51 protein-coding genes, 1 tRNA gene and 2 pseudogenes (2 of these 54 running past the window's edge) are annotated in these 55,144 nt (G+C 68.2%); 28 read left to right on the top strand and 26 right to left on the bottom strand.

Annotated features, from left to right (window positions below):
* Both GGR16_RS23670 and GGR16_RS23665 read right to left on the bottom strand, forming a co-directional pair.
* A protein-coding gene (locus GGR16_RS23670) for a pyridoxal phosphate-dependent aminotransferase (RefSeq protein ID WP_183318574.1) crosses the window boundary here: on the bottom strand, positions 1 to 369 show its 5' portion. 813 nt of this gene lie to the left of the window's left edge; only the first 369 of its 1,182 coding nucleotides appear in the window; the start codon lies at positions 367 to 369; its stop codon lies off the left edge, out of view.
* Between the two features lie 17 nt (positions 370 to 386).
* On the bottom strand, positions 387 to 662 hold the full coding sequence (locus GGR16_RS23665) for a hypothetical protein (protein WP_183318572.1): 276 nt from the start codon (positions 660 to 662) through the stop codon (positions 387 to 389).
* 209 nt (positions 663 to 871) lie between these two features.
* Here GGR16_RS23665 and GGR16_RS23660 point away from each other — a divergent pair, with 209 nt between their 5' ends.
* From GGR16_RS23660 to denD, 5 genes are all read left to right on the top strand, one after another.
* Entirely contained in the window at positions 872 to 2,674 is a 1,803-nt protein-coding gene (locus GGR16_RS23660) for an IlvD/Edd family dehydratase (RefSeq protein ID WP_019402170.1), read from the top strand.
* Between the two features lie 39 nt (positions 2,675 to 2,713).
* Entirely contained in the window at positions 2,714 to 3,574 is an 861-nt protein-coding gene (locus GGR16_RS23655; protein WP_183318570.1) for an isocitrate lyase/phosphoenolpyruvate mutase family protein, read from the top strand.
* Entirely contained in the window at positions 3,571 to 4,254 is a 684-nt protein-coding gene (locus GGR16_RS23650) for a GNAT family N-acetyltransferase (RefSeq protein WP_183318568.1), read from the top strand. The genes GGR16_RS23655 and GGR16_RS23650 overlap by 4 nt, the downstream gene beginning before the upstream one ends.
* Before the next feature lie 12 nt (positions 4,255 to 4,266).
* Positions 4,267 to 5,013: an SDR family oxidoreductase gene (locus tag GGR16_RS23645; RefSeq protein WP_183318566.1), complete on the top strand. Its 747-nt coding sequence runs from the start codon at positions 4,267 to 4,269 to the stop codon at positions 5,011 to 5,013.
* Between the two features lie 180 nt (positions 5,014 to 5,193).
* Complete coding sequence (gene denD / locus GGR16_RS23640; RefSeq protein ID WP_019402166.1) at positions 5,194 to 6,174, top strand: D-erythronate dehydrogenase; 981 nt, start codon at positions 5,194 to 5,196, stop codon at positions 6,172 to 6,174.
* A gap of 429 nt (positions 6,175 to 6,603) precedes the next feature.
* On the opposite strand, the gene GGR16_RS23635 is transcribed toward denD, so the two are convergent.
* Complete coding sequence (locus tag GGR16_RS23635; RefSeq protein ID WP_183318564.1) at positions 6,604 to 7,566, bottom strand: NAD(P)-dependent oxidoreductase; 963 nt, start codon at positions 7,564 to 7,566, stop codon at positions 6,604 to 6,606.
* Between the two features lie 351 nt (positions 7,567 to 7,917).
* Here GGR16_RS23635 and GGR16_RS23630 point away from each other — a divergent pair, with 351 nt between their 5' ends.
* From GGR16_RS23630 to GGR16_RS23615, 4 genes are all read left to right on the top strand, one after another.
* Positions 7,918 to 8,982 (top strand): ABC transporter ATP-binding protein, encoded by a 1,065-nt coding sequence (locus GGR16_RS23630; RefSeq protein ID WP_026015030.1) that lies wholly within the window; start codon positions 7,918 to 7,920, stop codon positions 8,980 to 8,982.
* Positions 8,983 to 9,097: 115 nt separating this feature from the next.
* Complete coding sequence (locus GGR16_RS23625; RefSeq protein ID WP_183318562.1) at positions 9,098 to 10,414, top strand: ABC transporter substrate-binding protein; 1,317 nt, start codon at positions 9,098 to 9,100, stop codon at positions 10,412 to 10,414.
* Positions 10,415 to 10,519: 105 nt separating this feature from the next.
* On the top strand, positions 10,520 to 11,467 hold the full coding sequence (locus GGR16_RS23620) for a carbohydrate ABC transporter permease (RefSeq protein ID WP_183318560.1): 948 nt from the start codon (positions 10,520 to 10,522) through the stop codon (positions 11,465 to 11,467).
* Between the two features lie 10 nt (positions 11,468 to 11,477).
* Positions 11,478 to 12,383 carry a carbohydrate ABC transporter permease gene (locus GGR16_RS23615; protein WP_019401570.1) on the top strand — a complete coding sequence of 302 codons (906 nt, stop codon included), beginning with the start codon at positions 11,478 to 11,480 and terminating at the stop codon, positions 12,381 to 12,383.
* Between the two features lie 237 nt (positions 12,384 to 12,620).
* Here GGR16_RS23615 and GGR16_RS23610 read toward each other — a convergent pair whose 3' ends face one another.
* From GGR16_RS23610 to GGR16_RS23570, 9 genes are all read right to left on the bottom strand, one after another.
* Positions 12,621 to 13,667 (bottom strand): LacI family DNA-binding transcriptional regulator, encoded by a 1,047-nt coding sequence (locus GGR16_RS23610; RefSeq protein ID WP_019404220.1) that lies wholly within the window; start codon positions 13,665 to 13,667, stop codon positions 12,621 to 12,623.
* 140 nt (positions 13,668 to 13,807) lie between these two features.
* Complete coding sequence (locus GGR16_RS23605) at positions 13,808 to 14,731, bottom strand: DMT family transporter (RefSeq protein WP_183318558.1); 924 nt, start codon at positions 14,729 to 14,731, stop codon at positions 13,808 to 13,810.
* Between the two features lie 123 nt (positions 14,732 to 14,854).
* Positions 14,855 to 15,367, bottom strand: coding sequence for a MarR family winged helix-turn-helix transcriptional regulator (locus GGR16_RS23600; protein ID WP_053193274.1), 513 nt, complete (start codon positions 15,365 to 15,367; stop codon positions 14,855 to 14,857).
* A 102-nt stretch (positions 15,368 to 15,469) separates the two neighbouring features.
* Positions 15,470 to 16,057, bottom strand: a complete 588-nt coding sequence (locus tag GGR16_RS23595; RefSeq protein ID WP_183318556.1) for an NAD(P)H-dependent oxidoreductase — start codon at positions 16,055 to 16,057, stop codon at positions 15,470 to 15,472.
* A 15-nt stretch (positions 16,058 to 16,072) separates the two neighbouring features.
* Positions 16,073 to 17,494 (bottom strand): FAD-binding oxidoreductase, encoded by a 1,422-nt coding sequence (locus GGR16_RS23590; RefSeq protein ID WP_183318554.1) that lies wholly within the window; start codon positions 17,492 to 17,494, stop codon positions 16,073 to 16,075.
* A complete protein-coding gene (locus tag GGR16_RS23585; RefSeq protein ID WP_183318552.1) occupies positions 17,491 to 18,849 on the bottom strand; it encodes a cytosine deaminase in 1,359 nt (452 codons plus the stop codon). Before GGR16_RS23585 ends, GGR16_RS23590 begins: the two co-directional genes overlap by 4 nt.
* Position 18,850: 1 nt before the next feature.
* A complete protein-coding gene (locus GGR16_RS23580) occupies positions 18,851 to 19,684 on the bottom strand; it encodes an ABC transporter permease (RefSeq protein ID WP_246373277.1) in 834 nt (277 codons plus the stop codon).
* Positions 19,685 to 19,694: 10 nt separating this feature from the next.
* Complete coding sequence (locus GGR16_RS23575; protein WP_183318550.1) at positions 19,695 to 20,501, bottom strand: ABC transporter ATP-binding protein; 807 nt, start codon at positions 20,499 to 20,501, stop codon at positions 19,695 to 19,697.
* 168 nt (positions 20,502 to 20,669) lie between these two features.
* Positions 20,670 to 21,674, bottom strand: coding sequence for an ABC transporter substrate-binding protein (locus tag GGR16_RS23570; RefSeq protein WP_183318548.1), 1,005 nt, complete (start codon positions 21,672 to 21,674; stop codon positions 20,670 to 20,672).
* A gap of 228 nt (positions 21,675 to 21,902) precedes the next feature.
* Here GGR16_RS23570 and GGR16_RS23565 point away from each other — a divergent pair, with 228 nt between their 5' ends.
* Positions 21,903 to 22,292 carry a RidA family protein gene (locus GGR16_RS23565; RefSeq protein WP_183318546.1) on the top strand — a complete coding sequence of 130 codons (390 nt, stop codon included), beginning with the start codon at positions 21,903 to 21,905 and terminating at the stop codon, positions 22,290 to 22,292.
* A 38-nt stretch (positions 22,293 to 22,330) separates the two neighbouring features.
* Positions 22,331 to 23,143, top strand: coding sequence for a creatininase family protein (locus tag GGR16_RS23560; protein WP_183318544.1), 813 nt, complete (start codon positions 22,331 to 22,333; stop codon positions 23,141 to 23,143).
* A gap of 256 nt (positions 23,144 to 23,399) precedes the next feature.
* Here the strand turns inward: GGR16_RS23560 and GGR16_RS23555 are convergent, their stop codons facing one another.
* A complete protein-coding gene (locus tag GGR16_RS23555) occupies positions 23,400 to 24,980 on the bottom strand; it encodes an OpgD/OpgG family glucan biosynthesis protein (RefSeq protein WP_053193271.1) in 1,581 nt (526 codons plus the stop codon).
* 586 nt (positions 24,981 to 25,566) lie between these two features.
* Here GGR16_RS23555 and GGR16_RS23550 point away from each other — a divergent pair.
* From GGR16_RS23550 to GGR16_RS23535, 4 genes are all read left to right on the top strand, one after another.
* Complete coding sequence (locus GGR16_RS23550) at positions 25,567 to 26,697, top strand: type III PLP-dependent enzyme (RefSeq protein ID WP_019404232.1); 1,131 nt, start codon at positions 25,567 to 25,569, stop codon at positions 26,695 to 26,697.
* 122 nt (positions 26,698 to 26,819) lie between these two features.
* On the top strand, positions 26,820 to 27,386 hold the full coding sequence (locus tag GGR16_RS23545) for a GNAT family N-acetyltransferase (RefSeq protein WP_183318542.1): 567 nt from the start codon (positions 26,820 to 26,822) through the stop codon (positions 27,384 to 27,386).
* A 110-nt stretch (positions 27,387 to 27,496) separates the two neighbouring features.
* The gene (locus GGR16_RS23540; protein ID WP_183318540.1) at positions 27,497 to 28,927 is read left to right on the top strand and encodes a homospermidine synthase; all 1,431 of its coding nucleotides are present in this window, start codon (positions 27,497 to 27,499) and stop codon (positions 28,925 to 28,927) included.
* Between the two features lie 216 nt (positions 28,928 to 29,143).
* The gene (locus GGR16_RS23535) at positions 29,144 to 29,482 is read left to right on the top strand and encodes a hypothetical protein (RefSeq protein WP_019404235.1); all 339 of its coding nucleotides are present in this window, start codon (positions 29,144 to 29,146) and stop codon (positions 29,480 to 29,482) included.
* Positions 29,483 to 29,488: 6 nt separating this feature from the next.
* On the opposite strand, the gene GGR16_RS23530 is transcribed toward GGR16_RS23535, so the two are convergent.
* Entirely contained in the window at positions 29,489 to 29,794 is a 306-nt protein-coding gene (locus tag GGR16_RS23530; protein WP_019404236.1) for a putative quinol monooxygenase, read from the bottom strand.
* A gap of 107 nt (positions 29,795 to 29,901) precedes the next feature.
* Positions 29,902 to 30,375, bottom strand: coding sequence for a GNAT family N-acetyltransferase (locus GGR16_RS23525; RefSeq protein ID WP_183318538.1), 474 nt, complete (start codon positions 30,373 to 30,375; stop codon positions 29,902 to 29,904).
* Between the two features lie 398 nt (positions 30,376 to 30,773).
* On the opposite strand from GGR16_RS23525, the gene GGR16_RS23520 reads away from it, so the two are divergent.
* Positions 30,774 to 31,106, top strand: a complete 333-nt coding sequence (locus GGR16_RS23520; protein WP_183318536.1) for a DUF6968 family protein — start codon at positions 30,774 to 30,776, stop codon at positions 31,104 to 31,106.
* A 34-nt stretch (positions 31,107 to 31,140) separates the two neighbouring features.
* Here GGR16_RS23520 and GGR16_RS23515 read toward each other — a convergent pair whose 3' ends face one another.
* On the bottom strand, positions 31,141 to 31,551 hold the full coding sequence (locus GGR16_RS23515) for an ArsR/SmtB family transcription factor (protein ID WP_183318534.1): 411 nt from the start codon (positions 31,549 to 31,551) through the stop codon (positions 31,141 to 31,143).
* Positions 31,552 to 31,602: 51 nt separating this feature from the next.
* On the opposite strand from GGR16_RS23515, the gene GGR16_RS23510 reads away from it, so the two are divergent.
* The 3 genes and pseudogenes from GGR16_RS23510 to GGR16_RS23500 form a co-directional block, all read left to right on the top strand.
* On the top strand, positions 31,603 to 32,070 hold the full coding sequence (locus tag GGR16_RS23510; RefSeq protein ID WP_183318532.1) for an SRPBCC family protein: 468 nt from the start codon (positions 31,603 to 31,605) through the stop codon (positions 32,068 to 32,070).
* A gap of 185 nt (positions 32,071 to 32,255) precedes the next feature.
* On the top strand, positions 32,256 to 32,876 hold the full coding sequence (locus tag GGR16_RS23505; protein ID WP_082312405.1) for a GNAT family N-acetyltransferase: 621 nt from the start codon (positions 32,256 to 32,258) through the stop codon (positions 32,874 to 32,876).
* A 258-nt stretch (positions 32,877 to 33,134) separates the two neighbouring features.
* Positions 33,135 to 33,596: pseudogene (locus GGR16_RS23500) on the top strand (DNA adenine methylase); the annotation flags it as partial.
* 134 nt (positions 33,597 to 33,730) lie between these two features.
* Here the strand turns inward: GGR16_RS23500 and GGR16_RS23495 are convergent.
* Positions 33,731 to 33,820, bottom strand: a tRNA-Ser gene (locus GGR16_RS23495).
* 287 nt (positions 33,821 to 34,107) lie between these two features.
* On the opposite strand from GGR16_RS23495, the gene GGR16_RS23490 reads away from it, so the two are divergent.
* A complete protein-coding gene (locus tag GGR16_RS23490) occupies positions 34,108 to 34,428 on the top strand; it encodes a hypothetical protein (RefSeq protein ID WP_019404241.1) in 321 nt (106 codons plus the stop codon).
* A 268-nt stretch (positions 34,429 to 34,696) separates the two neighbouring features.
* On the top strand, positions 34,697 to 35,446 hold the full coding sequence (locus GGR16_RS23485; RefSeq protein ID WP_183318530.1) for a sulfite exporter TauE/SafE family protein: 750 nt from the start codon (positions 34,697 to 34,699) through the stop codon (positions 35,444 to 35,446).
* Positions 35,447 to 35,455: 9 nt separating this feature from the next.
* Here GGR16_RS23485 and mepA read toward each other — a convergent pair whose 3' ends face one another.
* Entirely contained in the window at positions 35,456 to 36,382 is a 927-nt protein-coding gene (gene mepA, locus GGR16_RS23480; protein WP_019404243.1) for a penicillin-insensitive murein endopeptidase, read from the bottom strand.
* Positions 36,383 to 36,502: 120 nt separating this feature from the next.
* Here mepA and GGR16_RS23475 point away from each other — a divergent pair, with 120 nt between their 5' ends.
* Positions 36,503 to 37,597 (top strand): ATP-dependent DNA helicase, encoded by a 1,095-nt coding sequence (locus GGR16_RS23475; protein WP_026015490.1) that lies wholly within the window; start codon positions 36,503 to 36,505, stop codon positions 37,595 to 37,597.
* 7 nt (positions 37,598 to 37,604) lie between these two features.
* Here the strand turns inward: GGR16_RS23475 and GGR16_RS23470 are convergent, their stop codons facing one another.
* Positions 37,605 to 39,449: an SLC13 family permease gene (locus GGR16_RS23470; protein WP_019404245.1), complete on the bottom strand. Its 1,845-nt coding sequence runs from the start codon at positions 39,447 to 39,449 to the stop codon at positions 37,605 to 37,607.
* A gap of 107 nt (positions 39,450 to 39,556) precedes the next feature.
* Between GGR16_RS23470 and GGR16_RS23465 the strand changes: the two genes are divergently transcribed.
* Entirely contained in the window at positions 39,557 to 40,681 is a 1,125-nt protein-coding gene (locus GGR16_RS23465) for an anhydro-N-acetylmuramic acid kinase (RefSeq protein ID WP_183318527.1), read from the top strand.
* 86 nt (positions 40,682 to 40,767) lie between these two features.
* Here the strand turns inward: GGR16_RS23465 and GGR16_RS23460 are convergent.
* Together GGR16_RS23460 and GGR16_RS23455 are read right to left on the bottom strand one after the other, a co-directional pair.
* A pseudogene (locus GGR16_RS23460) lies at positions 40,768 to 43,920 on the bottom strand (efflux RND transporter permease subunit).
* A 55-nt stretch (positions 43,921 to 43,975) separates the two neighbouring features.
* Positions 43,976 to 45,097 carry an efflux RND transporter periplasmic adaptor subunit gene (locus tag GGR16_RS23455; RefSeq protein ID WP_019404248.1) on the bottom strand — a complete coding sequence of 374 codons (1,122 nt, stop codon included), beginning with the start codon at positions 45,095 to 45,097 and terminating at the stop codon, positions 43,976 to 43,978.
* Positions 45,098 to 45,427: 330 nt separating this feature from the next.
* Here GGR16_RS23455 and GGR16_RS23450 point away from each other — a divergent pair, with 330 nt between their 5' ends.
* The 4 genes from GGR16_RS23450 (at position 45,428) to GGR16_RS23435 (ending at position 49,230) form a co-directional block, all read left to right on the top strand.
* Positions 45,428 to 46,573: an aminotransferase gene (locus GGR16_RS23450; RefSeq protein ID WP_183318525.1), complete on the top strand. Its 1,146-nt coding sequence runs from the start codon at positions 45,428 to 45,430 to the stop codon at positions 46,571 to 46,573.
* A gap of 85 nt (positions 46,574 to 46,658) precedes the next feature.
* Positions 46,659 to 47,753 carry a polyamine ABC transporter substrate-binding protein gene (locus GGR16_RS23445; RefSeq protein WP_183318523.1) on the top strand — a complete coding sequence of 365 codons (1,095 nt, stop codon included), beginning with the start codon at positions 46,659 to 46,661 and terminating at the stop codon, positions 47,751 to 47,753.
* Positions 47,754 to 47,935: 182 nt separating this feature from the next.
* Positions 47,936 to 48,496, top strand: coding sequence for a putative glycolipid-binding domain-containing protein (locus GGR16_RS23440; protein ID WP_019404251.1), 561 nt, complete (start codon positions 47,936 to 47,938; stop codon positions 48,494 to 48,496).
* A gap of 161 nt (positions 48,497 to 48,657) precedes the next feature.
* A complete protein-coding gene (locus tag GGR16_RS23435) occupies positions 48,658 to 49,230 on the top strand; it encodes a hypothetical protein (protein ID WP_183318521.1) in 573 nt (190 codons plus the stop codon).
* 109 nt (positions 49,231 to 49,339) lie between these two features.
* Here the strand turns inward: GGR16_RS23435 and GGR16_RS23430 are convergent, their stop codons facing one another.
* Entirely contained in the window at positions 49,340 to 50,962 is a 1,623-nt protein-coding gene (locus tag GGR16_RS23430) for a fumarate hydratase (RefSeq protein WP_019404253.1), read from the bottom strand.
* A gap of 162 nt (positions 50,963 to 51,124) precedes the next feature.
* On the opposite strand from GGR16_RS23430, the gene GGR16_RS23425 reads away from it, so the two are divergent.
* A complete protein-coding gene (locus GGR16_RS23425; protein WP_019404254.1) occupies positions 51,125 to 52,123 on the top strand; it encodes a glucokinase in 999 nt (332 codons plus the stop codon).
* 6 nt (positions 52,124 to 52,129) lie between these two features.
* On the opposite strand, the gene ptsN is transcribed toward GGR16_RS23425, so the two are convergent.
* From ptsN to lptB, 4 genes are all read right to left on the bottom strand, one after another.
* On the bottom strand, positions 52,130 to 52,603 hold the full coding sequence (gene ptsN, locus GGR16_RS23420; RefSeq protein WP_019404255.1) for a PTS IIA-like nitrogen regulatory protein PtsN: 474 nt from the start codon (positions 52,601 to 52,603) through the stop codon (positions 52,130 to 52,132).
* Between the two features lie 59 nt (positions 52,604 to 52,662).
* Positions 52,663 to 53,256, bottom strand: a complete 594-nt coding sequence (gene hpf, locus GGR16_RS23415) for a ribosome hibernation-promoting factor, HPF/YfiA family (protein ID WP_019404256.1) — start codon at positions 53,254 to 53,256, stop codon at positions 52,663 to 52,665.
* 125 nt (positions 53,257 to 53,381) lie between these two features.
* Positions 53,382 to 54,929 carry an RNA polymerase factor sigma-54 gene (rpoN, locus tag GGR16_RS23410; RefSeq protein ID WP_019404257.1) on the bottom strand — a complete coding sequence of 516 codons (1,548 nt, stop codon included), beginning with the start codon at positions 54,927 to 54,929 and terminating at the stop codon, positions 53,382 to 53,384.
* Between the two features lie 113 nt (positions 54,930 to 55,042).
* On the bottom strand, positions 55,043 to 55,144 hold the 3' portion of the coding sequence (gene lptB, locus GGR16_RS23405; RefSeq protein WP_019404258.1) for an LPS export ABC transporter ATP-binding protein. 795 nt of this gene lie beyond the right edge of the window; the window shows 102 of its 897 coding nt (coding positions 796–897); the start codon falls outside the window, past its right edge; the stop codon is at positions 55,043 to 55,045.

The raw sequence follows: 55,144 nt of genomic DNA, 5'->3' as shown, positions 1-55,144 counted from the left end.
GGGATCGGGATAGAGGATCTCGGCCCCCGGCTCGCCGAACATGAGGATCGCCATGAACATGGTGACCTTGCCGCCGGGCACGATCAGCACCTCGTCGGGCGAGACGGAGACGCCGAGGCGGCGGTGAATGTCGGCGGCGACGCCCTCGCGCAGCGGCAGGATGCCGGTGGCCGGCGTATAGCCGTGGTGGCCGTCGCGCAGGGCCTTGACGGCCGCCTCGACGATGTGGGGCGGGGTCGGGAAATCCGGCTGGCCGATGCCGAGGTTGATGATGTCGCGCCCCTCGGCGGCGAGCGCGGTGGCGCGGGCCAGCACGGCGAAGGCGTTTTCCTCTCCGATGCGCCCGAAGGCGTCGACGATCCTGAGCATTCTCACTCCCTAGATCTTCAGTTGATGTCCTGGTTCTTCATCGGCTTGCCGAGGGCGCAGTCGCGGTTGGCGCCCGTGCCCGGGGCGTTCTCGAAAGTGCATCGGCGCTCCGGCTGCGGTCCGCAGACCTTCGCGAGGTCGCGAAAGCCGACGCAGCGGCCGTCGGGGCCGCGGTAGCCGGGGCCGCCCTTGCAGCCGCAACCGCGGCACGCCGGCCGCTCGGGACAGGCCGCGAGGACCGGACCGGCGCAGGCCAGCACGGCAACGGCGAGCGCCGCCGCGAACAGCCGCATGGTTCGGCCGCCACACCCCTTCCGATCGCTCCCCACCCCTCGCGTCCCCCGCCTGTTGCCAGCGTGAGGCAACGGAGCCCTGCCTCCAACGCATCAGTTCAGCGATTGATTTTCCGCTGCATTTAGGGCGATGCTGGCAGGGAAATCAAACGGCTAAATCGTTTTTATAGCGCCTTGCAGAAGGCGTGGGACGGGAAGGACAACGCCACATGACTGCGCATAACCGGGACAAATCGCAGCTGCGCTCGCGCCTGTGGTTCGACAATCCCGACAATCCGGGCATGACGGCGCTCTATCTCGAGCGCTACCTCAACTACGGCCTGACGCGCGAGGAGCTGCAGTCGGGCAAGCCGATCATCGGCATCGCCCAGACGGGCTCGGACCTCTCACCCTGCAACCGCCACCATCTCGACCTGGCGCAGAGGGTGCGCGAGGGCATCCGCGCCGCCGGCGGCGTGGTGATGGAATTCCCCGTCCATCCCATCCAGGAGACGGGCAAGCGCCCGACCGCCTCGCTCGACCGCAACCTTGCCTATCTCGGCCTCGTCGAGGTGCTCTACGGCTATCCGCTCGACGGCGTGGTGCTGACGACGGGCTGCGACAAGACGACGCCGGCCTGCATCATGGCCGCGGCGACGGTGAACATTCCGGCCATCGTGCTCTCCGGCGGGCCGATGCTCAACGGCTGGTTCCGCGGCGAGCGCACGGGCTCCGGCACCGTGGTGTGGAAGGCGCGCGAGCTGCTCGCCGAGGGCAAGATCGACTACGAGAAGTTCATCGAGCTCGTCGCCTCCTCGGCGCCGTCCGTCGGTCACTGCAACACCATGGGCACGGCCTCGACCATGAACTCGCTGGCCGAGGCGCTCGGCATGAGCCTGCCCGGCTGCGCCGCCATCCCCGCGCCCTATCGCGAACGCGGGCAGATCGCCTATGACACCGGCAAGCGCATCGTCGAGATGGTGTGGGAGGACCTGAAGCCTTCCGACATCCTGACGCGCGAAGCCTTCGAGAACGCGATCGTGGTCAATTCGGCCATCGGCGGCTCGACCAACGCGCCGATCCACATCAACGCCATCGCCAAGCACATCGGCGTGCCGCTGAGCGTGGAGGACTGGGAGACGGTGGGGCACAAGGTGCCGCTGATCGTCGACCTGCAGCCGGCCGGCAAATATCTCGGAGAGGAATATCACCGCGCCGGCGGCGTGCCGGCGGTGGTCAACGAATTGATGCAGCACGGCCTCATCCGCGAGGGCGCGCTCACGGTGAACGGCAGGACCATCGGCGAGAACTGCCGTGGGCGCGAGGCGGAGGACCGCGACGTCATCCGCAGCTTCGACAACGCGCTGATGCAGGATGCCGGCTTCATCGTGCTGAAGGGCAACCTGTTCGATTCGGCGATCATGAAGACGAGCGTGATCTCGAAGGAGTTCCGCGACCGCTACCTGTCGAATCCGAGCGACCCCGACGCCTTCGAAGGGCGGGCCATCGTCTTCGACGGGCCGGAGGATTACCACAAGCGCATCGACGATCCGGCCCTCGGCATCGACGAGCATTGCATGCTCTTCATGCGCGGCGCCGGGCCCATCGGCTATCCGGGGGCGGCGGAGGTCGTCAACATGCAGGCGCCGGACTATCTCCTCAAGAAGGGCATCACCTCGCTGCCCTGCATCGGCGACGGGCGCCAGTCCGGCACGTCGGGCTCCCCGTCGATCCTCAACGCCTCGCCCGAGGCGGCGGCTGGTGGCGGCCTGGCGCTGCTCAGGACCGATGACCGGGTGCGAATCGACCTGCGCAAGGGCACGGCCGATATCCTCATCTCCACCGAAGAGCTCGCCGCCCGCCGGGCCGAGCTGGAGAAGAACGGCGGCTACCCCTATCCCGCCAGCCAGACGCCCTGGCAGGAGATCCAGCGTGCCATGGTCGATCAGCTCTCCGAGGGCATGGTGCTGAAGCCGGCGGTGAAATATCAAAAGGTCTCCCAGACCTTCGGGGTGCCGCGCGACAACCATTGACGTGGTTCACACGGCTCGCCCTTCCCGACGGAGAGACCAGTGAGCTCCATCCACGACCGCCGTCACGCATTCCGCCGGCTGCACGAGGCCGGCGGGGCCTTCGTCATGCCGAACCCGTGGGATGTGGGCACCGCCCGCTTCCTGCAGAGCCTCGGCTTCAAGGCGCTCGCCACGACGAGCGCCGGCGTCGCCTTCTCGCAGGGCTTCCCGGACACCGACTGGGCCGTCCCGCGCGATGCGATGCTGGCGCATATCCGCGAGATCGTCGAAGCCGTGGACGTGCCGGTGAACGCCGATTTCGAATCGGGCTATGCGCACGAGCCGGGCGACGTCGCCAAGAACGTGCGGCTGTGCGCCGAGACCGGCGTCGCGGGCCTCTCCATCGAGGATGCGACGGGGGAGTCGTCGCGCCCGCTCTATGACCTCAGCCTCGCGAAGGAGCGGATCGCGGCGGCGCGTGCCGCCATCGACGAGGCCGGCAAGGGCGTCGTGCTGACGGCGCGGGCGGAATGCTGGCTCGTCGGCCACGCGGCGCCGCTCGACGAATCCATCCGCCGGCTCGTCGCCTATGCCGAGGCCGGGGCCGACTGCCTCTATGCGCCCGGCTGCCGGACGCCCGAGGAGATCCGCGCCATCGTCGAAGCCGTGGCGCCCAAGCCCGTCAACGTGCTCATTCCCGCCGGCACGACCATGGGCGTCGACGAATTTTCGGCCCTCGGCGTCAAGCGCCTCAGTGGCGGCTCGGCCTTGTGCCGGGTTGCCTGGGGCGCCTTCATGCAGGCGGCGCGCGATGTGGTGACGACCGGGCGCTTCGATGCGCTCGCGCAGGCCGTGCCCTTCGACGAGATCAATGGCTTCTTTCGCGACGACCTTGCGCACGGGCGGAGGCCGACGCGATGAACGATCCGGTCATCGGCCCGGCGCGCGGCCTGCCGCCGCGGCGGGAGCACGAGGGGCGCACGGTCGTTCTCGCGCCGCTCGATGCGCGACTGCATGCGGCCGACCTGTGGGCGGCCGTCGCGGGGCACGACAGTCTCTGGGACTACATGGCCTACGGCCCCTTCGCCGATGCGGAGGCCTTCGGCCTCTGGCTCGAGGGGCGGGCGGAGCTGAGCGACCCGTTCTATTTCACCGTGATCGACCGCGGCACGGGCCGGGCCGTGGGCCTCGTGACGCTGATGGAGATCCGCCCCGCCCACGGAGTCGTCGAGGTCGGGAACATCGTCTTCTCACCGGCGCTGCAGCGTACCTGCGCGGCGACGGAGGCGATCTATCTCCTTGCGAGGCATGTCTTCGACGATCTCGGCTACCGCCGCTTCGAGTGGAAGTGCAACGCGGCCAATGCCGCCTCGCGCCGGGCAGCCGAGCGCTTCGGCTTCACCTTCGAGGGCATCTTCCGCCAGCACATGATCGTCAAGGGGAAGAACCGCGATACCGCCTGGTTCGCCATGCTCGACAGCGAGTGGCCGGCGCGCAAGGCGGCCTTCGAGAGCTGGCTGGCGCCCGACAATTTCGACGCGGCGGGGCGCCAGCGCGTCCCGCTCGCCGCTTTTCAGAAGAAACCTCAAGCGACAATCTAGGGAGTAACGCAAGTGGCTGGACGCCTATCGGGCAAGACATGTGTCGTGACGGCGGCAGGGCAGGGCATCGGCCGGGCCTGTGCCGAGGCCTTCCTGCGCGAGGGGGCCAAGGTCGTCGCGACCGATCTCGACGAGGCCAAGCTCGCCGGCCTTGCGGGCGCGCGCTGCAGCAAGCTCGACGTGCGCTCGACCGCCGCCGTCGAGGCGCTGGCGCGCGACGTCGGCCCGGTGGACGTGCTGCTCAACGCGGCCGGCTATGTCCACCACGGCTCGGTGCTGGAGTGCTCGGAGGAGGACTGGGACTTCTCCTTCGACCTCAACGTGAAGTCGATGCACCGCACGGTGCGCGCCTTCCTGCCCGGCATGCTGGAGAAGGGCGCCGGCTCCATCGTCAACATCGCCTCGGGTGCCTCCTCCGTGCGCGGCATCCCCAACCGCTACGTCTATGGTGCCAGCAAGGCTGCCGTCGTCGGCCTCACCAAGGCGCTGGCGGCCGACTTCATCCGCAAGGGCGTGCGCGCCAACGCCATTTGCCCCGGCACCATCGAATCGCCCTCGCTCGACGAGCGCATCGCCACCCTGGCGCGCGAGACCGGCCAGAGCGTGGAAGCCGTCCGCCAGGCCTTCATCGACCGCCAGCCGATGGGCCGGCTCGGCAAGCCGGAAGAGATCGCCGCGCTCGCGGTCTATCTCGCCTCCGACGAATCGGCCTTCACGACGGGCCAGATCCATCTCGCCGACGGCGGCTTCGCGCTCTGAACGACGATTGGTCTAACGGGGCGAGCGCATCCCGTTCCCTCCCCCCTTGCGGGGGAGGGTAGGGAGGGGGGTGGTGCAGCATGCAGGGCTTCATGGCTCTTGCGTCGCGACCCCACCCCAACCCCTCCCCGCAAGGGGGAGGGGCTCCGTCCCCACCGCAATGCAAAGGAACTCTAGGTCATGCATATCCTCATCATCGGCGCGGCGGGCATGGTCGGCCGAAAGCTCACGGAACGGCTGGTCCGGGACGGTGCGCTCGGCGGCAAGACGATCACGCGCGCCACGCTGCACGACATCGTGGAGCCGCTCGCCCCGGCCGGCGCGCCTTTCGCCGTGAAGACGCTCGCCTCCGATTTCTCTGAGCCGGGCGAAGCCGAGAAGCTGGTGGCGGAGCGGCCGGACGTGATCTTCCATCTCGCGGCCATCGTCTCCGGCGAGGCCGAGGCGGATTTCGACAAGGGCTACCGCATCAATCTCGACGGCACGCGCTATCTCTTCGACGCGGTGCGCGTGATCGAGGGCTATGTGCCGCGCCTCGTCTTCACCTCCTCGATCGCGGTGTTCGGCGCGCCCTTCCCCGACGCGATCGGCGACGAGTTCTTCACCACGCCGCTGACGAGCTACGGCGCGCAGAAGGCGATCGGCGAGCTTCTCCTCGCTGATTACACCCGCCGCGGCTTCTTCGACGGCATCGGCATCCGCCTGCCGACGATCTGCGTCAGGCCGGGCAAGCCGAACAAGGCGGCGTCCGGCTTCTTCTCCAACATCATCCGCGAGCCGCTGTCCGGCATCGAGGCGGTGCTGCCCGTGGGCGAGGATGTGCGCCACTGGCACGCGAGCCCGCGTTCGGCCGTCGGCTTCCTCATCCACGCCGCGACCATCGACGGCGAGACGGTGGGGCCGCGCCGCACCCTCACCATGCCTGGTCTTTCGGTGACCGTGGGCGAGCAGCTCGAGGCGCTGCGCCGCGTCGCCGGCGACAAGGCGGTGGCGCTGGTCAGGCGCGAGCCGGATCCGGTCATCGTGAAGATCGTCGCCGGCTGGCCGCGCAATTTCGACGCGAGCCGCGCCCTCTCCCTCGGCTTCAAGGCGGAGACGTCCTTCGACGACATCATCCGCGTGCACATCGAGGACGAGCTCGGCGGCAAGCTGGGCGTGTGACGCGAAGGAGCGCTCAAGCCGGCATTCCTGCGATGCGGTCATGCCCGCGCTTGTCGCGGGCATCCCCCGTTGAGCAACAGCAAAGGCGTGGATGGCCGGGACAGGCCCGGCCATGACGTGGGGAGGCGGTAGCACTTCATCTGAACCGAACAGCCGTGGGGCATCAAGCGCCCGTGGCGGGCGAGGAAGGTCTGATCCGAACGCCCCCGGTCACGCCTTCCCCCACGAAGCGGCGGGGAGGGGCGGGGGCGGTGCCGCAGGCAGGCGGTCGCCGATTGAAAGTTGGGAGAGAGCGTTGCTGGTCGGGGATTGCCGGCATGCTCGTGACGAGCGTCGGCGCCCCCCACCCCTAGCCCCTCCCCGCCGCAAGCGGGGGGAGGGGGACAGGGCCCTCTGGCGGCTGCGCTGCTTGATGAGTTCAGCTGCGCGTCAGTTCCGCGGCCAGGGCGTCTCGGCGACCGGCGTCTTCGGGCCCTTGCCCTCGAACCAGGACACGAGGTTGTCGACGACGAGCTGGCCCATGGCGTTGCGGGTGTAGACCGAGGCGGAGCCGACGTGGGGCAGCAGCACCACGTGATCCATGGCGATGAGCTCGGCCGGCACGCGCGGCTCGTCCTCGAAGACGTCGAGGCCGGCGGAGAGGATCTTGCGGTCGCGCAAGGCGGCGACCAGCGCCTTCTCGTCGACGACGGTGCCGCGGCCGACATTGATGAGGATGCCGTCCGGGCCGAGCGCCTCCAGCACCTCGGCATTGACGATGTGATGCGTCGCCGTCCCGCCCGGCGCGACCACCATCAGCACGTCGACGTCGCGTGCCATGGCGACGAGGTTGTCGTAATAGCGGTAGGGCACGTCCGCCTGGCGGCTGCGGCCGTGATAGGCGATGTCGAGGCCGAAGGCGGCGCAGCGCTCGGCGATGGCCTTGCCGATGCGGCCGAGGCCGAGAATGCCGACCTTGCGCTCGCGCAGCGTGGCGGTGAGCGGGTAGGGCTTCTCCAGCCACTTGCCGGCGCGCAGATAGCGGTCCACCTGTGGGATCTGGCGCACGGTGGCGAGCAGCAGGCCGAGCGCGAGGTCCGCCACCTCGCCCGTGAGCACGTCCGGCGTGTTGGTGACGATGATGCCGCGCTCGGCCGCCGCCTTCACGTCGATGCCGTCATAGCCGACCCCGAAATTGGCGATGATCTCGAGCGCCGGCAGCTTCTCGATCAGCGCCCGGTCGGCCTTGCCGGCGCCGCCGGCCGCGACGCCGCGGATGCGCGGGCCCACCTCGCGGAAGAAGACCGCCTCGTCCGCGACCTCGGCGAGCTTGTGCAGGGTGAAATGCTTCGTCAGCCCGTCCTCGATGAGAGGCATGATGGGGCGGACGAGGAGAATCTCGGGCTTGCTCACGAGCGCGTTTCCCTGGCTGTCGTTCGGTTTCGTCGGGCTTAAGCGTTTAAACGATTGAATTCAAGTTGAGACGCAGCTAGCGTTAGGTCAACAAGGATGTCGCCTTCGCGCGGCAGACCAAAAAAGCCGGATACCGGCGACGGGGAAACGGCCTTCACGGGCTCAGGGGAGGGGACGGCGTGCACAACCGGCGGCGCGGCATCTCAGCTTTTCGCGATGGACTGGTTTTCGTCTTGCGCAGCGGTTGCGTTTGACGAACGATCTCGCGTGTCCCGCTGCCTTCCGGGGAGGGCGTCGGGAAGAGTGGTGATGCGGCCGGCGGCGCCGCTTGAACAGGGACGGTCGACTTAAATGGCATCGGTTGAAATTCGAGACGTGCGCAAGGCGTTTGGCGCGACCCAGGTCATCCACGGCGTGTCCATCGACATCGTGGACGGCGAGTTCGTGATTCTCGTCGGCCCTTCCGGATGCGGCAAGTCGACCCTGCTGCGCATGGTGGCCGGCCTCGAGAACGTCACCGGCGGCGAGATCCGCATCGGCGAGCGCGTCGTCAACGACGTGCCGCCGAAGGAGCGGGACATCGCCATGGTGTTCCAGAACTACGCGCTCTATCCGCACATGACGGTGGCGGACAACATGGCCTTCTCGCTCAAGCTGCGCAGCGCGCCCAAGAGCGAGATCGAGGAGCGCGTCAAGAAGGCGGCCGACATCCTCGGCCTCGGCCATCTGCTCGAACGCTACCCCCGCCAGCTCTCGGGCGGCCAGCGCCAGCGCGTCGCCATGGGCCGGGCCATCGTGCGCAACCCGCAGGTCTTCCTGTTCGACGAGCCGCTGTCGAACCTCGATGCCAAGCTGCGCGTGCAGATGCGCACGGAGATCAAGGAGCTGCACCAGCGCCTCAAGACGACGACGGTCTACGTGACGCACGACCAGATCGAGGCCATGACCATGGCCGACAAGATCGTCGTCATGCATGACGGCATCGTCGAGCAGATGGGCGCGCCGCTCGAGCTCTACGACAGGCCGGCCAACATGTTCGTCGCCGGCTTCATCGGCTCGCCGGCCATGAACTTCGTCAAGGGCAACATCACGGTCAACGGCAAGGCGGTGTTCAAGACCGAGGGCGGTCTCGAGCTGCCGCTCGCCACGGCGCCGGCGGGAGCCGACGGGCGCCCCGCCGTCTACGGCATCCGGCCGGAGCACTTCGTGATCGATGCGGCGAACGGCATCCCGGCCGAGGTCGTGGTCGTCGAGCCGACGGGGTCGGAGACCCAGGTCTTCGCCAAGCTCGGCGGGCAGGACATCGTCGGCGTCTTCCGCGAGCGCGTCACCGTCGGCCCGGGCGACACCATCCCGCTCACGCCCAATCCCGCGCTCGTCCACCTGTTTGACGCGCAGACGGGTCAGCGCCTGTGAGGCTTCGGCCGCGGCCCTTCCGGCCGCGGCTGTATGGCGGTGTCGTCACAAAGAATGGCCAAGGGACGGCCGCACCGCGCCATGAGTTGCGTCCCATCATATCGGAGGATTGCCCATGACCGTTTCGAGACGCGATCTGCTGCTCGGCAGTGCCGGCCTTGCTGCCGGCGCGGCCGGCATGTCCATGCTCGGCTCCGTGCCGGCCCGTGCCCAGTCAGCCATGAAGTTCACGCCCGAGCAGGGCGCCTCGCTGCGCGTGCTGCGCTGGTCGCCCTTCGTCAAGGGCGATGAGGACGCTTGGCTCGCCAATACCAAGAAGTTCACGGAAGCCACCGGCGTCGAGGTGCGCATCGACAAGGAGAGCTGGGAAGACATCCGGCCGAAGGCGGCGGTCGCGGCCAATGTCGGCTCCGGGCCGGACGTCATGTGGGTGTGGTTCGACGACGCGCACCAGTATCCCGACAAGCTCCTCGACGTGACCGACCTCGCCAACGACCTCGGCTCGCGCTACGGCGGCTGGTATGCCGGCCCCGAGGGCTATGCCAAACGCGAAGGGCGGTTCATCGGCCTGCCGCTCGCGACCATCGGCAACGCCCTGTGCTACCGCGAGAGCTGGGTGAAGGAGGCCGGCTTCAGCGAATTCCCGAAGGATACCGCAGGCTTCCTCGAACTCTGCAAAGCGCTGAAGGCCAAGGGCCACCCGGCCGGCTTCCCGCACGGCAAGGCCGTCGGCGACGGCAATAACTACGCCCACTGGCTGCTGTGGAGCCATGGCGGCAAGATGGTCGACGAGAGCGGCAAGGTCGTTATCAACAGCCCGGAGACGATCGAGGCGCTGAAATATGCACGCGAGCTCTACCAGACCTTCATCCCGGGCACGGAAAGCTGGCTCGACGTCAACAACAACCGCGCCTTCCTGGCGGGCGAGGTGTCGGTGACGGCCAACGGCGTGTCGCTCTACTATGCGGCCAAGAACGATCCGAAGCTGGCGGAGATGGCGGCCGACATCAGGACGACCAACCTGCCCATCGGCCCGGTCGGCCAGACCGTCGAGCTGCACCAGACGACGACGGCGGTGATCTTCAAATATTCGAAGTTCCCGCAGGCGGCGCAGGCCTACCTGCAGTTCATGTTCGAGGCCGACCAGATGAACAACTGGATCCAGGGCTCGAGCGCGTACTGCTGCCAGACGCTGAAGGCCTTCGCGAACAACCCCATCTGGACGTCGGATCCGGTGCATGCGCCCTATGCCAAGGCCTCCGACACGCTGCGCCCCAACGGCTATGCCGGCCCGCTCGGCTACGCTTCGGCGGCGGTGATGGCGGACTACGTGCTCGTCGACATGTTCGCCGAAGCCGCCACCGGCCAGCGCACGCCGGAGGATGCGGCCAAGCGCGCCGAGCAGCGCGCCAACCGCTACTACCGCGTCTGATCGACCAGGAGGCGGCGGCGACGCCGCCGCCTCTTCAAGGCCACTGCGGCTCGTCAGGTCCGGCAGCGGGGTGGTCTCATTCACTGTGAAACCGGAGAGCGGCGTATGTCCGTCAGTGCCGATTCGATCCCGGCCGCCCCGTCATCGCGCTGGAGCCTGTCGCGGCTCGCGCACGATCACAACGTTCTCGGCCTCCTGTTCCTGTTGCCGGCGGCGGCGTTCCTGCTGGTCTTCCTCACCTATCCGCTCGGCCTCGGCGTCTGGCTGGGGTTCACCGACACGCGCATCGGCCGCTCGGGCGTCTTCATCGGGCTCGAGAATTACCAGCTCCTGTGGGAAGACCACATCTTCTGGCTGTCGGTGTTCAACACCATCCTCTACACCACCGTCGCCTCGGCGCTGAAATTCGGGCTCGGCCTGTGGCTCGCCCTGCTCCTCAACGAGCGCCTCCCGTTCAAGGCCTTCTTCCGCGCCATCGTGCTGCTGCCCTGGGTCGTGCCGACGGTGCTGTCGGCGATCGCCTTCTGGTGGATCTACGACGCGCAGTTCTCGATCATCTCCTGGGCGCTGATCGAAATCGGGCTGATCGATTCCAACATCAACTTCCTCGGCGACGCGACGAATGCGCGGGCCTCGGTGATCGCGGCCAATGTCTGGCGCGGCATCCCCTTCGTCGCCATCTCGCTGCTCGCCGGCCTGCAGACCATCCCGCCCTCGCTGCACGAGGCGGCGACGCTGGACGGGGCCTCGTCGTGGCAGCGCTTCCGCCACATCACGCTGCCCATGCTGACGCCGATCATCGCCGTCGTGATGACCTTTTCGGTGCTGTTCACCTTCACCGACTTCCAGCTCATCTACGTGCTGACGCGTGGCGGACCGCTCAATGCGACGCATCTCATGGCGACGCTCAGCTTCCAGCGCGCCATTCCCGGCGGGCAGCTCGGCGAGGGCGCGGCCATCGCGGTCGCCATGATCCCCTTCCTGCTCGCCGCCATCCTGTTCAGCTACTTCGGCCTGCAACGCCGCCGCTGGCAGCAGGGCGGGGCCGATTGAGGAGACACCGATGAGCGCTTCCACCCAAACGGCGCCCGTTCGCGAGCCCCTCGTCGGCGACGAGGGCGGGATGGGCTATCTCGAGCGCCTGCCGCGGCGGCTCGTGACCGTCTACCTGCCCCTTCTCGTCTTTCTCTTCGTCCTGCTGTTCCCGTTCTACTGGATGGCGATCACCTCCATCAAACCGAACGCGCAGCTGACGGACTATCACAACTACAGCCCCTTCTGGGTGGTCGACCCGACGCTCGACCACATCCGCTATCTCTTGTTCGAGACCTCCTATCCGGGCTGGCTCGTGAACACGATGGTCGTTGCGGTGGCGGCGACCTTCGTGTCGCTCGTCACCTCGGTGTTCGCGGCCTATGCCATCGAGCGGCTGCGCTTCACGGGCTCGCGCTTCGTCGGCCTCGCCATCTTCCTCGCCTATCTGGTGCCGCCGTCGATCCTGTTCATCCCGCTGGCGCTGATGGTGTTCAACTTCGGCATCTACGACAGCAAGCTCGCGCTCATCTTCACCTATCCGACCTTCCTCGTGCCGTTCTGCACGTGGCTGCTGATGGGCTATTTCCGCTCCATCCCCTACGAGCTCGAGGAATGCGCGCTGATCGACGGCGCCTCGCGCTGGCAGATCCTCGTCAAGGTGCTGCTGCCGCTGTCGGTGCCGGGGCTGATCTCGGCCGGCATCTTCGCCTTCACGCTCTCGTGGAACGAGTTCATCTATGCGCTCACCTTCATCGCCTCGTCGGAGAACAAGACGGTGCCGGTCGGCGTGCTGACGGAGCTGGTGCGCTCGGACGTCTATGAATGGGGGTCGCTGATGGCCGGGGCGCTCATCGGCTCCCTGCCGGTGGTCATCCTCTATTCCTTCTTCGTCGAGCACTACGTCTCGTCGATGACCGGCGCGGTGAAGGAATAGGGCTCGCTGGTCTGCCGGCTGGTCTGTTCGTCATGCCCGCGCTCGTCGCGGGCATCCACGCCCTCACAAGCATGAGCGACGTCAAAGGCGTGGATGGCCGGGACGAGCCCGGCCATGACGAGGGGGCGTGCGCCAGGCCATTGCAGACGACACGTCGCTCAACCCGGACGGGGCGCGCGTTGTGCGGGCGCAGCGATCAAGGGATGACTGAGCCTGCGGTCCGCCGTCCGCCCCTTGTCACCGCAGCGGGCAGGTCGAGTTGCGCACGACGAGGCGCGGCTCGAGGAGGACGCGGCGCACCTCCGCCTGCGGCGAGGCGATGCGGCGGATGAGCAGCTCGGCGGCGCTCTGGCCCATCTCGAGCTGGCGGTTGTGGACCGTCGTCAGGGCCGGATACCATTGCGCCGCCTCGGCGACGTCGTCGCAGCCGACGACCGAGAAGTCGACCCCGGCCTCGCGCCCGGCATGGCGCAGGCCGAGCATCGCGCCGAAGGCGACGAGGTCGTTGAAGCAGACGGCGGCCGTGGGCGGCTCGTCGAGCTCGAGCAGGCTCTGCACGCTGCGGAAGCCGAGTTCGCGCGTGCCGAAGCCCTCGACGACGAGGGCGGGATCGAAGCGGATGCCGTGGCGGGCGAGGGTGTTGCGATAGCCGGTCCTGCGGTTGTGCCCGGTCGAGATCAGCTCGTTGCCGCCGAGGAGCGCGATGCGCCGGTGGCCGAGGGCGAGCAGGTGCTCGACCGCCAGCTCCATGCCGCGCGCATCGTCGGAGCCGGCGAAGTCGAGGTGGGCGTCCGGCACCTCGCGCGACACCTGCACGACGGGAATGCCGGCCGAGGTCAGGATGCGCAGGTTGGCGACCGTGGTGCCGCCGGCGGGGCAGATGATCATGCCGTCCGGCCGGTATTCCCGAAGCGTCGCGAAGACCTTGTTCTGCTTCTCCAGGCTCTCGGCATAGGTGCCGAGCAGGATGGTGAGGCCGTTGCGGCTCGCCGTGTCCTCGATGGTGCTGAGCAGCTCGGTGAAATAGGGGTTGGTGATGTCGTGGAAGGCGACCGCGATGATGTTGGTGCGGGCGGTGCGCAGGCTGGCGGCGCTGCGGTTGTAGATGTAGCCCAGCTCACGGGCGAGTTCCTGCACCCGCTGCTTGGTGCTCTCGGCCACGACGGCGCTGTCGCGCAGGGCGAGCGAGACGGTGGCCGTGGAGAGGGAGAGCTTGTCGGCGATGACCTGCAGGGTTACGCGGCCGCGTTCCTGGCCTTCTGTCATCAAGCCATCGACGGTCATGGTCTGCGCTTCCCCCTCGTCCGCCCCGCTTCGGCGGGGCCTTTGCTTGTCCCGCAAGGACGCATTTTCAATCGAATTAAGTCAAGGGGCCATTTGAGGAATCGACTTTTTGCGTCGTGGCACGCGAGCAAAGACCGGCCTCAGCCCGCAGCCTGGCTCGGCGGAGCCTTCCGCACGCGCTCGCGGTAGAGCAGATAGAGGCCGGACATGACGACGATGCCGGCGCCGGCGAGCGTCCATCCATCCGGCACGTCGCCGAAGACGATGAGGCCGAGCGCGATCATCCACACGATCTGCGTATAGATGAAGGGGGCGAGAATCGGGGCCGGGGCGCGCCGGTGCGCGAGAATCAGCATCCAGTGCCCGAGGGCGCCGAAGGCGCCGACGGCGAACATGATGAGCCAGACCATCGCCGAGGCGGGCGCCGACCAGACGAAGGGAATGATCGGCGTCGTCAGCGCCACCCCGGCGAAGCCGGAATAGACCATCGTCGTCTCGGACGAATCATGGGCGGCGAGGACGCGCGTGGCGATGCTGTAGAGGGCATAGCAAAAGGCGCCGGCGACGGAGAGCAGCGCGGCCGGATGCAGCCCGCCGATGCCCGGCCGCGTGACGACGAGGACGCCGATGAAGCCGACGCCGATGGCGGCGAGGCGTCGCGGCCCCGCCCATTCGCCGAGGAGCGGGCCGGCAATGAGCGCGACGATGAGCGGTGTCGAGAAGAGGATCGACATCGTCTCGACGAGCTGCAGATAGCGCAGGGCGAAGAAGTTGAGGATCGTCGACAGGAAGAGCAGCAGCGAGCGCGCCACCTGCAGCGCGAGCCGGTTCGTCTTGAGAACGCCGGGATGCGTGGCGGGGTTGATGAGCGCCGTGACGAAGATGATGCTGCCGATATAGCGTACCCACACCGTCTGGATCGGATCCATGTAGCGGTTGAGCCACTTGGCGCTGGTGTCGAGGCAGGCGAAGCACAGGAGGGCCCCGCACATCAGGGCGATCGCGACGAGCCGGTCCTTGCGCGCCTTCTCATCCGCCGCTTCGAGCGAGGCCTGCGACGTCATCCTGCCGATTTCAACCGTTTTGAACGAGCCATGCCCGACGCTAGACGAGGTGCGGGCGAAGAGCGAGTCGTCCCCCCGCAAGGCTCCCCTGCGCCTTGTGCGGTGCTGTGATGATGCGGGCACTCAGCCGACGGAGGCGATCGCGGGCGCGTCCTCGATGTCGTCGGCGTCCGGGTCCTCGTCGAGGCTCTCGCCCTCGTCGGACGTGCTGCCGGCGAGGTTCTTGGCAGCCTTGCGCAGGAGCTTGCGCAGGCGCTTGCGGTCCTTGTTGTCGAAGCCCTGCAGCAGTTCGTCCTCCACCTCGTTCCAGAGGTTGTCGATCGAGGCGGCGCGGCGGGCGCCTTCCTCGGTCAGCCTGACGACGACGATGCGGGCGTCGCCCGGCTCGGTGGCGCGCTGGACGAGCCCCTGGGCCGCAAGGCGGGCGATGGTCTTGGAGGCGGTGGGCGGCTTGACGCGCAGGAGGCCGGCGAGCTCACCCATGGTCAGCGTCTTGCCGCCGACGAGGGCCTGGAGCACCTGCTCCTGGCCCGGGAACAGGCCGAGGCCGTTGAGCCGCTCGCCGACGCGCGTGCGGTGGAGGCGGGCCGCGTGGACAAGTGCCCACCCGACACTCTTGGCGACCGGGTGCTTCATTGCGGGCCTCGAACAGTTTCGCTCATCGAAGGGCTTGCCTTGCCGTCGAAATAATGACCGGCAGGCCGTGACACTTCAATGACGGCCTGAGCCTATCGTCGGTCAGACACGGCCGAGGACGCGCGAAACCCTGGCGAGAAAGCGCCGGCGCTCGTCCGCCGTCACGGTGTCCATGCCGTGCAGGCCGAGCCAGAGGCGCTTGCACCTGAGGCCGCACAGGGCGCCGATGCCGGTCAGCAGCATGCGCCGGCCTGGCATGCCCATGAACCACCACCACCAGCGCGGGCTGCCGAGAGTGGAGACGACGGCGAGAAAGCGGATGTGGCCCATGGTGCCGAGGGTCGTCTTGCCGCGCTCAGGCATGCGGAAGGTGGCGTGCGGCACGAAGACGCGATCGAGCCAGCCCTTCAGCATCGCCGGCGGCCCGTACCACCAGGTGGGGTGGACGAAGACGAGGCCCTCCGCCCAGCGCAGCAGGGCGAGATGGCCGGCGACCGGCTCCTCGTTGGTGCCGGGCGTATGATAGCCGCGGCGCTCGTCCGCGCTCATCACCGGGTCGAAGCCTTCGGCGTAGAGGTCGAGCAGGCGCACGTCGTGGCCCCGGCCCGACAGGGTGGCGAGGGCGGTGTCGCGCACCGCCGCGGTGAAGCTCTCCGCGCAGGGATGGCAGTAGACGAGGAGGATGCGCATCGCTGCCGCCCGGCGTCAGGCGGCGCGGTCGGCGAGGCCCGGGAAGAGGTAGGTCTTGCCCGCCGTGTAGTCGTAGTCCGGGTTCTCCCAGGCGATCATCTTGCCGGGGTTGAGGAGGCCCCGCGGGTCGGCCTCGCGCTTGAAGGCGAGCTGCACGGCATCGGTCTGCTTCATGCCGCCTTCCTCCAGCGTGTAGCGATGCGGATTGAACACCGGCACGCCCATGTCCTCGTGGATGCGGATGATCTCGTCGAGGCGCTCCTCGCTGGTGAAGCGCACGAGCGGCAGGCCGAAGCAGGTGATCTTGCCGTCGAAGCGGACGAATTCGAGATGGGCCGTCACCTCGTCGCCGAAGCGCTCGTGGGCCTTCTCGACGAGGCCGAGCTGGTTCGGGAAGGGATAGAGCGTCTGCAGATAGGTGATGCTCGGGTCGATGCGCAGGGCGCGCAGCGTCGTGTGGTTCCAGGCGAGCTCGAAGGCGGGCGGCAGGCCGCGCAGCTCCTCGGGGCTCATCACGTCCTGGCGGAAGAGCACCTCCGCCCCGGCGAAGCGGCGGGTGAAGGCGAGGGTGGCGTCGAGCGCGTGCTCCGCCACCATGACGACGGCGATGTGCTTCTCGCGCGGCAGGAACTTCTGGTGGCGCAGGAAGACGTCGTGCGGCACCGGCGCGGCGATGACGGCGAGCTCCTTCAGGAGGAGCCCGTCCTGCTCGCCGAGGGCATTGGCATAAGCCGCGGCCCCCGCCAGCGTGTCGAAGCCGACGATGAGGTCAACCCAGGTGTAGGCCGGCGCCAGCGGCACGGAGACCTCCGTGATGATGCCGTTGGTGCCGTAGGCATGGGCCACCTTGTGCAGGTCGTCGCCCGTGAGCGTCAGGATGCGCGGGCTCGCCTCCATGGTCGCGACCTTGAGCGAGAGGACGTTGCCGGCATCGCGCAGGCCACCCCAGCGGATGGAGCCGACGCCGCCCGAGCCGCCGGCGATGAAGCCGCCGAGAGAGGCGGTGGCATAGGTGGACGGGAAGAGGCGCAGCTCCTGCCCGGAATGGGGGCGGGTCTGCCGGTCGATCTTGGCGAGCATGGCGCCGGGCTCGGCCACGAGGCGCCCGGAGCTGATCTCCTTGACCTTGTCCATGCCCGACATGTCGAGGACGATACCGCCGGAGAGCGGCATGGCCTGGCCGTAGTTGCCGGTACCGGTGCCGCGCGGCGTGACCGGGATGCCGAGCTCGTAGGCGGCGGCGAGCACGCGCAGCACCTCGCTCTCGCTCGCGGGCGAGACGAGGATGTCGCCGGTGACGTTCTCGAGCTGGCGCTTGAGGGTCGGCGAATACCAGAAGAAGTCGCGGCTCTTCTGGCGCACGAGGGCCGGGTTGTCCTCGGTCTTGATGCCCTCGATGCGGCTCTTCAGCCCCTCGATGTCGTAGCGGTGGGTCATCGGTCCTGTCCCTCTCGTTGCGCTGCGACCAGCCGGTCGAGTTCGCGATAGTCCGGCAAGGCCTCGTCGATGGCCCGGCCGGCGACGACGACCACGCGGTCCGCCTGCGGCCGTGCCAGAAGTTCCGTCCAGCTGCGCGCCCGCGTCACGACAAGGTCGGCCGTGCCACCCTCGGCGAGCCGGCCCGCGTCGGCGAGGCGCATCACGTCGCCCGGCGTCGTCGTCACCGCCGCGATCCAGTCGTCGCCATTGTGGTCGAGATGGGCGATGCGCGTCGCTTCGCGGAAGACCTCGACCATGTCGAGGTCGCCATAGGCGTAGAAGGGATCGCGCGTGTTGTCGCTCGCCACCATCACCGGCACTCCGGCGGCCTTCAGCTCGTGCAGGGGCGCGACGCCGCGCCAGCGTGGCGTGCGTCCCGGGCGGCGATCCTGGAGGTACATGTTGCACATCGGCAGCGAGACCACGGCAATGCCGGCTTCGCCCAGCTTGTCGATAACGCGCGCGGCATCGGTTTCGTTCTGCAGGGCGAGCGAGCAGCAATGGCCGGCGAGGATGCGGCCCTTGAAGCGGTGGCGCAGGGCGGCGTCGGCGATGCGCTCGAGGCTGCGCGCCTCGGGGGCGTCGCTCTCGTCGACGTGGAAGTCGAGGTCGAGGCCGTTGGCCGCGGCGGCCATGAAGATGCGGTCGAGGGCAAGGTCGAGCGCCGCATCGGGTGCCGCCCCGAGGAAGGTGACGCCGCCGAGGACGCCGCCATGACGGGCGACGGTGGCGACAATGTCGCGGAACTGCGGCTCGTCGCCGGTGACGATGTCGCAGGTGAAGAGTGCGGTCGCCTGCAGGGTGATGCGCCCCTTCCACGCCTCGCGCATCTCGGCGAAGACCGGCCAGGAGATGGCGGTCTGCGGCCCGAGCGAATCGAGATGCGTGCGCACGGCGCCCGTGCCGTGGGCGAGGGCGCAGCGCAGGGCGAAGTCCATGCGGGCGGCGACGTCCTCGGCGCTCCAGAAGGCGATGCGATCCCGCCCGGCGCTGTCGAGCGCGCCCATGAAGCTGCCGTCGGGGTTCGGCGTGCGCGGCCAGATGTGACCCTTGTCGAGATGGGTGTGCACGTCGACGAGGCGCGGCAGGACGATGCCGCCGTCGAGGTCGACCCGCGCCGGTGCGGGCGCCGTCTCCTCGCCGCCGGCAGGAGCGATCCGCGTGATGCGGCCGTCGGCTACGTGGATGTCGCAGCGCACGAGCCCCTCGACGGCGCTGCGTACGGCCGCCGCGGGCAGCACCGCCGCCGGCACCGTGGCGTCGGCGAGCACGAAAGCCGGAGCGTCGGGGAGCGGAAGGAAGCCGCGGCTCACCTCAGGCCTCCCGCTTGCGGGCGCTCTCGTGCCAGCGGTGCAGCAGGAGATGACTGAGGGCCGTGAAGAGGAGGAAGATGAGGATGCCCGCCACCGAGATCAGGAAGAGCGCGGCGAACATGCGCGGGATATTGAGCCGGTAGCCCGATTCGATGATGCGGAAGGCAAGGCCCGAGCCCTGGCCCGCCGTGCCGGCGGCGATCTCGGCGACGATGGCGCCGATCAGCGCCAGCCCGCCGCCGATGCGCAGCCCGCCGAGGAAATAGGGCAGGGCGGCCGGCAGGCGCAGGTAGACGAGCTGCTTGAAGCGCGAGGCGCCGTAGAGGTCGAAGAGGTCGCGCAGGTTGTGATCCGCCGAGGCGAGCCCGAGCGCGGTGTTCGACAGGATGGGGAAGAAGGCGACGAGGAAGGCGCAGACGAGCACGGCGGTGCCCGGCTCGAGATAGATGAGCAGCAGCGGCGCGATGGCGACGATCGGCGTCACCTGCAGGATCACCGCGAAGGGGAAGAAGGACAGTTCGATCCAGCGCGACTGGGCGAAGAGGATGGCGAGCAGGACGCCCCCGACGACGGCGGCGAACAGCGCGAGAAAGGTGATGCGCAGCGTCACGAGCAGCGAGCCGAACAGCACCGGCCAGTCCTTGACGAGCGTCGCCGCGATCTGCGACGGCGCCGGCAGGATGTAGGGCGGGATCTCGTTGAGGTGCACCACCGCCTCCCAGCCGGCGACGGCGAGGAGGAGGATCGCGACCGGCAGGAGGATGGCGGCGAGGCGCGCCGCATTCATGCGCGAGGGGCCGGAGGTTGCGGGCGTATCGTCTGTCGAGGCGCTCATCGTGGCCCTGCTAGAGATGGTCGTCGGGCGCCATGGCGCCGTGCAGGGCGGCCGAGGCCTCGCGGCACAGTTCGGCATAGCGCGGCGTGGCGCGGAAGCTCTCGCTGCGCGGCATCGGCGCGTCGACGTCGATCGTCGAGACGACGCGGCCCGGGCGCGCCGCCATCACCACGATGCGGCTCGACATGTAGACGCTCTCGTAGACTGAATGGGTGACGAAGACGACCGTGCAGCCGAGCTCGGCCTTGAGGCGCAGGAGGTCGTCGTTGAGCTTGAAGCGGGTGATCTCGTCGAGCGCCGCGAAGGGCTCGTCCATCAGGAGGATGGAGGGCTTCGTCGCCAGCGCGCGGGCGATGGAGACGCGCATCTTCATGCCGCCGGACAATTCGCGCGGATAGGCGCCGGCAAAGCTCGCGAGACCGACGAGCGCGAGGCTGTCGCGGATCACCGCATCCGCCTTCGCCCGGGAAACGCCCTTGAGGCGCAGGGGCAGCCAGACGTTGTCGGCCACCGTCGCCCAGGGCATGAGCGTCGGCTCCTGAAAGACGAAGCCGATGTCGCCGCGGTGCTCGCCGGGATCGTGGCGGGCGATGGAGACCTCGCCGCGCGTCGCCCGGCCGAGGCCGGCCATCAGCCGCAGCGCCGTCGACTTGCCGCAGCCCGATGGCCCGAGCAGCGACAGGAACTCGCCCGGGAAGACGTCGAGATCGAGGTTCTCGAGCGCCACCGTGCCGTTGGAGAACGTCTTGCCGACCCCGCTGAGGGACACGACCGGTTCCCGGTCCGCGAGGGTCGGCGACAGCGAAGCGAGCGTCATTGGGTCTCGAGCGTCGTTGGATCTCATGCCGCCGGGCGGCATGCCGCGCATTCGTCTCGGCGTCGATTGCGTCAGTGCTTGCACTCCCCGCCCCGGCGCGTCAACCGCCCGGGGCGAGCCGTTGCCGGTTTCCCGGCCGCATCCTGTTCCCGTCGGTTCAGGTCCCGATCAATTCTTGGGCTTGAGGTCGAGGCCAACGCCCTTGTTCACGAACTGAAGGGTGTAGCTCTTCTTGTAGTCGAGGTCCGCCGGCACGACGCCGGCCTTCACCATCTTGTCGAAGAAGTCCTTCATGCGCTCATCGGTCATCGCGCCGATGCCCTTCTCGGCCGCGTCGCCCGAATCGACGATGCCGTATTCCTTCATCTTGGCGATGGAATAGGCGATCTGCTCGTCGGTCATCTCCGGGTTGTCGCGCTTGATGGCCTCGTTGGCCTTGGCGTTGTCGCCGTAGAGGTAATTGTACCAGCCGATGGCCGAGGCATCGACGAAGCGCTGCACGAGATCGGGGTTCTTCTCGACGAGGTCGCGGCGCGTCTCGACGGTCGTCGCATAGGTCGAGAAGCCGTAGTCGGCGAGCAGGAAGACGTTGGGCTTGAAGCCGGCCTCGCGCTCGACGGCGAGCGGCTCGGAGGTGAGGTAGCCCTGCTGGCCCGCCTTCTTGTCCGCGATGAAGGGGGCGGCGTTGTAGTTGTAGGGGCGGACCTGGCTCTCGTTGAAGCCGTACTGGGTCACCATCCACTGGTAGAAGGAGGCGAGGCCCTCCTTGGAGATCAGCAGCGTGGCGCCCTTGAGGTCCTCCCACTTGTCCATACCGGGGTGGGAGATGATGACCTGCGGGTCCTTCTGGAAATGGGCGGCGACGATGAGGGTCGGGATGTTCTCCTGGACGGCCGAGAAGGCCTGGATCATGTTGCCGCCCATGTAGAAGTCGAGCTTGCCGACCGGCAGCAGCATGCGGTTGTTGGACTGCGGCCCGCCGGGGACGATCTCGACGTCGAGGCCGTATTTCTCGTAGGTGCCGTCGACGAGGGCCTGGTAGTAGCCGCCGTGCTCGGCCTGGGCGACCCAGTTGGTGCCGAAGCGTACCTTGTCGAGCGCCTCTGCGCCGCCCGTTGCCGCGAGCATGGCCAAGGCCGTCACACCTGCCGCCAGTGCCTTTGAACCGATCATGCGCTGCCTCCCTCTTGCGCAGCCTTCCAGCGAAGATGCCTGTTGTGCGATGCCAGCGCGCCGGTTGGCAAGGTTCAACGGCGATCCGGGCACGGCGCTGGCAAGACCCGTGCCGGACGGCGAGGCGGCGGTCCCGCCCGGCGCATGGCGCCCTTCCCATTCGGGCGTTGCCGTGATGCGGCGCGTCCGCGATGGTGTGGCAAGTCTCCGAGCAACGGACGGACAAGAATGAACAAGGCCCTTAGCCCGGCGGGTGTCCGCCCGCCCTTCGCCCGCTACAGCCATGCCGTCGAGGTGCAGGCCGGCAGCCGCATGCTGTTCGCTTCCGGCCAGCTCGGCATCAGCGTCAACGACGAGGTGCCGGACGATGCCGGCGCCCAGGCCGAGCTGTGCTTCCGCGCCATCGGCGCGATCCTGGCCGAGGCGGATATGGATTTCGGCGACATCGTGCGCATCAGCGCCTATGTCACCGACAGGGCCTTCATGAAGGCCTATATGGAGGTGCGCGACCGATTCGTGCGCGAGCCGCCGCCGGCCTCAACGCTGATGATCGTCTCCGGCTTCACGCGCGAGGAGTTCAAGGTGGAGGTGGAGATCATCGCCGCCGCCAAGGGCTGACGCCGGGCTGACATTCCGCAAGCCGAGGACCTGCCGCCATGTTCCCCTCCCGCTACTGGATCGACCTGACGAGCGACGATTTCCGCCGGCTGCCCATGGGCGAGGCGATCGCCGTGCTGCCGGTCGCTGCTGTCGAGCAGCACGGCCCGCACCTGCCGGTCGGCGTCGATACCCATATCATGCAGGGCTATCTCGACGCGGTGGCGCGGCGGCTGCCCGACGATCTGCCTGTGCTCTTCCTGCCGGTGCAGGCGGTCGGCAAGTCGAACGAGCATCTCGCCTATCCGGGCACGCTCACTTTATCGGCCGAGACGGCGATGCGGGCCTGGACGGAGATCGGTCAGAGCATCGCCCGGGCCGGCTGCCGCAAGCTCGTCATTGTCAACTCGCACGGCGGCAACGTCGCCATCATCGACATCGTGGGCCGCGAGCTGCGCGTTGCCCACGACATGCTGGTGGTCTCGGCCTCCTGGCACCGTTTCGGCTATCCCGACCTCTTCGCCGCGCGCGAACTGAGGCACGGCATCCATGCGGGCGAGGTGGAGACCTCGCTGATGCTCGCCTTCCGGCCCGATACCGTGCGCATGGACAAGGCCGAGAACTTCGAGCCGCGCTCGCTCGCCATGGAGCAGCGCTATCGCCACATCGGCATCGGGACGGCGACGTCCTTCGGCTGGATGAGCCAGGACCTGCACGAGGCCGGCGCCATGGGCGACGCCGCGAGCGCCAGCCGCGAGAAGGGCGAGGCCTGCGCCATCCACGGCGCCGAGGCCTTCATCGCCATGCTGCGCGAAGTGGCGGACTGCCCGCCGCCGCAGCCGTGGCGGGACGGGAAGACCGGTCTGGCTTGAGCGCGGACAGAGACGAGGGAGCAGCCTGTCCTCCTCCTCCCACGAAGTGGCGGGGAGGGGCTAGGGGTGGGCGGCGGTGCCGCCTGCAGGCGGCAGCCCGTCATTCTCCGGCCATCGTCCCGACCTTGGCAGCACCGACGATAGGTGACCAGCCAGCGGCACTGCCCCCAACCCCGGCCCTCCCCTTCGCAAGGGGGGAGGGGGATAGTGCACCCGGCTCACGCTCGTTGGTTCCCAGAGCGCCCGAAAAAGTCCCTTACTGGCTCGACCAGGGATAGATCCAGGTCTCGGTCAGCGCCTTGTCGCCGGCGCGCAGGAAGGCGCGCACGTCGCCCGTCTGGCCTTCCGGCACCTCGATGTCGATGGAGGCGCGGAAGCCGCCGATGGCCGGGTTCGGCAGCACGAAGGCGCGCGTGACCTGGCCGGCCGAGAGGCTGGCGTCGACCTGCACCAGCTGCGGATCGCCGAGATAATAGGGCAGGTCGTCGCCGTTGAAGTCGACGAGATAGCGCCGCGCCCCCGCGGGCACCGGCTCGTTCGAGCCGTGGGCCTTCGGCACCGTGACGAAGGTGTTGAGCACCTTGCCGCCGGTGTGCATCTCCGTCTCCCGGTCGAGGGCGGTGATGCGGTAGCCGAAGGTCAGTTCCTGCCCGCGATCCGGCGCCTGCTGGGGGATCCATGCGGCGACGATGTTGTCGTTCGTCTCGTCGCCGGTGGGCAGCTCGATGAGCTCCACATGGCCGTCGCCCCAGTCGCCGCGCGGCTCGATCCAGTAGCTGGGACGCGTCTGGTAGTGGAGGTCGAGATCCTGGTAGTGCGAGAAATGCCTGTCGCGCTGCATCAGGCCGAAGCCGCGCGGGTTCTTCTCGACGAAAGCCGCGATGGAGGGCCGCGTGGGATTGCGCAGCGGTCGCCAGATCCACTCGCCCGAGCCGGAATGGATGAGCAGGCCGTCCGAATCATGCAGCTCCGGCCGGTAGCCCGTGTCGAGGTGGCGGTCGTTCTCGCCCGAGAAGAACATCGAGGTCAGCGGCGCGATGCCGAGCTTCGGGATGCTGGTGCGCGGGAACAGCGTCGCCGTCACGTCGAGGACGCTTTGCGCCGAGGGATAGAGGTGGAACTGGAAGGCGCCGGCGATCGAGGGGCTGTCGAGCAGGGCGTAGATCGTGGCGCGTTCGGCATCGGCCTCCGGGTTCTCGACCCAGAACTCGCGGAAGACGGGAAATTCCTCGGGCTCCCCGCCCGCGTTGATCGCGAGCCCGCGTGCCGAAAGCCCGTAGTGCTGGTTGCGGCCGAGGAAGCGGAAATAGCTCGCGCCGAGGAACGAGATGACCTCGTCGAGCACCTTCGGGTTGTTGAGCGGATAGTGCAGGCGAAAGCCCGCGAAGCCCGTGTTCACCGGCAGCGGCTTGTCGAGCTTGGTGCGGCCGTAGTCGAACATCTGGGCGGAGAAGGGCACCGGCGTCGGCACGCCTTCGCGGATGACGTTGATCGTCACCGGCTGGCGGAAGAGGAAGCCGGGGTGGAAAAGCTGCATGCGGAAGGGCCCGCCGCTCTGGGCGAGCAGGGCCTTGTCCGGCCGGAAGCGGATGTCGCGGTAGGCATCGAAGTCGAGCTTGGCCAGCACGTCGGCCACGGCGCTCGCCGGCCGCTCGTAGGGCAGGGAGCCGAGATCGCGCGCGCGGCGAACGACATCCTCGAAGCCGAAGGGCGGGCGGGTCTGCGGGCCGCGGGCGGAGGGGTCGACCTGCTGGGCGAGGGCGGCCCGCGGCATCAGGGAGGCGGCGGCGGTGGCCGTGGCGGCGATCTTGAGAAGGGTGCGGCGGTCCATCGTCATCTGCTGCGCTTTTCTGGTCCTCGTCCCGTGGGAACAACGACGCCGGAACGATGCCATTCCGACCTTTAAGATCCCATCAATCCGCCCATGCGGCAGCATCAAGGCGGGGCTGCGCTGAGGGCACGAAATTTTTCGACATTTTTGCACGCTTCGGGTCTTGAGAGAGGCGGGCAACGATACTATTAAACGCATGCCCAATTTCGCACGTGCCTGTGGTCGCGTGCCAGTCGGTGGGCATCCGGACAAGAGGCCGGACAGCCGCCCGAAGCGCCAGCGCTTCGAACACTTGACTGGCAGCCGGAGGCGAAACCGGCGCACTCCGCTCTCCGCGGGGGACGCGGCTTAAAGCAACGACGGAACGGGCTTTTTTGGTCTCTACCGACCCTCCAAAGGTCGGCTCGGGCTACCGAAGAGGCTTGTCCATCATTGCCAGGCGTGCGGAAGGCATTCCTTCCAAAGCGTAGGCAGCACGTTCGGGTGTGAAACCCCTCGTCGTCGTCACGTCTCCACAGCGTGGCGGCGCAGGCTATCGCATCCGTGTCATGCCGGGCGGTTTCGCCCCCTGTTGAGCTTTGGGAGCAGGTCGATGACCGAGCGCATCCGCGAATTTCTGCGCAACCGACGAGAGGATGGTCCCTGCCTCGTGGTGGACCTCGACGTCGTGCGCGACAACTACCTCGATTTTGCGCGCGCGCTGCCGGACACGCGCGTGTTCTATGCCGTCAAGGCCAACCCCTCGCCGGAGGTGCTGACGCTGCTCGCCGGCCTCGGCTCGTGCTTCGATACGGCGTCCGTCGCCGAGATCGAGATGGCCATGGCCGCCGGCGCGACGCCGGACCGCATCTCCTTCGGCAACACCATCAAGAAGGAGCGCGACATCGCGCGCGCCTTCGCGCTCGGTGTGCGCCTCTATGCCGTGGACTGCACGGACGAGGTGGAGAAGGTCGCCCGCGCCGCCCCCGGTGCCAGGGTCTTCTGCCGCATCCTGTGCGACGGCGCGGGTGCGGAATGGCCGCTGTCGCGCAAGTTCGGCTGCGAGCCCTCGCTCGCCGTCGACGTGCTGGAGCACGCCCACCGCCTCGGCCTCGAGGCCTATGGCGTGTCCTTCCACGTCGGGTCGCAGCAGGGCAACACCGAGGCCTGGGACCAGGCGCTCGCCTCGGCGGCCGGCATCTTCCGCGAGTGCGCGGAGCGTGGCATCAGCCTGTCGATGGTCAACCTCGGCGGCGGCTTCCCGACGCGCTACCTCAGGGACGTGCCGGCGGTCGAGGCCTATGGCTCGTCGATCTTCCAGGCGCTGTGCCGCCACTTCGGCAACGCGATCCCGGAGACGATCATCGAGCCGGGCCGCGGCATGGTCGGCAATGCCGGCATCATCGAGGCCGAGGTCGTGCTCATCTCGAAGAAGAGCGCGAGCGACGAGGTGCGCTGGGTCTATCTCGACATCGGCAAGTTCGGCGGCCTCGCCGAGACGATGGACGAGGCGATCCGCTACCCCATCCGCACGCCGCGCGACGGCGATGCGGTGGAGCCTTGCGTGCTCGCCGGGCCGACGTGCGATTCCGCCGACGTGCTCTACGAGAAGGTGCCCTATCCGTTGCCGGTCAGCCTGTCGATCGGCGACAAGGTGCTGATCGAGGGCACGGGCGCCTATACGACGACCTATTCGGCGGTCGCGTTCAACGGCTTCCCGCCGCTGAAGGCCTATCACATCTGAGCCGCGGCCCGTCTGGGTCCCGGCTCCGCCATCGTCGGGAGCCGGGCGGCCGGCTCCCCTTCCTCACGAAGCAACGCAGGTTGCACGGAACGTCCCGCCCGCGGGACGGGGAAGGCATTGCCATGATCATCGGGAAAGAAGAGCCGCGCGACATCGCGGCACGCGAGGCGCTGCTCGACGAGGCCTTCGGGGCGGCGCGTTTCACGAAGACGTCGGAGCGCCTGCGCGAAGGGCGCCTGCCGGCCGAGGGGCTCGCCTTTGCCGCGCGCGAGGGCGGGCGGCTCGTCGGCACCCTGCGCCTGTGGCACGTCACGGCCGGTCCGTCACGGCCGGCGCTCATGCTCGGCCCGCTCGCGGTGGCGGCGGACATGCGCTCGGCCGGCGTCGGCGGCGCGCTGATGCGCCGCGCCATCGCCGATGCGGCCGATCTCGGCCACGGCGCCATCCTGCTCGTGGGCGATGCGCCCTATTATGCGCGCTTCGGGTTCTCGGCGGCGCAGACGGGCGGCCTGTGGCTGCCCGGCCCCTTCGCGCGCGAGCGCTTCCTCGGGCTCGAACTCGCCCCCGGCGTGCTGGCCGGGGCGCGCGGCCTCGTCTCACCGACCGGGCTTCCTGCGGCCCTGCCCGACCTCGGCCAGCTCGTCGCCGCGGCGCACGAAGCCGGCAAGGGATACGCCCGGGCGGCCTGATTCCTGCTTTTCCGATTGACTGCGCCGCACGGACACGCATTCGTGCGGTCGCAGCCGTTTTGTCCGTCCCGCCCGCGGGACATCACCCGCCAGCCCAGGAGAGTGAAGAGATGACCGACTGGCCCGTGCATGCCCGCTTCGACGGCCCCATCGTCATGATCGGCTTCGGTTCCATCGGCAAGGGCACCCTGCCGTTGATCGAACGCCACATCGCCCATGACCGCTCGAAATTCGTGGTCATCGATCCCGATGCCAAGAACCGCGGCGTGCTCGACGAGCGCGGCATCCGCTTCATCAACGAGGCGATCACGCGCGAGAACTTCGACCATCTCCTCAAGCCGCTGCTGACGGCCGGGCCGGGACCAGGTTTCCTCGTCAACCTGTCGGTCGAGGTGTCGTCGACCGAGATGATGCGCCTCGCGCGCGAGTGCGACGCCTTCTACGTCGACACCGTGGCCGAGCCCTGGGCCGGCTTCTACACGGACCCGCGCCTCACGGTCTCGCAGCGCTCCAACTACGCCCTGCGCGAGTCGGTGCTCGACATGAAGAGTGCGCTCGGCCCGGGCCGCACGGCCGTGAACTGCTGCGGCGCCAATCCCGGCATGGTGTCCTGGCTGGTCAAGCAGGCGCTCCTCAACCTCGCCGCCGACCTCGGCCTCGACGAGCCCGAGCCGGCGAGCCGGGAGGAATGGGCGCAGCTGATGATGAAGGCCGGCGTCAAGGGCATCCATGTCGCCGAGCGCGACACCCAGCGCGCGAAGAAGCCCAAGGAACGCGGCACCTTCGTCAACACCTGGTCGGTCGACGGCTTCATCGCCGAGGGCCTGCAGCCGGCCGAGCTCGGCTGGGGCACGCACGAGAAGACGCTGCCGCCCGAGGGACGCGGCCACGATTTCGGCTGCGGCGCCGGCATCTATCTCATGCGCCCCGGCGCGGGCACGCGCGTGCGCTCATGGACGCCCACGGCCGAGGCCCAGCACGGCTGGCTCATCACCCACAACGAGGCGATCTCCATCGCCGATTACTTCACCGCCCGCGAGGGCGGGAAGGTGGTCTATCGCCCGACCTGCCACTACGCCTATCACCCCTGCGACGACGCCGTGCTGTCGCTGCACGAGATGGCGGGCGGCCAGTGGAAGATCCAGGACGTGTGGCACATCCTCGACGAGGAGGAGATCGTCGACGGCATCGACGAACTGGGCGTGCTGCTCTACGGCCATGCGCGCAACGCCTATTGGTACGGCTCGCAGCTCTCCGTCGAGGAGACGCGGCGCCTCGCGCCCTACCAGAACGCGACCGGCCTGCAGGTGACCTCGGCCGTGCTCGCCGGCATGGTCTGGGCGCTCGAGAACCCGGACCGCGGCGTGGTCGAGGCCGACGAGATGGACTTCCGCCGCTGCCTCGAGGTGCAGCGGCCCTATCTCGGCCCGGTCGTCGGCCGCTATACGGACTGGACGCCGCTCCAGGACCGGGGCGTCCTCTTCCCTGAGGACGTCGACCACGACGATCCCTGGCAGTTCAAGAACGTCATCGTGCGCTGAGGCGGGGCCGACAGGCCCTCGTTTCCGCTTCGACAGCAGCAAGCGCCGTCGCGGTTGACGCGGCGGCGCGGGCGTGGACAGACTGTCGGCAACAGTGCGATCCGCGCGGCCCGCAGGGTGCCGGTCCGGCTACCCCGAGGTCGTCCGGCGTCTGTCGCCAGCGTTGCCTTATCCGCGTAGCCTTGCCCGCGTAGCCTTGCCCGAGTTGTCGCGCCCATGCCCTTCTTCGACGACATCTATGCAGCCAAGCTGCGCGGCAATCTCGGCCTCGCCGATGCCGAATCAGTGATCGACCTGCGCGGCGTGGCCCGCCAGCGGGCGCTCGCGTCCATCAAGGAGATGCTGGAGCGCAGCCGCTTCGCCGCGGGAAAATCCGTCGCCGTGCTCATCGACCCGGCCTCGCCGACGAGCGGAGAGACCCTGTTCCAGCCCGTCGGCCGCCTTCTGCTCGAGGCGCGGCGCAAGGGCTGGGTCGAGCGGCTCACGCCGCTTCCGGCTCGCGACGGCGCCGGTTTCTACGTCGCGCTTTCGGGCCGGCCCGACAACGGCGATTGAACGCCGTCAGCCGGCGTCCTCCGGCAGGCCCGCGCCGGCGATGGGCAGGGTCTCGTGGCGGTTGCGGAAACCCGCGATCAGCGGCCGCGCCTCGGCGATGGCGGCCTTGACCGCCGGCAGGTCGAGCGAAGCGGCGTGGCTGTCCCTGTCCTTCCACACCTCCGTCACCCACAGGGCGTCGGCATCCTCCATGTCATAGGCGACGACATAGCTGATGCAGCCCGGCATGTCGGCCGTGCCCTCGACGAGGATGGCCGCCAGCCTGTCGCGCGCGCCGGGCGTGGCGATGATCTGGCCGAGCAGTCCGTACATGGCGTCGCCTCCCCCGAGAATGCCGGTGTGACGTCAGGTTAGGGCGGGCGGAGGGGGCTGGCAATCGAGGGGCGGCGCCTGTGCGTGCGCCGCCCCTCCGGTCAGTTTCAGAACCGGTATTCCATGACGACCTCGCCCCCGATGACAGCGCCGGTGCACCGGAAACCGAAGCTCTCGTAGATCCGGCGCGCCCGCTCGTTCTCGGGATGCACGCCCAGGACGACGCAGGGGCAGTCGGGCAGCCGCGAGAGCTGCTCGACGATTTGCCCCAGGGCAGCCCGCCCATATCCCTTGCCCTGGAACCGAGCATCGATCATCAGGCGATAGATCCAGTAGTTCCCGTCGTCCTCATCGCGTGCATACATGGCGAACCCGACGGGCTCACCTGCCGCGGTTATGATGAGCGGCACGCAGGCACCATTGTCTTCTGCTTCCTCAAGCGATTCCGCGTTGCTCGCGATATACGCCGCCTGGTGCGGATGGGGCCGCAACGACAAGATCGAGCGATAGTCCTCACGCTTCGGTGGTCTGACAGTAACGGCGGCGCGCACTTCGGCAGCCCGCTGCTCGATGTCTTTCATGAACAATTCCGGAGTTGTTCGCGCGATCGCCACCCTTTGCCCGGAGTGGGATCGGCCGACGTGGCAATGCACACCGTTCTTCTCAAGCCCGCGGGGGCCGAGCAGAACCGGTGACTGGTGAACTGGCTCAGAAGGGATCGGGCGCGACCGGGCCTAACGCCTGTCGCTCTGACCGATGCCAGCGAGCGCGCTTGGGGCAGAAGTCCTGGACATGAGCGCGCCTCCCTGGTTCGCATTGCACGTCGCAGGGGGCTAGCCGATTGGGCGATGGCTTGCAAGCATGGGCCCTGTTGCGGCCCGATCCGATCACATTCCCGGTTTGGACGCCGTGCGGGCTGCGCGACAGGGGAATTGCTTGGCAGTCAAAATCATTCCGCCGCTGAATTACTGAGGACACAATGATTATCATCACGCATGAGTTGTTTCTGCGCACCGAAGAGGGCGAGAAGACCATCGGAATTTCCGTCCACAAGCCGGTGGCAGCGGGGCCCTCATGGTCATGTCGCTATGAAATCGATTGGCCTGAAGGCAAGCAGGATCGGAAGGCCGTGGGGTTCGACGCCTTGCAAGCTCTTGTTCTGGCGCTGCAAATGATCGGAGCCGACATATACACGAGCGCTTACCACCGTGAAGGACGCTTGCGAGCGTATGAGAAGGAGCGCGGCTACGGCTTCCCGGTCCCGTCGTCGCTGCGCGATATGCTCGTCGGCGCCGATGCCGTCGCGTTTTAGCGGATTAGGTGCGCGCTTGCGACGAGGAGGCGGATCATCGGCGGCGGCTGGCCAAACCGTTTGGGCGGTCGCCCTCGCTCTGCGCCGCATCCGTTTGTTCAAGCGTACGAGGAGCTTTTGCCTCCTGCTCGCTCGTCCGCTTGAGTCGACTGAGCATGGACGCGGCATAGGCCGCATAAGGGCCGATCCAGCGCTCATGGATTGCGTGGATCGGCAGGGCATCAAGGTGGTTCCAACGCTCGCGCCCGCGCCGCTCGACCACCACGACGCCCGCGTCCTCCAGCACCTTCAGATGCTGCATCACCGTGCATCGGTCGAGTTCCGGCACGAGGTCGCACAGCATACCTGTCGTGCGAGGGCCGGCCTTGAGCGCATCGAGAATGCGCCTGCGTGAGCGATGGGCCAGCGCCTTGAACAGTCGGTCGTCTTCGTCGTCGGTTGACATGTTATATTTTTATAACATATTTCTGCTGGAAGCAGCAAGGGAGACCTGGCCATGGACCCGAAGTTCACGATCACGGGCCGCATCGCAAAACCCGTCGCAGAGGTCTTCGAAGCGGTCGTCAACCCGGATCACCTCACCGAATACTTCACGACGGGAGGCGCAAAGGGGCGGCTCGAAGCAGGCGCGGTGGTTACATGGGACTTTCACGACTTTCCCGGGGCGTTTCCCGTCCACGTGGTGGAAGTCGAGAAAGACAGGCGCATCGTCCTTCGATGGGACGGCGTGGAGAAGGCAGTCCCAACGGATGCCTCCGGCGCTCGCAGGACGACCGTCACCATGACGTTCGAGCCGACCGACGACGGTCGCACGCTCGTCCGGATTTCCGAACACGGCTGGCTGGAGACGCCGGAAGGGCTTTCAGCCTCGTATGGCAATTGCGAGGGCTGGACGGGAATGCTCTGCGCCATGAAGGCCTGGCTCGAACACGGCATCAAGCTTCGTGAGGGGTTCTACAAGTAGCGGGGCAGGCGGCCAGCGGCTTTGCGGGCCGAATGGCAATACATGGCGGCGCTCTGCCATCCGCATCCGACGGGGGGGAATTTCTTGGCGGCGTCCGAAAGCAGTCATTCGCCTGTGGTTAGAAGCCTTTAGCCAACGGGAAAACGCTATACCGAAACTGAGCAAAGGCCTGCCAGGAAGGCACGATGATAAATATCCGCCCAGTCAAGTCTGCAGACATTGAAGCGCTGTATGCTGTATCTCTCCTCACTGGTTTTGAGGGACGAGATGCTTCACATCTCTATGATGACCCAAAGATGATGGGTCACATCTACGCCGCGCCTTACGCAGTGCTTGAGCCTCAGCTTGCGCTAGTTATCGAGGACTCCCAAGGTATCGCAGGTTTCGCTGTTGGAGTAATCGACACAAAAGAGTGGGAAGATCGTCTGGAAAGAGAATGGTGGCCGCAACTTCGGCTGCGCTATGCCGATCCACCTGAAGCGTCACGGGACGTGTGGACGCCGGACGAGCGGCGGGCATCCATGATCCACCACCCGACGCGAACGCCAGCAGGCGTGGTTGGCAAGTATCCGGCCCATCTTCACCTGAAGATTTCGCCCCGTATTCAAGGGGGTGGGTTTGGCTCAAAGCTGTTCGATAAATGGCGAAGCATTGCGGTGCAGCAAGGTGCCAAAGGTATTCATGTCGGGGTCAATCGCGCGAATACGCGAGCGATCCGCTTCTGGGGAAGGCTTGGCTTTGGGGAGCTGACCATCGAGGGGGCAGCAAAAGCGCGAACGGTTTGGATGGGCAACAGCACAAGCTAGCGCCCGCTATGGGCTCTCCTTAGCCGTTTATCGCGCCGAAAGCGCATGCCGAAGGCTTTGCCCAACCCGGCGAAGCGCGCAGCGCGAAGTAGGATGGGGGCCGAGAACGAAGAAGCAGAGAACTATGTCTACATCATTAACGTGCTAGGGAGCTCCTTAATACCTCCTTAGCAATGTCGGCATGGGTGAGGAAACTGTTGTCGTCCGACAGTCTGAGCTATGGAGAGCCTCTGAGCGCCCGATCAAAGGCAACGTGCGGCTCGCTTCCTCTATCTGGAGCGCCTCTCGTTTGGCGGCAAGGTGGCCGGTCGGGTGTTCGGCATCGACACCCAGGCGCCGGGCCGTTTCGACGTGCGCAAGCTGGGGCCACTCTTGGAGGCGGCACATGAACGCCTCGCTGGTGTCTGGATCGAGTGCCTGCCGTGGCGGCAGTTTATCGAGCGCTGGGACCGTCCGGGCACGTTGTTCTATCTCGACCCGCCGTACTGGGGCACCGAGCACTACTACGGCCGGGAGCTGTTCGGGCGCGACGAGTTCTCCGAGATGGCAGCCGTTTTGAGGGGCCTTCAAGGCCGCTTCATCCTCACGCTGAACGACGTGCCCGACGTCCGGGAACTATTCTCATGGGCACGGATCGAGACGGCCGAATTGACCTACACGGCAGGCGGGAATGGCGCGGCCAAATCCGTGCGCGAGGTGATCATCCGAGGGCCGTCTTGAGGGCGCGGCGCGCGCTCGCATGTGATGTTGCGCAGAGTCGCACGCGATTTTGCGCGCTACAGTCGAGCATCGGGCAACAGCGTCGAATTGACGGTTCGCCATACCACCTAGCGGTGTGCTGCAATCAGCGGTAATGGCGGAGAGAGAGGGATTCGAACCCTCGATACGGTTGCCCGTATACACGCGTTCCAGGCGTGCGCCTTCAACCACTCGGCCACCTCTCCGGGTCCGGATGCGCGCCCGTTGGTCGGTTAGCCGACATGGGGCGCGTTCGGATGGGGCGCGTTATATAGCCCGTCGGGCGGCGAGCGCAAGGCGTTCCGGCGGCAATTCACCGATGCCGTCGATTTGATTGCATGGAATGCCGCGCCCGGTGATAGATGGAACGGAAACGGGCGGTCGGAGCAGGCGCGGCGGCATCGGCTGTCACTGCCGTCTCGGGGCCGTTCCGCCCATTCCGGCTGGCGGTGTGGTGCCGCGGCCGTCTTGTCGAAGCGTTCACGGGTGCAAGATGCGGTTCGTCCTGCGGGTTGTCGGTTTTCTGGTGATCGTCGCCGGCTTCGTGTCCTTCGTCATCGACAGCACGCGCGGCATCGCCAACGGGCATTTCGATTTCACCCCACTCGGGGCGACGCTCTTTGCCCTGTTGCCGCACAGCTTCCCGCTCATCGAACCGGCGGTGGCGCGGCATATTCATCCCTTCCTCTGGGATCCGGTGCTGCTCACCCTCTTCACGACGCCGACCTGGGTCGTGGCGCTCGTCATCGGCGTCCTCGCCATGTGGATCGGCCGGCGCAAGCCCGAGCCCATCGGCTTTGCCACCGACCGCTGAGGCGCGTCACGAAAGCTTGAGCGTCCCCGGCCTCGTGATGGTGGTTGCCCCTTCCTACATGATGGGGTGCCTGTTTCGAGCAGTCCGACGGCCGTTGCGGCGTCGCTGCACGGGCGTATCGTGCCCGACCGGCCTGGTGGCAGGTGTATAATACGATGTTAAATGTGAAAATCGTAAATTAACAAAATAATTGAGTTCATAAGCGTCCGCGGTATGGTGCTGCGGGCGCGGCGGATGAAGGCCACGCCGGGGCGACTGCGGGGCATTCATGGTCTCCGATTTTCTTCTTCTCGCGCTCGTCGGCTTCTGCGCGCAGCTGGTCGACGGGGCGCTCGGCATGGCCTTCGGCCTCATCTCGACATCGGCCCTGCTGGCGCTGGGCGTGCCGCCGGCCCATGCGAGCGCGGCCGTGCATACGGCGGAGCTGGCGACGACGGCCGTGTCCGGCGTGTCCCACCTGGCGCACGGCAACATCGACAGGCGCCTGCTCGTGCGCCTCGCGCTCGCCGGCGCGGCGGGGGGCAGCCTCGGCGCCTTCGTCCTGTCCAATGTCGAGGGCAGCGCCATCCGTCCCTTCGTCGCGGCCTATCTCCTCGTCATGGGCGGGCTCATCCTCCTGCGCGTCGCACGCTCGGCGCGTAGGACCGACATTTCGCCGGCGGGCGCCGCGCCGCTCGGCCTCGTCGGCGGCTTCCTCGACGCCATCGGCGGAGGCGGCTGGGGGCCGATGGTCACCTCGACGCTGATCGGCTCCGGCCATGCGCCGCGCAAGGTCATCGGCTCGGTCAACGCGTCGGAGTTCTTCGTCACGGCGGCCATCTCGGCGACGTTCTTCGGCCAGCTCGGCGCCACGCACCTGTGGAACGTCGCCGGCCTCATCGTCGGCGGCGTGCTGGCGGCGCCGCTCGCCGGCTACCTCGTCAAGCGCATCCGGCCGGAGCCGTTGATGATCGCGGTCGGGCTCGTCATCTCGCTGCTGGCGCTGCGCGAGCTCGCCATCGCCTTCAAGGTGTTCTGAGCACCGTTCCTATTGCGCCACGAGGACCGATCGGCAGGCTGCCGGCAGGTCGTCCAGGGTCAGGGGCGGGGCGGGGCGCGTGGGCTTCGGATGGCGTGCCTCGTCGGAGAACCACCAGGCGAGCTCCTTGCCGCAGCCGTCGTCCTTCGGCGGCGGCGCCTGCGGGCGACAATCCGCCTCGCCAGGCGGGCAGGCAAGGCGGATGTGGAAATGGTAGTTGTGGCCGTATGTCGGCCGCACCGTCGCGAGCCATGCCCTGTCCCGCCCGGCCTCGCGGCACAGGGCCTTCTTGATGGCGGGGTTGACGAAGACGCGCTCCACCGCCGGCTCCTTCGCGACGGCGCGGATGAGCGCGGTGTGCGCCTTCGTCCAGGCCGTGGGGTCGACGTCGTTCCAGTCGCCGGCGACGACATTGGTGGCGGAGATCTCGTCGCGCTCGGCGAGCGACAGGCGCCGCGACGGCATCGGCGTCAGCCACACGTCGGCATCGAGGCCGACCTGGTGGGAGGCGTGGCCGGTCAGCATCGGGCCGCCGCGCGGTTGCGAGATGTCGCCGACGAGCAGGCCCGGCCAGCCGTTGATCTCCGGCACGCGCGCCGAGAGGCGCTCGAGGAAGGCGATGAGGGCCGGGTGCCCCCAGTTGCGGTTGCGCGAAGTGCGCATCACCTGCCATGTCTCGCCGTCGACCGGCAGGGCGCTGGCGCCGGCGAGGCAGCCGCGCGAATAGAAGCCGATGGCGCGGGCGGCAAGGGGGGCGGCGCTCGTCTGCGTGCCGAAGAAGCGCTTGGCGGCATCCTCGGGCAGGGATTTCAACGCGGCCGCACGCCGAGCCGCCTCCTGGCGCGCGTTTTCCTGCGCATGGACGGGCATCACCCAGGCGGGCGCCAGCGCAAGGACGGCGAGGAGGATGACGAACGGCAGGCGGGCAGGGTGCATGGTGACGATCCCGGTTGCGAATCACCTCGATTGAGTATGACCAGAATGGCCCGGAATGCGGCCGCGATGCGCCTCGAGGGCGCCGCGGGCGCGAGGGTGAACGGAAGGAAGGATGCCGCCATGGCTTGGTCGCCGCAACAGGACGAGGCGCTCGCCGCCGTCGCCGCCTGGCTGCGCCGCAAGGACACGCAGGTGTTCCGCCTGTTCGGCTATGCCGGCACGGGCAAGACGACGCTGGCGCGCCACCTCGCCGAGGGGGTAGACGGCGGGGTCATCTTCGGCGCCTTCACGGGCAAGGCGGCCTCCGTGCTGAGGGCCAAGGGCTGCCCCGGCGCGGCGACCCTGCACAGCCTCATCTACCGCACGCGCGAGACCGAGGGTGAAAGCCCGACCTTCGTCCTCAACCGCGACAGCCCGGCCGCCAAGGCGGCGCTCATCGTCATCGACGAGTGCTCGATGGTGGACGAGGATCTGGGCAAGGACCTCCTGTCCTTCGGCACGCCGGTGCTGGTGCTGGGCGACCCGGCGCAGCTGCCGCCGGTCAAGGGCGGGGGCTTCTTCACCGAGGCGGAGCCCGACGTGATGCTGACGGAGGTGCACCGGCAGGCGCGTGACAACCCCATCATCCGCATGTCGATGGCGGTGCGCGAGGGCGAGGGGCTGTCGCACGGCACCTATGGCGAGAGCCGCATCATCGGCAAGCGCGACATCGATGCCGAGGCCGTCATGCGCGCCGACCAGGTGCTCGTCGGCCTCAACCGCACGCGCCGGGCCTACAACAACCGCATCCGCAACCTCATGGGCTTTCGCGACGCCATGCCGGCGGCGGGCGAGAAGCTCGTCTGCCTGCGCAACAACAAGCAGAAGGGCCTGCTCAACGGCGGCACCTGGCTGATCAAGGAATTCGCGACCTCGCGCTCGAAGAAGGCGGTGGTGACGATGCGCGTGCAGTCCGAGGAAGATGCGCGCAACGTCGTCAAGGTGTCCGTGCCGCAGGAGTTCTTCGACGGGCGGGAGGAGGAGCTGACGCCGCAGATGCGGCGCGAGTTCGAGGAGTTCACCTACGGCTATGCGCTGACCGTGCACAAGGCGCAGGGCTCGCAGTGGGACGACATCGTGCTCTTCGACGAATCCTTCGCCTTCCGCGAGCACCGCAGCCGCTGGCTCTACACCGGCATCACCCGCGCCGCCGAGCGCCTGACGCTGGTGATGTGAGCCCCTACTACAGCGGCCAGACGATCAGCAGCATCGGCACCGAGACGGCGAGCACCACGACCTCGAGCGGCAGGCCCATGCGCCAGTAGTCCGAGAAGCGGAAGCCGCCCGGGCCCATGATGAGCGTGTTGTTCTTGTGCCCGATGGGCGTGAGGAAGGCGCAGGAGGCGGCGATAGCGACACCCATCAGGAAGGTGTCGGGATTGACGTCGAGCTCACGCGCAAGCCCGATGGCGACGGGCCCGGTGATGACCATGGTGGCGACGTTGTTGAGGACGTCCGACAGCGTCATGGTCGCCACCATGATGGCGACGAGCGCGACGACGGGCGAATAGTCGCTCGTCAGGGTGACGATGCCTTCGGCGATGAGCGCGGTGCCGCCCACCTCCTCGAAGGCCGCGCCGATGGGCAGGAGGAAGGCCAGCATGACGACGATCGGCCATTCGATCTGCAGGTAGAACTCGCGCGCCGGCACGATGCCGAGCGCCGCATAGGCAGCGACCGCCATGGCGATGGCGATGGTGAAGGAGACGACGCCGAGGGAGGCGGCCGCGATGGCGGCGGCGAACAGGCCGATGGTGATCGCCACCCTGCCCGGCGAGGTGCCGGCGACGCTCGCGCGGCTGAGCGGGATGACGCCGAGCAGGTCGAGCGTCGCGCTGTCGGTGCCGCGGCCGGTCAGGAGAAGCACGTCCCCGGCTGCGATGTAATTGTCGTGCACACCCCTGCGGGTGAGGGTGCCCGCGCGGGCGATGCCGAGCAGCGTGACGCCGAAGCGGGGCCTGAGGCGCATCGCGCCGGCCGAGCGGCCGACGAGCAGCGAATCGGCCCGCACCACCGCCTCCACCACCTCCGGTCCCTTGTCGCGCTGCTCCTCCTCCTCGCCCTCGGATTTCCTGTCTTCCTTCCTGCCGCTGCGCTGTCCGGTTCTTCCGGCGGGCTGGTCGGCCTTCCCCTCGGCGCTCCCGTCCTGTTCGCCCGGCTGCTGCATGTCGAGCGCCTTGATGAAGGCGGCGATGGCGTCGCTCGAGCCCTTGAGGCGCAGCTTGTCGCCGGCCGCAATGGCCGGCATGCGCGTGCGCGGCAGCTTGCGCCCCTCGCGCACGAGGCCGAGCACGATGACGTCGGCGGTGCGGGCTTCCTCGTCGATGTCCGCCGCATGGCGGTCGATGGCGGCGGAACCTTCCGGCACGCTCACCTCCGCCTCGAAGGAGGACGGCTTCGTCGCGGCGGCCTGGTCGGCGCGGCGCGGCACGAGGCGCCAGCCGACGAGCGCCACGAAGGCGAGGCCGGCGATGGCGACCGCGCCGCCGACGGGAGCGAAGTCGAACATGCCGTAGGGACTGCCGAGCAGGCGCTCGCGGATGCCGGAGGCGATGATGTTCGGCGGCGTGCCGATCAGCGTCACCATGCCGCCGAGGATGGTGGCGAAGGCGAGCGGCATCAGCGTGACGCCGGGCGGGCGACCTGCCTTGCGCGCCGCCTCGACGTCGATGGGCATCAGAAGGGCCAGCGCGGCGACATTGTTGATGATCGCCGAGAGCGCCGCCCCGATGCCGCCGGTCATGGCGATATGCCGGCTCGTGGGGCGGTGGTCGCTGACGAGCCGCCGCGTGACGAGCGTCAGCGCGCCGGAGTTCTCGAAGGCGCGCGAGACGATGAGCACGAGCGCGACGATGACGACCGCGGGATCGGCAAAGCCGGAAAAGGCCTTCTCCTGCGGCACCAGGCCGAGCATCACCGCCACCAGCAGTCCGCTCGCCGCCACCAGATCGTAGCGCAGGCGCCCCCACAGCAGCATGGACAGGATGGCGCCGAACAGGGCAAAGAGCAGGATCTGGTCGAGGGTCATCGAGGCTCCCTGGGTCTTGCTGATCTCGGACCATGGCAGAACGGGCGCCGTGCGACAAAGGTTCGGCCGGCGCTCCCGACGACGCGAGCGGCATGGAGATGGCAGGGATGGATGCGAAGCCGGTCTGGGCCATCGGCCTGATGACGGGGACCGCCCTCGACGGGCAGATCGACATCGCGGCGGTGCGCACAGACGGCGAGCGGATCGATGCGCTCGGGCCCTATGCGCTGTCGCCCTATCCCGCTGCGGTGCAGGCCCTGCTGCCGCAGGCGGTCGCGGCGGCGCGGGCGTGGAACTTCACCGGGCCCGAGCCGGCGATCTTCGCCGAGGCGGAGGCGGCGCTGACGCGCGCGCAGGCCGAGGCGGTGAGGGCCTTCATGGGCCTGCATGGCCTCGCTGCGGCGGATGTGGCGGCGGTCGGCTTCCATGGCCAGACCATGCTGCATCGGGCGCCGCAGCCGGGACGGCCGGGGGACACGCGCCAGCTCGGGGATGGCGCCCTGATGGCGGGGATCGTCGGCGTGCCCGTCGTCTTCGACTTCCGCACCGCCGACGTGCGGGCCGGCGGGCAGGGGGCGCCGCTCGCGGCGAGCTATCACGCCGCCCTGCTGCGGCGCGCGGGCCTCGGGCCGGAAGCGGCGGTGCTCAACCTCGGCGGCGTGGCGAATGTCACCTGGTGCGGCGGCGGGGATGAGCTCGTCGCCTTCGACACCGGTCCGGCCAACGGCCCGCTCAACGACTGGATGACAGAGCACGGCGCCGGCGCGATGGATGTCGACGGCGCGGCCGCACGGCGCGGCCGGGTGGACGAGACGCGGCTCGCGCGGCTTCTCGACCATCCCTATCTCGCCGCGCCCTACCCGAAGTCGCTCGACCGCTACGATTTCACGGCCGCGATGGCGGAAGGCCTGACGCTGGACGACGGGGCGGCGACGCTGACCGCCTTCACCGCCGCGGCGGTCGGGCGCGGGCTCGACCTCCTGCCGCGCCGGCCGGACAGGCTCGTGCTGTGCGGCGGCGGGCGCCGCAACCCCGCCCTCGTTTCGGCCATCGCCGAACGGGCGGGCGTCACGGCTGTGATGGCGGAGGATGCGGGCTGGCGCGGCGATGCGGTGGAGGCGGAGTGCTTCGCCTTCCTCGCCGTGCGGCGCCTCCGGGGGCTGCCGATCAGCTTCCCGACGACGACGGGCGTGCCGCAGTCGATGGCGGGCGGGCAGGTGGCGATGCCGTAAGGGGCCTTGGTGGATCGGCTACCGCGTCCCCTCCCCGCAAGGGGAGGGGGGCAGCGAGCGTCGTTCCTGGATCTTGGGAAAACCGCCTATTCTGCCGCGATCGGCAGCGGCAGCGTGCCCTGCACCTCCTCGGCCGCCTCTTCCTCCTCGGCCCCGCCGCGCTCGGCGAGATGCTTGCGGAACCACAGGGCGTAGAGCGCGGGCAGGAAGAGCAGGGTGAGGAAGGTGGCGACGAACAGCCCGCCCTTGATGGTGATGGCCATCGGCCCCCAGAAGGCGGAGCGGGACAGCGGGATCATGGCGAGGATGGCGGCAAGCGCCGTCAGGATCACCGGCCGGGCCCGGCGCACCGTCGCTTCGACGATGGCCTCGCGGCGCGCGAGGCCGCCGGCGACGTCGGTCTCGATCTGATCCACCAGGATCACCGTGTTGCGCATGATCATGCCGGCGAGCGCGATGAGGCCGAGCAGCGCCACGAAGCCGAAGGGCCTGTCGAAGACGTTGAGGGCGAGCGAGGCGCCGACGATGCCGAGCGGGGCGGTGAGGAAGACGAGGATCAGCCGCGAGAAGCTCTGCAGCTGGATCATGAGGATCGTCAGCATGACGATCACCATGATCGGGAAGAGCGCGAAGATCGAGGCGTTGCCCTTCTGCGATTCCTCGATGGCGCCGCCGATCTCGAGGCGGTAGCCGGGCTCGAGCTTGTCGCGGATGTCCTTGAGGGCGGGCCAGATCTGGTTGGTCACGTCCGGCGCCTGCATGCCGTCGACGATGTCGGCCCGGGCGGTGATCGCCATGTCGCGGTTGCGCCGCCACAGGATCGGCTCCTCGTGGCCGTAGTCGATGCGCGCCACCTGGGCGAGCGGCACCGCGATGCCGCCGCGCGTGGTGATGGTGAGGTCGGGCAGGCGCGCGAGGTCGAGGCGCTCCTCGGCGACCGCGCGGGCCAGCACCTGGACGCGTTCCGTGCCGTCTCGCACCACCGTCACCGGCGCGCCGGAGATGAGTGTCTGCAGCGACTGGGCGATGTCGGAGACGTTGAGGCCGAGCGCCCGGGCCCGCTCCTGGTCGACGGAGAGGGAGATCGACGGCGTCTTCTCGTTCCAGTCGAGGTGCGGATCGACGACGTTCGGATTGGCGCGCATGACGTCGCGCACCTCGTAGGCGAGGCGGCGCACGGCGTCGGGATCCGGGCCGACGATGCGGAACTGGACGGGGAAGCCGACCGGCGGGCCGAAGTTGAAGCGGTCGACGCGCACCCGCGCCTCCGACAGGGCGCCTCCCGAAAGGGCCTTCTCGATGCGCGCCTTGATGCGCTCGCGCTCCTCGACGCCCTTCGCCACGATGACGATCTCGGCGAAGGCCTCGTTCGGCAGCTGCGGGTTGAGGCCGAGCCAGAAGCGCGGCGAACCCTGCCCGATATAGGTCGTGTAGGTCGCGACGTCGTCGTCGCCCGCGAGCAGGCGCTCAGCCTCCTTCGCCGTCGCCTCGGTGACGCCGATGGCGGTGCCCTCGGGCAGGCGCATCTGGAAGAACAGCTCGGGCCGCTCGGAGAGCGGGAAGAACTGCTGCTGCACCCGGCCGAAGCCGACGATGGAGCCTGCGAAGATGAGGACCGTCGCGATGATGGTGAGCCCGCGCCAGCGCACGCAGAAGCGCACGAGGGCGCGGAAGCGCTCGTAAAGCGGTGTGTGGTAGATGGCGTTCGGGTCGTCGTGGATGCCGTGGCCGTGCTTCTTCGCCATCTTGGCCGCGAAGTCGGGCAGGAGCTTCATGCCGAGATAGGGCGTGAAGATCACGGCGACGAACCAGGACGCGACGAGCGCGATGGCGACGACCCAGAAGATGCCGCCCGCATATTCGCCGACCGAGGAATTGGCGAAGCCGATGGGCAGGAAGCCGGCCGCCGTCACCAGGGTGCCGGTGAGCATGGGAAAGGCGGTGGAGGTCCAGGCGAAGGAGGCGGCCTTCACCCGGTCCCAGCCCTGCTCCATCTTCACCACCATCATCTCGATGGCGATGATGGCGTCGTCGACGAGCAGGCCGAGCGCGATGATAAGGGCGCCGAGCGTGATGCGGTGCAGGTCGAGCCCGATCGCGTACATCGCGATGAAGACGAAGGCGAGCACCAGCGGCACCGACAGGGCGACGACGATGCCCGTGCGCCAGCCGAGCTACAGGAAGCTGACGAGCAGCACGATGCCGAGGGCTTCGGCGAAGACCTTGACGAACTCGCCGACGGCGCCGTCGACGACATGCGGCTGGTCGGCGATGCGCTCGATGTCGACGCCCTGCGGCAACGCCGCGGTGAAACGCGCCATCGCCTCGTCGAGATCCTCCCCGAGCTTCAGGATGTTGCCGCCCTTGGCCATGACGACGCCGACGCCGAGGGCCGGCTCGCCGCGCTGGCGCACCAGGTAGTCGGACGGGTCCTCGAAGCCGCGCGTGACATTGGCGATGTCGCCAAGGCGGAAGGTGCGGCCGTTCGCCTCGACAGGCGTCTCGGCCACGGCCTGCGCCCCGTCGAGCGCGCCGGTGACGCGCAGCGGAATGCGCTGGGCGCCGGTCTCGACCGTGCCGGCCGGCGTCACCGCGTTCTGCCGCTGCAGCGAATCGAACAACACCTGCGGCGACAGGCCGAGGGTCGCGAGGCGCGCGTGGCTGAACTCGACGAAGATCTTCTCGTCCTGCACGCCGTAAAGATTGACCTTGGTGACGTTCGGCACCTTGAGCAGGTGCTGGCGCATCGCCTCGGCCACCCGCTTCATCTGGGCGTAGTCGAGGCCCGCACCGGTGATCATGTAGAGCACCGAATCGACGTCGCCGTATTCGTCGTTGACGTTGGGGCCGATGAGGCTGTCCGGCAGCTCGCTCCTGAGATCGGTCAGCTTCTTGCGCAGCTGATAGAACAGCTCCGGCACCTCGCGCGCCGGCGTGTTGTCCCGGAACGTCACCTGCATCGCCGTGAAGGACGGCTTGGTATAGGTCTGCACCTTGTCGAAATAGGGCAGCTCCTGCAGCTTCTTCTCGATGCGGTCGGCGACCTGCGCCTGCATCTCGGTGGCGGTGGCACCGGGCCAGATGGCGGTGACGACGGCGACCTTGATGGTGAAGGACGGGTCCTCTGCCCGGCCGAGGCGCAGGTAGGAGATCGTGCCGCCGACGGCGAGCGCGAGGATGAAGAAGAGCACGAGCGCCTGATGCGTCACCGCCCAGTGCGAAAGGTTGAAGCGCTGCATGGTGGTGACTCTCGGCAGTAACTCTTGAGGTCGTGGCCTTCGGCGGCGCGGCGGGTCAGTAGGCGAGGGCCTCGACGACGCGGACCTTCTGCGCGGGGTCGAGCTTCTGCACGCCGAGCGCCACGATCTCGTCGCCCTCGGCGACGCCGTCCGTTACCAGCACCTCGCGGGCGTCGTAGCGGACGACCGTCACCGGCTTCAGGCCGACGGCGCCGGTCGCGCGGTCGACCACCCAGAGCGCCGGGCCGGACCCCTGGTTGAACAGAGCCGAGAGCGGCAGGCGGGCCGCCTTCTCGCCGGTGCCGCCCTTGACGGCGAGCGTCGCGCTCATGCCGAGCGCCACCTCGTCGCCGGCGTCGGGCATGGCGAAGCGGGCGAGATAGGTGCGCGTCGTCGGGTCTGCCGCCGGCGAGAGCTCGCGCAGGCGCGCCGCATAGCGCCGGTCGCGGTCCGACCAGAGCGCGACGGAGGCCTCGCCCTGGCGCACGCGCGAGAGCAGCGCCTCCGGCACGGCGACGACGGCTTCCTTCTCGCCGAGCTCAGCGATGCGGACGGCGGTCTGGCCGGCGGCCACCACCTGGCCGGGCTCGACGAGGGTCGCGGTCACGACGCCGTCGGTGTCGGCGGTCAGCGTGGCATAGGAGAGATTGTTGCGGGTGAGCTCCACGGAACGCTCGGCGCGGGCGAGGCGCGAGCGGGCCTCGGCGGCGGCGGCCTTCTGGCGGTCGAAGGCGGCTTCGGAGGCCCAGCCGCGGCGGCGCAGCTCGGTGCTGCGGTTCTCCTCGGCCTCGGCCTGGGAGAGGGCCGTGCGGGCGGCGTTGAGCTCGGCCTCCGCCTGTTCCGCCTGCAGGCGCAGGTCGGTCTCGTCGAGCTCGGCGAGCGGCGTGCCCTTCGCCACCGTGTCGCCGACCTGGACAAGCCGGCGGGCGACCTTGCCGGTCACGCGGAAGCCGATATCGCTCTCGACCCGCGGCCGGATGCTGGCGACGAAGGTCCGCTCGGGAACGATCTCCTCGAAGTGCACCTTGGCGACGAGCACCGGCCGGTCCGGCTTCGCCTCCTGCTCCGCCACGCTGTCCGTGCAGGCCGCGAGGCCGAGGGAGAGGAGAGCGGCGGCGACGAGCGCCGGCATGCGGGGGAGGCGGCCGCCGGCCGGCTGCGGCGAGAAGTGGTGCATCGGTCCTGGGCTCCATGGGGTGACCGGCCCGGGGGCGGAACCCGTGGATCGGGGGGCACCGAGAGCGGACCACGCGCCACGCCCCCGGACCGGCTGCAGCAAAGGTAGATGATGGCTGATGAATGTCAATTTTCGTCACTAGGCACCCCACAAATCGCACGATCGGGATGTGCGCTGGCGCACATCATTGAAGGGCGGTCGGCAGCGGGCAGTGGGCAGTCGGGCGTCGCGCCGTTCTTCGCCAATGACGTGCCGCGCCGAGCTGTGGCATATCTCGGCTGTCGACCGACTGCCGATTGCCTACTGCCACCGCCCGTCACGAGGAAAACGATGAATTCAGTGCTGGCCGGATTGCCGACGACGGTCTTCGAGGTGATGTCGCGCCTGGCGCGCGAGACCGGGGCCATCAATCTCGGCCAGGGCTTTCCGGACGATCCGGGACCGGCGGACGTGCGCGCCAGGGCGGCGGATGCCGTGGTGAACGGCTGGAACCAGTATCCGCCGATGCTCGGCCTTCCGGAGCTGCGCCAGGCCGTCGCCGACCACTACCAGCATCATCAGGGCCTAGCCCTCGATGCCGAGAGCGAGGTGATGATCACCTCCGGCGCCACCGAGGCGATCGCCGGCGCGCTCCTCGCCCTCATCGAGCCGGGCGACGAGGTCGTCCTCTTCCAGCCGATGTACGACGCCTATCTGCCGCTGGTGCGCCGGGCCGGCGGCGTGCCGCGCTTCGTCACCTTGAAGCCGCCCCACTGGCGGCTGAGCGAGGAGGCGCTTGCCGCAGCCTTTTCGGAGCGCACGAAGGTCGTCCTCTTCAACAATCCGCTCAATCCCTCCGCCGTCGTCTACGGCCGCGAGGACCTCGAGCTGCTGGCCCGCTTCTGCGAGCACTTCGATGCCATCGCCATCTGCGACGAGGTGTGGGAGCACCTCGTCTTCGACGGGCGCCGGCACCTGCCGCTGATGACCCTGCCCGGCATGCGCAAGCGCTGCGTCAAGATCGGCTCCGCCGGCAAGATCTTCTCGCTGACCGGCTGGAAGGTCGGCTTCGTCTCGGCGGCGCCCGATATCCTCAAGGTGCTCGCCAAGGCGCACCAGTTCCTCACCTTCACGACGCCGCCCAACCTGCAAAGCGCGGTCGCCTACGGCCTTGCCAAGGACGACGCCTATTTCGAGGGGATGCGGCGCGATTTCGCGCGCAGCCGCGACCGCTTCACCGAGGGGCTGAGGAGCCTCGGGCTCGCCGTGCTGCCGAGCGAGGGCACCTATTTCGTCAACATCGACATCGCCCCCCTCGGGGAGGAGGACGACGTCGCCTTCTGCAAGCGGCTCGTCGCCGAAAGGGGCGTCGCCGCGATCCCGGTCAGCGCCTTCTATCACGAGAATCCGGTGCGAAACGTGGTGCGCTTCTGCTTCGCCAAGAAGGACGCGACGCTCGACGGCGCGCTCGAGCGTCTCGCCGGTCTCGGCCGTTGAGAAAATGCCCGTAACCGCTTAGCCTTCACGGGGACGCTCGCCGTGAGCGTCCGCTTTCCATCTCGCCTTGGGAGACTGCCCGGAAATGGTCCGCGCTCTCGTTGCCTCACTCGTTGCCGCGCCGCTTCTTGCGCTCGCCGTGCCGGCGGCCGCGCAGGAGAAGACCGTCCACGTCTACAACTGGTCGGATTATGTCGATCCGAAGATGCTCGAGGACTTCACCAAGGAGACCGGCATCAAGGTCGTCTACGACACCTACGACAACAACGAGATCGTCGAGACGAAGCTGCTCGCCGGCAAGTCCGGCTACGACATCGTCGTGCCGTCGGGGCCCTTCCTGCAGCGGCTGATCAATGCGGGTATCTTCGCCAAGCTCGGCAAGGCGAAGATTCCCAACCTGCAGAACGCCTGGCCCGAGGTGGCGGAGCGGCTCCAGGTCTTCGACCCCGGCAATGCGCATGCCGTCAACTACATGTGGGGTACGACGGGCATCGGCATCAATGTCGATAAGGTCAAGGAGCGGCTCGGCGACATCCCGCTCAACACGTGGGACATCGTGCTGAAGCCCGAGCTCTCGGCCAAACTCAAGGACTGCGGCATCCACATGCTCGATGCGCCGGAGGACATCTTCCCGGGCGTGCTGAGCTATCTCGGCCTCAATCCCGATTCCAAGGACGCCAAGGACTTCCAGAAGGCCGCCGATCTCCTCGTCAAGGTGCGCGGCAACATCCAGAAGTTCCATTCGTCCGAATACATCAACGGGCTCGCCAACGGCGACATCTGCGTGGCCGTCGGCTATTCCGGCGACATCCTGCAGGCCAAGGCCCGTGCGGAGGAAGCCAAGAACAACGTCGACGTCGCCTACATCATCCCCAAGGAGGGAGCGCTGATGTGGTTCGACTCGATGGCCATCCCGGCCGATGCGCCGCATCCGGACGAGGCGCACGCCTTCATCAACTTCATGATGAAGCCGGAGGTCGCCGCGGCGAACAGCAACTTCGTCGCCTATGCCAACGGCAACATCGCCTCGAAGGAGCATCTCGACGAGGAGATCCGCAACGATCCCGGCATCTATCCCGATGACGAGACGATGAAGCGCCTCTTCACCAACACGGCCTATGACGAGCGCGCCCAGCGCACGCTGACCCGGCTGTGGACGCGGGTGAAGACGGGCCGGTAAGCGGAACCGGACCGCAGCGGATCACAGGGCGGCATGCCGGGCATGCCGCCCTTTTTCGTTGCCGGCGCCCGACGGGGATTGTCGAAGGCGCCCTTGTGGGTGTCTCATATCCCCACCGCCGCCGCCGGGGCGACGACGCGCCAAGGGGACATTGAGAGGCCCCGCGCGAGGGGAGGCGAACCATGCGCGACATCTACTGGGAGTGGCTTCACGCGCCGGGGCAGGAGCATCTGCGCCTGATCGAGAAGCCGGAGGCGATCCTCGCCGAGGGCGTCGTGGCCGGCACGCTGGAGAGCGGCACCTTCCGCATGCACTACCTCGTGACCTGCGATCGCGCGTGGCGCTTCCGCCATGCCGAGGTGCAGCTGGAACAGGGGCCGGTGCGGCGGGAGCTCCACCTCGGCCGCGAGCCGGACGGGCACTGGCACGCCGACGGCGTCGAGCGGCTCGATCTCAGATCGTGCACGGAGATCGACCTGATGGGTTCGCCCTTCACCAATACGCTGCCCATCCGCAATCTCGGGCTCGCGCCCGACGAGGCGCGGGAGATCCGCGTCGCCTATATCCGCGTGCCGGACCTCGCGGTGACGCCGGAAGCCCAGGTCTACACACGGCTCGACCGGGGCGAGCCGCCGCGGCGCTTCCGCTACCACGGTGTCGCGACCGGGTTCACGGCGGACCTCACCGTCGACGAGGCGGGCCTCGTCGTCGACTATCCGGGCATCTGGCGCCGGCGCGGGTGATCCGGATCCTGGCTTCGGAATGGCGTGCTTTTGAAGCGGAAAGCATATTTCCGCGCAGTACATTGCCATGAGCTGGCAAGTATGAATGCGTGATTCAGGAATTGTCGAGCAACATAGAAGCTATACGTTTTGCGGCATTTTCAATCATTGTTTGGATTTTGATGATGGATATTCCCGGATCCGGTCAGTCGTGCGGCGTCCCCCGCTCCGACGCGCTCCCGAATGCCGACAAGTGGCGCTCCTCGATGGAGCGGAGCGGGTCGCGCGCGGAGCCTTTTGCGAGAGAGACCTTGGTGGCGCAGGTTGCCGCCCTCGGGCATGACGCCTGGCGCGCCGAGCGCCGCCGCGCCGACGGCGGCTATGAACCGCGCGTCAAGGAGGTGAAGGACGAGGCGTGGATGGCGCGCTCCGGCCGGACCACGATCGACATCGCAAACACCGACTATCGCGATCTGCCGAGCGACTGGCAGGCTGAGAACAAGGCCTCGGCGGAAGTCGCCGTCGATTGCGTCCTCAAGGCGTTCGGGCAGGGCGGTGCGCTCGACGGCGCCTTCGTCGAAAGAGCGGCCGAGGTGGTCCATGACGCCTGGCTCGCGCGCAATGGAGCATGGGCGCCGGAGGAGCAGAAGCTGCCTTATCCGCAACTGACGGAAGCGGAAAAGGACAAGGATCGCTTCTGGATCCGCAATGCGGTCGCCCTGGTTGCGAATCCGGCGCAGAACCGCACAGCCTGACGAGCGCAGCCGCTGGATGGGCGCAGAGCGGTGGAGCGAGGTTTGGCCGAAGCTCGCTCCACCCGGCGCGGGAATCGGCGTCTCCCGGACGGCGATGCCGCCGGCCGGCTCAGCCGAGGTTGAGCTCCTTGAAGAAGTCGTTGCCCTTGTCGTCGACGACGATGAAGGCGGGGAAATCCTCGACCTCGATGCGCCAGATGGCTTCCATGCCCAGCTCGGGATATTCCACGACCTCGACCTTCTTGATGCAGTCCTGCGCCAGGCGGGCGGCGGGGCCACCGATGGAGCCGAGATAGAAGCCGCCGTGCTTCTGGCAGGCTTCACGTACCTGCGCCGAGCGGTTGCCCTTGGCGAGCATCACCATGGAACCGCCGGCGGCCTGGAACTGGTCGACATAGGCGTCCATGCGCCCGGCGGTGGTCGGGCCGAAGGAGCCGGAGGCGTAGCCTTCCGGCGTCTTGGCCGGGCCGGCGTAGTAGATGGGGTGGTTCCTGAAATAGTCGGGCATCGGCTCGCCGCGCTCCAGCCGCTCGCGCAGCTTGGCGTGGGCGAGGTCGCGCGCCACGATCATCGGCCCGGTCAGCGACAGGCGGGTGCGGATGGGATGGCGCGACAGCGTGGCGAGGATCTCGGACATCGGTCGCGTCAGGTCGATCCTGACCACCTCGCCGCCGAGCGCGGCCGCGTCGACCTCCGGCAGGTACTGTGCGGGGTTCGTCTCGAGCTGCTCGAGGAAGACGCCGTCGCGCGTGATCTTGCCTTTGGCCTGCCGGTCGGCCGAGCAGGAGACGCCGAGGCCGATGGGGAGCGAGGCGCCGTGGCGCGGCAGGCGGATGACGCGCACGTCGTGGCAGAAGTACTTGCCGCCGAACTGGGCGCCGACGCCGAGCTTCTGCGTCATCCTGTGGATCTCGGCCTCCATCTCGAGGTCGCGGAAGGCGTGGCCCGCTTCCGAGCCCTCGGTCGGCAGGTCGTCGAGATAGCGCGTGGAGGCGAGCTTCACCGTCTTCAGGTTGAGCTCGGCGCTGGTGCCGCCGATGACGATGGCGAGATGATAGGGCGGGCAGGCGGCGGTGCCGAGGGTGAGGATCTTCTCCTTCAGGAAGGCGAGAAGCCTGTCCCGCGTCAGCAGCGAGGGCGTGCCCTGGTAGAGGAAGGTCTTGTTGGCCGAGCCGCCGCCCTTGGCGACGAAGAGGAACTTGTAGGCATCCTCGCCCTCGGCATAGAGATCGATCTGCGCCGGCAGGTTGTTGCGCGTGTTCTTCTCCTCGAACATGGAGAGCGGCGCGAGCTGGGAATAGCGCAGGTTGCGCTTGAGATAGGCGTCGCGGATGCCCCCGGCGAGGGCGGCCTCGTCGTCGCCGTCCGTCCAGATGCGCCGGCCCTTCTTGCCCATGACGATGGCCGTGCCCGTGTCCTGGCACATGGGCAGGATGCCGCCCGCCGCGATGTTCGCGTTCTTGAGGAGGTCGTAGGCGACGAACTTGTCGTTCGCCGTCGCCTCGGGGTCGTCGAGGATGGTCTTCAACTGCGCGAGATGGCCGGGGCGCAGCAGGTGGTTGATGTCGCCGAAGGCGGCCTCGGCCAGCTGGCGCAGGGCCTCGGGCTCCACGACGATCATCTCGCGGCCGGCGAAGGTCTCGACCCGCACGCCGTCGCTCGTGATCTTGCGGTAGGGGGTGCTGTCGGCGGCGAGGGGGAAGAGCGGCGTGTAGGCGGCGTCGGCGGACATCGGGGTTCCTCATCTGGCGAGGGGAGGGGCACGGCCGTGGACCCTGCGGCCCGAGCGTGCTTCTAATGGCTCTCTCGCATCATTCCAAGGCGTGGAAGATGCGAATGCGTCCCCCCGTCGCACGGGGGGCCATCGGCAGGACAAGGAACGCTCAGGAAACCGATGTTCGCCTATCCTCTTCTCGTCGCCGACATCGGCGGCACCAATGCGCGCTTTGCGGTGGTGATGGAGCCCGGCGGGCCGCTCAGGCCCCTCGCGCAGCTGCACACCGGGTCCTATGCCAGCCTCGTCGCCGCGGCGGAGGCGGCCCTCGGACGGGCGGGCGACCTCTTTCCCCGCTCCGCCATCCTGTGCGCCGCGGGCCCCTGCGACGGCCGGCGCATCAAGCTGACCAACGCGTCCTGGATCATCGACGGGCCTGAGATCGCCGATGCCCTGTCGCTCGACCAGGGGCTGCTGCTGAACGATTTCGAGGCGCAGGCGCTCGCCTTGCCTGCCCTGCCGGAGCACGGCCTGCGCGACCTGACCGCCGGCCTCGCGGCGCACGGGCCGACGCGGGTCGTGCTCGGGCCTGGCACCGGGCTCGGCGTCGCCGGCCTGACGGAGGCGGCCGGGCGCTTCATCCCGCTGCCGAGCGAAGGCGGGCATGTGGATTTCGCGCCGATGGATGCGGCCGAGGCTGCGATCTGGGCGGCGCTCGAGCGGGTGGAGGGACGCCACACGGCCGAATCGATCCTCTCCGGACCCGGCCTTGTCCGGCTGCACCGGGCGCGGCTCGCCGTTGCGGGCGGCGAGGGATCGACGGACGAGGCGCCGCAGATCGTGGAGCGGGCGCTCGCCGGCCAGGACGGAGAGTGCCGAGAAACGGTGGCGCTCTTCCTGCAGCTCGTCGCGCGCTTTGCCGGCGACATGGCGCTGACCTTCGGCGCGGCGGGCGGCGTCTATCTCGCCGGCGGCATCCTGCCCCGGCTCGCCCCGCTGATCGATTCCAAAGCCTTCGTGGCCGCCTTTGCCGACAAGCCGCCGGTCGCGGCCTTCGTGCAGGCCATTCCCGTGCGGCTCGTCACGACGCCGGATGCCGTGCTCTACGGGCTCGCTGCCATCGGCCGCGCGCCTGAGCGCTATGCGATGGAATGGGACAGACGGCTGTGGCGGCCGTGAAAAGAGCTATTCGCTCGGCTGGTGGGCGACGGTCGGCGCCTGGGTGAGGATGGCGAAGAGCGCCGCGGGGTCGCGCGTCGCGCGAATGCGTTCCAGCACGTCCGGCTCGCGCAGGATGCGGGCGACGCGCGCGAGCGCCTTGAGGTGGTCCGCACCCGCCGATTCGGGCGCGAGCAGCAGGAAGACGAGGTCGACCGGCTGGCCGTCGAGGGCCTCGAAGTCGATCGGCCGTTCGAGCCGCGCGAAGAGGCCGAACAGCCGGTCGATCCTGGCCGGCTTGCCATGCGGAATGGCAATGCCGTCGCCGATGCCGGTGGAGCCGAGGCGCTCGCGCTGGAGCAGCGTTTCGAAGATGTCCCGCTCGTCGAGCCCGGTCAGCTCGGCCGCATGTGCGGACAGCTCCTGAAGGGCCTGTTTCTTGCCATTGACTTTGAGCGCCGGCAGGACGGCCTCAGGCGAAAGCAAATCGGTCAGAGCCATATCTCAACACACAGGTGCGCGGCCATCGGGCTGGAACAGGTCCGGCCCGCCGGCACACGTCAGGCCTTGTCAGCGGTGCCGTCAGCCGGGGGATCGACCCAGCCGATGGTCCCATCGTGGCGCCGGTATACGACGTTCAGGCGTCCACTGCCAGCGTGTCGAAACACAACGACCGGCGCACCGGTCAGATCGAGCTCGACCACCGCGTCGCTGACGGACAGCACATGCAGCTGCTTGGTCGATTCCGCCACGATGACCGGGTGGAAGTCAGGGCCGCTCTCGTCCTCCTCATCGCCCGGGGCCTCGAGGACATAGGCAGACATGTCCTGCGGGGTGCCGTTGGCCACGCCATTGGCCGCCTGACGGTCCTTGAGGCGGCGCTTGTAGCGCCGCAGCCGCTTCTCGATGCGCTCGGCGGTCTGGTCGAAGCTCAGATAGGCGTCATGCGCCATGCCGGAGGCCTCGAGCGTGATGCCCGAGGCGAGATGAAGCACGCATTCGGTCCTGAAACCCGTCCCCTCCTTGGCGACCGTCACATGGCCCGCGTGCCCGCCCTCGAAATATTTCGAGATGACACTGGCCACGCGCTCCTCCACCTGGCCGCGCAATGCCTCGCCGATGTCGATGTTCTTGCCCGAAACCCGCAGCGTCATTGTTCTCTCCCTTTCTGGCGACCTTTTACGGTGCCACCTCGAGGGGCCCCTTTCGGCAGGTTGTCACAGTATGTCGTAGAAAGAGCGCCGGCCCAAGTCAACGCGGCCAGCCGCCACGCCGGCTTTCATTGAGTGCCGCGACCTTGGGCGCGCTTCTGCCTGCGACGCTCGACGGAGGAGGGAATGCGCAGGGATTCCCGATATTTGGCCACGGTGCGGCGGGCGATGTCGATCCCCGCGCCCTGAAGCTTCTGGACGATGGCGTCGTCGGAGAGGACGTCGTCCGCCGGCTCGGCGTCGATCATTTGTTTGATACGGTGGCGCACCGCCTCGGCGGCATGCGCCTCGCCCCCGGGCGTGCCGGAAATGGCGGCGGAGAAGAAATATTTCATCTCGAAGACGCCACGCCGCGTGCCGATGGACTTGTTCGACGTCACGCGCGAGACCGTCGATTCGTGCATGCCGATGGCGTCCGCCACGGCCTTCAGGTTCAGCGGTCGCAGATGCTCGATGCCGTGGGCGAAAAAACCGTCCTGCTGGCGCACGATCTCGCTGGTGACCTTGAGGATGGTGCGCGCCCGCTGCTCGAGGCTGCGGGTCAGCCAGTTGGCCGTCTGCAGGCAATCGGCGATGAAGGTCTTGTCCGCCTCGCTGCGGGCGTCGCGCGAGACGCGGGCATGATAGGTCTGGTTGACGAGCACGCGCGGCAGCGCCGCCTCGTTGAGTTCGATCAGCCAGCTGCCGTCGGCCGCCTCGCGCACGAAGACGTCCGGCACCAGCGTCTGCGCCACGCCGCCGCCGAAGGCGCGGCCGGGCTTCGGGTCGAGCCGGCGCAGCTCGGCGAGCATGTCTGTGAGGTCCTCGTCGTCCACCCCGCACAGCCGCTTGAGAGCGGCGACATCGCGCCGGGCGACCAGCGGCAGGTGGGCGACGAGCGCCTGCATCGCCGGATCGAACCGGTCCTGCTCCTTCAGCTGGATGGCGAGGCATTCGGCGAGGCTGCGCGCGGCGATGCCGGAGGGCTCGAAGGTCTGGACGAGGGCGAGCACCTCCTCGACGCGCTCGTTCGTGGTGCCGAGCCGCGCGGCGATGGCCGCCGTGTCCTCGGCGAGATAGCCGGTCTCGTCGACGGCATCGATGAGATGGCGGCCGATGAGCCGCTCCGCGGGGTCGCTGGTCGCGACGAGCAACTGTGCCTCGAGGTGGTCGTGCAGCGACAGGTCGGCGGCGAGCGTCGCCTCGAGGCTCGGTCCCTCGTCGTCGTCGAAGGAGCCGTGCCCGCTGCCGCTCCAGAGGGAGGACGAGACCGGCAGCTGGTCCTCGGCCGCGCGGGCCTCGCGGGCCTTCGCCCCGCCTTCGTCCTGGAAGACGTTGTCGAGGCGCGTGCCGAGGCCTGCCTCGATCGTGTCGCGCGAGACGGCGAGCTCGTCCTTGAACCACTGGCGCTCGTCGTCGACGCCGGCCGGCTCGGCGGCGGGCTCCGCCATCTCGGCCGGGCGCTCGCCGTCGGCGCCGTCGGCCCGTTCGAGCAACGGGTTGCGCTCGAGCTCCGCCTCCACATAGGAGACGAGCTCGTTGTGCGAGAACTGAAGCAGCTTGATCGCCTGCAGCAGCTGCGGCGTCATCACCAGGCTCTGGCCCTGGCGCAGCTCCAGTCGGTGCATCAAAGCCATGTTGCCGCCGCCGTCCCCAAACTCCGCGCGCCTTCGGCACGCTTCTTGCTTGGATCACGGTTTTAGCGAGTGTCGCACCCTGCGTCAAAGGGACGGTGCGCCCGGCACGGCCTTCAGAGGTGAAAATCCTCGCCAAGGTAAAGACGGCGCACGTCCGCATTGGCGACGATCTCGTCCGGCCGGCCTTCCGTCAGCACGCGGCCGGAGTGGATGAT

The organism is Chelatococcus caeni (genome assembly GCF_014196925.1).
Classification (GTDB): Bacteria; Pseudomonadota; Alphaproteobacteria; order Rhizobiales; family Beijerinckiaceae; genus Chelatococcus_A; species Chelatococcus_A caeni.
This window is presented reverse-complemented; position numbering and strand designations above follow the sequence as displayed.

What these genes read in the sequence shown, in the direction of transcription:
- GGR16_RS23580 (WP_246373277.1), bottom strand. Translation starts at nt 19,684, where the DNA reads ATGAGCGCCTCGACAGACGATACGCCCGCAACCTCCGGCCCCTCGCGC.
- GGR16_RS23445 (WP_183318523.1), top strand. Translation starts at nt 46,659, where the DNA reads ATGGTCCGCGCTCTCGTTGCCTCACTCGTTGCCGCGCCGCTTCTTGCG.
- GGR16_RS23550 (WP_019404232.1), top strand. Translation starts at nt 25,567, where the DNA reads ATGACCGAGCGCATCCGCGAATTTCTGCGCAACCGACGAGAGGATGGT.
- GGR16_RS23435 (WP_183318521.1), top strand. Translation starts at nt 48,658, where the DNA reads ATGATGGATATTCCCGGATCCGGTCAGTCGTGCGGCGTCCCCCGCTCC.
- GGR16_RS23565 (WP_183318546.1), top strand. Translation starts at nt 21,903, where the DNA reads ATGAACAAGGCCCTTAGCCCGGCGGGTGTCCGCCCGCCCTTCGCCCGC.
- GGR16_RS23570 (WP_183318548.1), bottom strand. Translation starts at nt 21,674, where the DNA reads ATGATCGGTTCAAAGGCACTGGCGGCAGGTGTGACGGCCTTGGCCATG.
- ptsN (WP_019404255.1), bottom strand. Translation starts at nt 52,603, where the DNA reads ATGGCTCTGACCGATTTGCTTTCGCCTGAGGCCGTCCTGCCGGCGCTC.
- GGR16_RS23490 (WP_019404241.1), top strand. Translation starts at nt 34,108, where the DNA reads ATGCGGTTCGTCCTGCGGGTTGTCGGTTTTCTGGTGATCGTCGCCGGC.
- GGR16_RS23430 (WP_019404253.1), bottom strand. Translation starts at nt 50,962, where the DNA reads ATGTCCGCCGACGCCGCCTACACGCCGCTCTTCCCCCTCGCCGCCGAC.
- GGR16_RS23540 (WP_183318540.1), top strand. Translation starts at nt 27,497, where the DNA reads ATGACCGACTGGCCCGTGCATGCCCGCTTCGACGGCCCCATCGTCATG.
- GGR16_RS23610 (WP_019404220.1), bottom strand. Translation starts at nt 13,667, where the DNA reads ATGACCGTCGATGGCTTGATGACAGAAGGCCAGGAACGCGGCCGCGTA.
- GGR16_RS23630 (WP_026015030.1), top strand. Translation starts at nt 7,918, where the DNA reads ATGGCATCGGTTGAAATTCGAGACGTGCGCAAGGCGTTTGGCGCGACC.
- GGR16_RS23525 (WP_183318538.1), bottom strand. Translation starts at nt 30,375, where the DNA reads ATGAAAGACATCGAGCAGCGGGCTGCCGAAGTGCGCGCCGCCGTTACT.
- GGR16_RS23475 (WP_026015490.1), top strand. Translation starts at nt 36,503, where the DNA reads ATGGCTTGGTCGCCGCAACAGGACGAGGCGCTCGCCGCCGTCGCCGCC.
- GGR16_RS23605 (WP_183318558.1), bottom strand. Translation starts at nt 14,731, where the DNA reads ATGACGTCGCAGGCCTCGCTCGAAGCGGCGGATGAGAAGGCGCGCAAG.
- GGR16_RS23545 (WP_183318542.1), top strand. Translation starts at nt 26,820, where the DNA reads ATGATCATCGGGAAAGAAGAGCCGCGCGACATCGCGGCACGCGAGGCG.
- GGR16_RS23510 (WP_183318532.1), top strand. Translation starts at nt 31,603, where the DNA reads ATGGACCCGAAGTTCACGATCACGGGCCGCATCGCAAAACCCGTCGCA.
- GGR16_RS23440 (WP_019404251.1), top strand. Translation starts at nt 47,936, where the DNA reads ATGCGCGACATCTACTGGGAGTGGCTTCACGCGCCGGGGCAGGAGCAT.
- denD (WP_019402166.1), top strand. Translation starts at nt 5,194, where the DNA reads ATGCATATCCTCATCATCGGCGCGGCGGGCATGGTCGGCCGAAAGCTC.
- GGR16_RS23465 (WP_183318527.1), top strand. Translation starts at nt 39,557, where the DNA reads ATGGATGCGAAGCCGGTCTGGGCCATCGGCCTGATGACGGGGACCGCC.
- GGR16_RS23555 (WP_053193271.1), bottom strand. Translation starts at nt 24,980, where the DNA reads ATGACGATGGACCGCCGCACCCTTCTCAAGATCGCCGCCACGGCCACC.
- GGR16_RS23660 (WP_019402170.1), top strand. Translation starts at nt 872, where the DNA reads ATGACTGCGCATAACCGGGACAAATCGCAGCTGCGCTCGCGCCTGTGG.
- GGR16_RS23530 (WP_019404236.1), bottom strand. Translation starts at nt 29,794, where the DNA reads ATGTACGGACTGCTCGGCCAGATCATCGCCACGCCCGGCGCGCGCGAC.
- GGR16_RS23470 (WP_019404245.1), bottom strand. Translation starts at nt 39,449, where the DNA reads ATGACCCTCGACCAGATCCTGCTCTTTGCCCTGTTCGGCGCCATCCTG.
- rpoN (WP_019404257.1), bottom strand. Translation starts at nt 54,929, where the DNA reads ATGGCTTTGATGCACCGACTGGAGCTGCGCCAGGGCCAGAGCCTGGTG.
- GGR16_RS23620 (WP_183318560.1), top strand. Translation starts at nt 10,520, where the DNA reads ATGTCCGTCAGTGCCGATTCGATCCCGGCCGCCCCGTCATCGCGCTGG.
- GGR16_RS23515 (WP_183318534.1), bottom strand. Translation starts at nt 31,551, where the DNA reads ATGTCAACCGACGACGAAGACGACCGACTGTTCAAGGCGCTGGCCCAT.
- GGR16_RS23650 (WP_183318568.1), top strand. Translation starts at nt 3,571, where the DNA reads ATGAACGATCCGGTCATCGGCCCGGCGCGCGGCCTGCCGCCGCGGCGG.
- GGR16_RS23575 (WP_183318550.1), bottom strand. Translation starts at nt 20,501, where the DNA reads ATGACGCTCGCTTCGCTGTCGCCGACCCTCGCGGACCGGGAACCGGTC.
- GGR16_RS23485 (WP_183318530.1), top strand. Translation starts at nt 34,697, where the DNA reads ATGGTCTCCGATTTTCTTCTTCTCGCGCTCGTCGGCTTCTGCGCGCAG.
- hpf (WP_019404256.1), bottom strand. Translation starts at nt 53,256, where the DNA reads ATGACGCTGCGGGTTTCGGGCAAGAACATCGACATCGGCGAGGCATTG.
- GGR16_RS23425 (WP_019404254.1), top strand. Translation starts at nt 51,125, where the DNA reads ATGTTCGCCTATCCTCTTCTCGTCGCCGACATCGGCGGCACCAATGCG.
- GGR16_RS23625 (WP_183318562.1), top strand. Translation starts at nt 9,098, where the DNA reads ATGACCGTTTCGAGACGCGATCTGCTGCTCGGCAGTGCCGGCCTTGCT.
- GGR16_RS23665 (WP_183318572.1), bottom strand. Translation starts at nt 662, where the DNA reads ATGCGGCTGTTCGCGGCGGCGCTCGCCGTTGCCGTGCTGGCCTGCGCC.
- GGR16_RS23560 (WP_183318544.1), top strand. Translation starts at nt 22,331, where the DNA reads ATGTTCCCCTCCCGCTACTGGATCGACCTGACGAGCGACGATTTCCGC.
- GGR16_RS23595 (WP_183318556.1), bottom strand. Translation starts at nt 16,057, where the DNA reads ATGCGCATCCTCCTCGTCTACTGCCATCCCTGCGCGGAGAGCTTCACC.
- GGR16_RS23590 (WP_183318554.1), bottom strand. Translation starts at nt 17,494, where the DNA reads ATGACCCACCGCTACGACATCGAGGGGCTGAAGAGCCGCATCGAGGGC.
- mepA (WP_019404243.1), bottom strand. Translation starts at nt 36,382, where the DNA reads ATGCACCCTGCCCGCCTGCCGTTCGTCATCCTCCTCGCCGTCCTTGCG.
- GGR16_RS23520 (WP_183318536.1), top strand. Translation starts at nt 30,774, where the DNA reads ATGATTATCATCACGCATGAGTTGTTTCTGCGCACCGAAGAGGGCGAG.
- GGR16_RS23600 (WP_053193274.1), bottom strand. Translation starts at nt 15,367, where the DNA reads ATGAAGCACCCGGTCGCCAAGAGTGTCGGGTGGGCACTTGTCCACGCG.
- GGR16_RS23450 (WP_183318525.1), top strand. Translation starts at nt 45,428, where the DNA reads ATGAATTCAGTGCTGGCCGGATTGCCGACGACGGTCTTCGAGGTGATG.
- GGR16_RS23505 (WP_082312405.1), top strand. Translation starts at nt 32,256, where the DNA reads ATGATAAATATCCGCCCAGTCAAGTCTGCAGACATTGAAGCGCTGTAT.
- GGR16_RS23455 (WP_019404248.1), bottom strand. Translation starts at nt 45,097, where the DNA reads ATGCACCACTTCTCGCCGCAGCCGGCCGGCGGCCGCCTCCCCCGCATG.
- GGR16_RS23615 (WP_019401570.1), top strand. Translation starts at nt 11,478, where the DNA reads ATGAGCGCTTCCACCCAAACGGCGCCCGTTCGCGAGCCCCTCGTCGGC.
- GGR16_RS23535 (WP_019404235.1), top strand. Translation starts at nt 29,144, where the DNA reads ATGCCCTTCTTCGACGACATCTATGCAGCCAAGCTGCGCGGCAATCTC.